General features: G+C 71.3%; 38 protein-coding genes. 22 read left to right on the top strand and 16 right to left on the bottom strand.

The window, feature by feature from the left end; all coding sequences use genetic code 11:
* From ACFOGJ_RS27930 to ACFOGJ_RS27910, 5 genes are all read left to right on the top strand, one after another.
* A partial coding sequence (locus ACFOGJ_RS27930; RefSeq protein WP_379906576.1) for a carboxyl transferase domain-containing protein occupies nucleotides 1–770 on the top strand: 770 nt, incomplete at its 5' end.
* Nucleotides 771–979: 209 nt separating this feature from the next.
* Entirely contained in the window at nucleotides 980–1,627 is a 648-nt protein-coding gene (locus ACFOGJ_RS27925) for a TetR/AcrR family transcriptional regulator (protein WP_379906575.1), read from the top strand.
* The gene (locus ACFOGJ_RS27920; RefSeq protein ID WP_379906574.1) at nucleotides 1,624–2,415 is read left to right on the top strand and encodes an enoyl-CoA hydratase/isomerase family protein; all 792 of its coding nucleotides are present in this window, start codon (nucleotides 1,624–1,626) and stop codon (nucleotides 2,413–2,415) included. Before ACFOGJ_RS27925 ends, ACFOGJ_RS27920 begins: the two co-directional genes overlap by 4 nt.
* A gap of 29 nt (nucleotides 2,416–2,444) precedes the next feature.
* On the top strand, nucleotides 2,445–3,332 hold the full coding sequence (locus tag ACFOGJ_RS27915) for a haloalkane dehalogenase (protein ID WP_379906573.1): 888 nt from the start codon (nucleotides 2,445–2,447) through the stop codon (nucleotides 3,330–3,332).
* A complete protein-coding gene (locus ACFOGJ_RS27910) occupies nucleotides 3,316–3,636 on the top strand; it encodes a DUF1330 domain-containing protein (RefSeq protein WP_379906572.1) in 321 nt (106 codons plus the stop codon). Before ACFOGJ_RS27915 ends, ACFOGJ_RS27910 begins: the two co-directional genes overlap by 17 nt.
* A gap of 4 nt (nucleotides 3,637–3,640) precedes the next feature.
* Here the strand turns inward: ACFOGJ_RS27910 and ACFOGJ_RS27905 are convergent, their stop codons facing one another.
* The 3 genes from ACFOGJ_RS27905 to ACFOGJ_RS27895 all read right to left on the bottom strand — a co-directional run bounded on the left by ACFOGJ_RS27905 (nucleotide 3,641) and on the right by ACFOGJ_RS27895 (nucleotide 4,749).
* On the bottom strand, nucleotides 3,641–3,979 hold the full coding sequence (locus ACFOGJ_RS27905; protein ID WP_379906571.1) for a type II toxin-antitoxin system PemK/MazF family toxin: 339 nt from the start codon (nucleotides 3,977–3,979) through the stop codon (nucleotides 3,641–3,643).
* On the bottom strand, nucleotides 3,976–4,212 hold the full coding sequence (locus ACFOGJ_RS27900; protein ID WP_379906570.1) for an AbrB/MazE/SpoVT family DNA-binding domain-containing protein: 237 nt from the start codon (nucleotides 4,210–4,212) through the stop codon (nucleotides 3,976–3,978). Before ACFOGJ_RS27900 ends, ACFOGJ_RS27905 begins: the two co-directional genes overlap by 4 nt.
* Nucleotides 4,213–4,275: 63 nt before the next feature.
* Nucleotides 4,276–4,749, bottom strand: coding sequence for an META domain-containing protein (locus tag ACFOGJ_RS27895; RefSeq protein ID WP_379906569.1), 474 nt, complete (start codon nucleotides 4,747–4,749; stop codon nucleotides 4,276–4,278).
* 117 nt (nucleotides 4,750–4,866) lie between these two features.
* Here ACFOGJ_RS27895 and ACFOGJ_RS27890 point away from each other — a divergent pair, with 117 nt between their 5' ends.
* Genes ACFOGJ_RS27890 through ACFOGJ_RS27870 form a run of 5 tightly spaced genes read left to right on the top strand, consistent with a single transcriptional unit; the run spans nucleotide 4,867 to nucleotide 13,133 of the window.
* Nucleotides 4,867–6,993, top strand: coding sequence for a hydantoinase/oxoprolinase family protein (locus tag ACFOGJ_RS27890; RefSeq protein ID WP_379906568.1), 2,127 nt, complete (start codon nucleotides 4,867–4,869; stop codon nucleotides 6,991–6,993).
* Complete coding sequence (locus ACFOGJ_RS27885) at nucleotides 6,990–8,735, top strand: hydantoinase B/oxoprolinase family protein (RefSeq protein WP_379906567.1); 1,746 nt, start codon at nucleotides 6,990–6,992, stop codon at nucleotides 8,733–8,735. Before ACFOGJ_RS27890 ends, ACFOGJ_RS27885 begins: the two co-directional genes overlap by 4 nt.
* A gap of 5 nt (nucleotides 8,736–8,740) precedes the next feature.
* Nucleotides 8,741–9,979 (top strand): SGNH/GDSL hydrolase family protein, encoded by a 1,239-nt coding sequence (locus ACFOGJ_RS27880; RefSeq protein WP_379906566.1) that lies wholly within the window; start codon nucleotides 8,741–8,743, stop codon nucleotides 9,977–9,979.
* Nucleotides 9,976–12,426: a hypothetical protein gene (locus tag ACFOGJ_RS27875; RefSeq protein WP_379906565.1), complete on the top strand. Its 2,451-nt coding sequence runs from the start codon at nucleotides 9,976–9,978 to the stop codon at nucleotides 12,424–12,426. The genes ACFOGJ_RS27880 and ACFOGJ_RS27875 overlap by 4 nt, the downstream gene beginning before the upstream one ends.
* On the top strand, nucleotides 12,423–13,133 hold the full coding sequence (locus ACFOGJ_RS27870; protein WP_379906564.1) for an SDR family NAD(P)-dependent oxidoreductase: 711 nt from the start codon (nucleotides 12,423–12,425) through the stop codon (nucleotides 13,131–13,133). The genes ACFOGJ_RS27875 and ACFOGJ_RS27870 overlap by 4 nt, the downstream gene beginning before the upstream one ends.
* Nucleotides 13,134–13,169: 36 nt before the next feature.
* On the opposite strand, the gene ACFOGJ_RS27865 is transcribed toward ACFOGJ_RS27870, so the two are convergent.
* Together ACFOGJ_RS27865 and ACFOGJ_RS27860 are read right to left on the bottom strand one after the other, a co-directional pair.
* A complete protein-coding gene (locus ACFOGJ_RS27865) occupies nucleotides 13,170–14,048 on the bottom strand; it encodes a hypothetical protein (RefSeq protein ID WP_379906563.1) in 879 nt (292 codons plus the stop codon).
* Nucleotides 14,049–14,150: 102 nt separating this feature from the next.
* The gene (locus ACFOGJ_RS27860; protein WP_379906562.1) at nucleotides 14,151–15,536 is read right to left on the bottom strand and encodes an L-serine ammonia-lyase; all 1,386 of its coding nucleotides are present in this window, start codon (nucleotides 15,534–15,536) and stop codon (nucleotides 14,151–14,153) included.
* 121 nt (nucleotides 15,537–15,657) lie between these two features.
* Between ACFOGJ_RS27860 and ACFOGJ_RS27855 the strand changes: the two genes are divergently transcribed.
* Nucleotides 15,658–16,254, top strand: coding sequence for a carboxymuconolactone decarboxylase family protein (locus ACFOGJ_RS27855; RefSeq protein ID WP_379906561.1), 597 nt, complete (start codon nucleotides 15,658–15,660; stop codon nucleotides 16,252–16,254).
* 34 nt (nucleotides 16,255–16,288) lie between these two features.
* Complete coding sequence (locus ACFOGJ_RS27850) at nucleotides 16,289–17,155, top strand: enoyl-CoA hydratase-related protein (protein ID WP_379906560.1); 867 nt, start codon at nucleotides 16,289–16,291, stop codon at nucleotides 17,153–17,155.
* 13 nt (nucleotides 17,156–17,168) lie between these two features.
* Here ACFOGJ_RS27850 and ACFOGJ_RS27845 read toward each other — a convergent pair whose 3' ends face one another.
* Nucleotides 17,169–20,465, bottom strand: coding sequence for a PAS domain-containing sensor histidine kinase (locus tag ACFOGJ_RS27845; protein WP_379906559.1), 3,297 nt, complete (start codon nucleotides 20,463–20,465; stop codon nucleotides 17,169–17,171).
* Nucleotides 20,466–20,845: 380 nt separating this feature from the next.
* Here ACFOGJ_RS27845 and ACFOGJ_RS27840 point away from each other — a divergent pair, with 380 nt between their 5' ends.
* From ACFOGJ_RS27840 to ACFOGJ_RS27825, 4 genes are all read left to right on the top strand, one after another.
* A complete protein-coding gene (locus ACFOGJ_RS27840; RefSeq protein ID WP_379906558.1) occupies nucleotides 20,846–22,468 on the top strand; it encodes an acyl-CoA carboxylase subunit beta in 1,623 nt (540 codons plus the stop codon).
* A 34-nt stretch (nucleotides 22,469–22,502) separates the two neighbouring features.
* Nucleotides 22,503–23,345, top strand: a complete 843-nt coding sequence (locus ACFOGJ_RS27835; RefSeq protein ID WP_379906557.1) for an enoyl-CoA hydratase/isomerase family protein — start codon at nucleotides 22,503–22,505, stop codon at nucleotides 23,343–23,345.
* A gap of 5 nt (nucleotides 23,346–23,350) precedes the next feature.
* On the top strand, nucleotides 23,351–25,345 hold the full coding sequence (locus tag ACFOGJ_RS27830; protein WP_379906556.1) for an acetyl-CoA carboxylase biotin carboxylase subunit: 1,995 nt from the start codon (nucleotides 23,351–23,353) through the stop codon (nucleotides 25,343–25,345).
* A 78-nt stretch (nucleotides 25,346–25,423) separates the two neighbouring features.
* Nucleotides 25,424–27,301 carry an acyclic terpene utilization AtuA family protein gene (locus ACFOGJ_RS27825; protein ID WP_379906555.1) on the top strand — a complete coding sequence of 626 codons (1,878 nt, stop codon included), beginning with the start codon at nucleotides 25,424–25,426 and terminating at the stop codon, nucleotides 27,299–27,301.
* On the opposite strand, the gene ACFOGJ_RS27820 is transcribed toward ACFOGJ_RS27825, so the two are convergent.
* Nucleotides 27,240–28,622, bottom strand: coding sequence for an MFS transporter (locus ACFOGJ_RS27820; RefSeq protein WP_379906554.1), 1,383 nt, complete (start codon nucleotides 28,620–28,622; stop codon nucleotides 27,240–27,242). The two genes, ACFOGJ_RS27825 and ACFOGJ_RS27820, sit on opposite strands and share 62 nt — an antisense overlap.
* A gap of 338 nt (nucleotides 28,623–28,960) precedes the next feature.
* Between ACFOGJ_RS27820 and ald the strand changes: the two genes are divergently transcribed.
* Nucleotides 28,961–30,085 (top strand): alanine dehydrogenase, encoded by a 1,125-nt coding sequence (ald, locus tag ACFOGJ_RS27815; RefSeq protein WP_379906553.1) that lies wholly within the window; start codon nucleotides 28,961–28,963, stop codon nucleotides 30,083–30,085.
* 285 nt (nucleotides 30,086–30,370) lie between these two features.
* Here the strand turns inward: ald and ACFOGJ_RS27810 are convergent, their stop codons facing one another.
* The 5 genes from ACFOGJ_RS27810 to ACFOGJ_RS27790 form a co-directional block, all read right to left on the bottom strand.
* A complete protein-coding gene (locus ACFOGJ_RS27810; protein ID WP_379906552.1) occupies nucleotides 30,371–31,180 on the bottom strand; it encodes a class II aldolase/adducin family protein in 810 nt (269 codons plus the stop codon).
* Between the two features lie 64 nt (nucleotides 31,181–31,244).
* Nucleotides 31,245–32,534, bottom strand: coding sequence for a TRAP transporter large permease (locus tag ACFOGJ_RS27805; RefSeq protein WP_379906551.1), 1,290 nt, complete (start codon nucleotides 32,532–32,534; stop codon nucleotides 31,245–31,247).
* Entirely contained in the window at nucleotides 32,531–33,058 is a 528-nt protein-coding gene (locus ACFOGJ_RS27800; RefSeq protein WP_379906550.1) for a TRAP transporter small permease, read from the bottom strand. The genes ACFOGJ_RS27805 and ACFOGJ_RS27800 overlap by 4 nt, the downstream gene beginning before the upstream one ends.
* Nucleotides 33,055–34,062, bottom strand: a complete 1,008-nt coding sequence (locus ACFOGJ_RS27795; protein WP_379906549.1) for a TRAP transporter substrate-binding protein — start codon at nucleotides 34,060–34,062, stop codon at nucleotides 33,055–33,057. Before ACFOGJ_RS27795 ends, ACFOGJ_RS27800 begins: the two co-directional genes overlap by 4 nt.
* Nucleotides 34,063–34,108: 46 nt before the next feature.
* A complete protein-coding gene (locus ACFOGJ_RS27790; protein WP_379906548.1) occupies nucleotides 34,109–34,921 on the bottom strand; it encodes an SDR family NAD(P)-dependent oxidoreductase in 813 nt (270 codons plus the stop codon).
* 244 nt (nucleotides 34,922–35,165) lie between these two features.
* Here ACFOGJ_RS27790 and ACFOGJ_RS27785 point away from each other — a divergent pair, with 244 nt between their 5' ends.
* Nucleotides 35,166–36,014, top strand: coding sequence for a cupin domain-containing protein (locus ACFOGJ_RS27785; protein ID WP_379906547.1), 849 nt, complete (start codon nucleotides 35,166–35,168; stop codon nucleotides 36,012–36,014).
* A gap of 12 nt (nucleotides 36,015–36,026) precedes the next feature.
* Here the strand turns inward: ACFOGJ_RS27785 and ACFOGJ_RS27780 are convergent, their stop codons facing one another.
* The 3 genes from ACFOGJ_RS27780 to ACFOGJ_RS27770 form a co-directional block, all read right to left on the bottom strand.
* Nucleotides 36,027–36,554: a MarR family winged helix-turn-helix transcriptional regulator gene (locus tag ACFOGJ_RS27780; RefSeq protein ID WP_379906546.1), complete on the bottom strand. Its 528-nt coding sequence runs from the start codon at nucleotides 36,552–36,554 to the stop codon at nucleotides 36,027–36,029.
* Nucleotides 36,555–36,626: 72 nt separating this feature from the next.
* Entirely contained in the window at nucleotides 36,627–37,034 is a 408-nt protein-coding gene (locus ACFOGJ_RS27775; protein ID WP_379906545.1) for a VOC family protein, read from the bottom strand.
* Nucleotides 37,031–37,534 (bottom strand): hypothetical protein, encoded by a 504-nt coding sequence (locus tag ACFOGJ_RS27770; RefSeq protein WP_379906544.1) that lies wholly within the window; start codon nucleotides 37,532–37,534, stop codon nucleotides 37,031–37,033. Before ACFOGJ_RS27770 ends, ACFOGJ_RS27775 begins: the two co-directional genes overlap by 4 nt.
* A gap of 246 nt (nucleotides 37,535–37,780) precedes the next feature.
* Here ACFOGJ_RS27770 and ACFOGJ_RS27765 point away from each other — a divergent pair, with 246 nt between their 5' ends.
* The 4 genes from ACFOGJ_RS27765 (at nucleotide 37,781) to ACFOGJ_RS27750 (ending at nucleotide 43,238) form a co-directional block, all read left to right on the top strand.
* Complete coding sequence (locus tag ACFOGJ_RS27765; protein ID WP_379906543.1) at nucleotides 37,781–39,067, top strand: cytochrome P450; 1,287 nt, start codon at nucleotides 37,781–37,783, stop codon at nucleotides 39,065–39,067.
* A 129-nt stretch (nucleotides 39,068–39,196) separates the two neighbouring features.
* Complete coding sequence (locus ACFOGJ_RS27760; RefSeq protein ID WP_379906542.1) at nucleotides 39,197–39,709, top strand: hypothetical protein; 513 nt, start codon at nucleotides 39,197–39,199, stop codon at nucleotides 39,707–39,709.
* A gap of 119 nt (nucleotides 39,710–39,828) precedes the next feature.
* Entirely contained in the window at nucleotides 39,829–42,600 is a 2,772-nt protein-coding gene (locus tag ACFOGJ_RS27755; RefSeq protein WP_379906541.1) for a cation-transporting P-type ATPase, read from the top strand.
* Nucleotides 42,597–43,238 carry a glutathione S-transferase family protein gene (locus tag ACFOGJ_RS27750; protein ID WP_379906540.1) on the top strand — a complete coding sequence of 214 codons (642 nt, stop codon included), beginning with the start codon at nucleotides 42,597–42,599 and terminating at the stop codon, nucleotides 43,236–43,238. Before ACFOGJ_RS27755 ends, ACFOGJ_RS27750 begins: the two co-directional genes overlap by 4 nt.
* A gap of 15 nt (nucleotides 43,239–43,253) precedes the next feature.
* On the opposite strand, the gene ACFOGJ_RS27745 is transcribed toward ACFOGJ_RS27750, so the two are convergent.
* Nucleotides 43,254–44,202: amidase (locus ACFOGJ_RS27745; protein WP_379906539.1), on the bottom strand; the 949-nt coding region annotated here is incomplete at its 5' end.

Genomic DNA, 44,202 nt, shown 5'->3' with positions numbered 1-44,202 from the left:
TCGCCGATGGCGACGACGACCCGGAGCGGCGCGACGACTATCTGGCCGGCGCGGTGCCGGCCAGCCGCCGGCGCGCCTTCGACATGCGGAAGATCGCCGCCGCCATCGTCGACCGCGACAGCTTCTTCGAGATGGGGCGGACCTACGGCCCCGGCCAGATCACCGGCCTGGCGCGGCTGGACGGCCGGCCGGTCGGCCTGTTCGCCAACGACTGCCGCTACTATGCCGGTGCGATGACAGCGCAGGGCGCGCAGAAGGTGCGGCGCTTCATCGAGTTCTGCGAGACCTTCCACCTGCCGATCGTCGCCCTGGTCGACGAGCCCGGCTTCATGATCGGCCTGGAGGCGGAGGCCGCCGGCACGATCCGCTACGGCACCGCCGCTGTGCTGGCCGCCGCGAACTGCCGGGTGCCCTGGGCCTCGGTGATCGTGCGCAAGGTCTATGGCGTGGCCGGTGCGGCGCATTTCGGCCCCGGCGCCTTCGTCCTCTCCTGGCCGTCGGCGGAGACCGGCGCCCTGCCGCTGGAAGGCGGCGTGGCGGTCGCCTTCGGCCGCGAGATCGCCGCCGCCCCCGACCCGGAGGCCCGCCGCGCGGAGCTGGAGGCGGCCTTCGCCGAACGCCTCTCCCCCTTCCCGCGGGCGGAACAGTTCGCCGTGCACGACCTGATCGACCCGCGCGACACCCGGCCCCGCCTCTGCCGCTGGGTGCGCCTGCTGGAGCCGCAGCTGAAGGGCCTGCTGGGCCCCGTCGGCTTCAGCTACCGGCCGTAGCGCACCGCCTCGTACGCCACCCTTTCCGTCATCCTCGGGCTTGACCCGAGGATCCCGGCGCCGGCGTCGACGCGGCACCGTCCCGCAGCGTCGCCATTCCGTCACGATCCCTGGGTCGAGCCCGGGGATGACGGAAAAGCTTGCGATATTGACATGATGTTCATCATGCGAGTAAGGGTTTTGCATGATCAACATCATGCGAATTCGCCATGCCTGAGCCACGCACCCGGCGGGAGCGGCTGAAGGCGGAGAGCCTGCAGCGCATTCTCGATGCCGGTGCGGCGCGCCTGCGGACCGAGGGTCTGGACGGCGCCGGCATCGGGCCCGTCATGCAGGATGCCGGCCTGACCCACGGCGCCTTCTATTCCCATTTCGGCAGCAAGGAGGAACTGGCGGTCGCCGCCTTCCAGCATGCCTTTGCGGAAAACCGCGCGCGCTGGATCGGCAAAGGCGCCGACCGCTCCTGGCCGGCGCGCCTGGCGCGGCTGGCGCGGCGCTACCTGACCCGCGGCCATCGCGACGACCGCGCGGCCTCCTGCGCCTTCTCCGCCCTGGCGGCGGACGCCGCCCGCGCGCCCGCGCCGTTCCGCGCCGCCTATGCCGACGAACTGCGCCGCTCCCTCAACGCGATCTGCGACCGGCCGCTGGATGCGCCCGGCCTGGATGCCCGCAGCGACGAGGCGATCGCCGTGCTGGCGCTCTGCGTCGGCGGCCTGTCGCTGGCGCGTGCGGTGCCGGACGAGGCTTTCTCGGCGCGGATTCTCGCCGCCTGCCGCGATGGCGCGGGACGGCTGGGGGGCACAGGCCCGGCTGCGACGCAGGAAGAAGAAGCAAAGCAAGGGAGGAACATGCCGTGACCGGCCGTTACATCGATTATGAGCTTCGCGACTCCGTCGCCTGGATCACCCTGAACCGGCCCGACCAGTTCAATGCCCTGCACCTGGAAGCGATGCGCGAACTGTTCGAGATCGCCAACCGCTGCAGTTCCGACCCGGCCGTGCGCGTCGCGGTACTGACGGGCGCGGGCGACAAGGCGTTCTGCGCCGGCGGCGATGTCGCCGACTTCGACGTGGCCCCGGCGGAGATCGCCGGACGGCTGAAGGAGATGACCGCCTATTTCCACATGGCGATCTCGCGCTTCGCCTGGATGAACGCGCCGCTGATCGCGATGGTCAACGGGGTGGCGGCGGGCGCCGGGCTCAGCCTGATGGCGGCCTGCGACCTGGCGGTGGCCGGCGACAATGCGCGCTTCACCAGCGCCTATACCCGCCTGGGCTTCACCCCCGACGGCAGCTCCAGCTACTTCCTGTCGCGCCTGATCGGCACCCGCCGGGCGGCGGAGCTGTACATCACCAACCGGACCCTGACCGCGGACGAGGCACTGGACTGGGGCCTGGTGAACCGGGTGGTGCCGGCCGCCGACCTCGCCGGCGAGACCGCGGCGCTGGCCGCCGGCATCGCGGACGGGCCGACCCGGGCCTTCGGCGGCGTGAAGAAGCTTCTGCTGATGGCGACCCAGGACAGCCTGGAATCGCAGATGGAGCGGGAGACCCGCCAGATCGTCGAGATGGCGCAGAGCGCCGACGGCCTGGAAGGCGTGCGCGCCTTCCTCGACCGGCGCAAGCCCGCCTTCACCGGCGCATAGCCCGCCATCCAGCCTGACGGAGACCCCCAATGCCGCTCGACACCGCGCCCTTCGGGCAGAAGAAGTTCCTGACCGTCAACGGCCGCCGCATGGCCTATGTGGAGGAAGGCGAGGGCGATGCCATCCTCTTCCAGCACGGCAACCCGACCTCGTCCTACCTGTGGCGGAACGTGATGCCGCATTGCCGTGGCCTGGGCCGCCTGATCGCCTGCGACCTGATCGGCATGGGCGATTCCGACAAGCTGCCGGACTCCGGCCCCGACCGCTACACCTATGCGGAGCAGCGCGACTTCCTGTTCGCCCTGTGGGACCAGCTCGGCCTGGGCGACCGGGTGGTTCTGGTGCTGCACGACTGGGGCTCGGCGCTCGGCTTCGACTGGGCGAACCGGCATCGCGACCGGGTGCAGGGCATCGCCTATATGGAGGCGATCGTCACCCCGGTGACCTGGGCCGACTGGCCGGAGGATGCCCGCAAGGTGTTCCAGGGCTTCCGCTCGCCGGCCGGCGAGGCGATGGTGCTGGAGAAGAACGTCTTCGTGGAGCGGGTGCTGCCGGCGTCCGTGATCCGGCCCCTGGCGGAGGCGGAGATGGCGGAATACCGCCGCCCCTTCGCCGAACCCGGCGAGGACCGTCGCCCCACCCTGACCTGGCCGCGGCAGATCCCGATCGAGGGCGAGCCCGCCGATGTCGTGCAGGTGGTGGAGGATTATGCCGCCTGGCTGAAGACCGGCGCGGTGCCGAAGCTGTTCGTGAATGCCGATCCCGGCTCCATCCTGACCGGCCGTGCGCGCGACGCCTGCCGCGCCTGGGCCAACCAGCAGGAGGTGACGGTGGCCGGCCGCCACTTCATCCAGGAGGATTCGCCGGACGAGATCGGCACGGCCGTGGCGGACTTCGTGCGTGGCCTCCGCGGCTGAGCAGGGCCCGCCGGCGCCGGCCTACCTGGTGCTCGCCTTCCGGATCGTCGACCCGGAGCCGTTCCTGGACTATGCGCGGCGGATCCCGGCGCTGATCGCCCGCCATCGCGGCCGCTACATCGTCAAGGGCGCCCATCCCACCGCGATCGAGGGGGGCTGGGCCCCCGACCGGCTGGTGATCCTGGAATTCGAAAGCCGAGCGAATGCTGGCGCCTTCCTGGAGGATGCCGAGGCGCGGGACCTGTTCGCCCTGCGCCACCGCGGCACGGACGGGAACCTGATCCTGGTGGATGGCTGCCGCTGAGCGGTCAGCCGGTCAGGGTGGCGAGCCGGGCCAGCACCTCCGCCAGCAGCGGCGGTGTCAGCCTATGGCCGGCAGGCGTGAGGCGTCGCGCCTTCGCATCGATCGCCTTGATCTGATCGACGAGGACGGCGCCGGTGATCGCCGCTTCGTCGGGCAGCAGCACCTTCCATGCCCAGGGGCTGCGGTTCGAGGTAATCGGGCAGACGAGGATGCAGTTCGACAGCGCATTGTAGGCGGCGGGCGATATCACCACGGCTGGCCGCCTGCGAAGCCGCCCTGCCTGTTCGTGACCCGATTGCGGATTGAACTCGACCCAGACCAGATCGCCGCGATCAGGTGTCATAGAATCTCGCGGCCTGCGGGCCCGTCATCCAGCACTTCCGGCGGCTCTTGCCGGCGTGCTTCCCTGACCAGGTCGTCCAACCTGTAGACAGGGTGCTCGGGACGGATCACGAGCGCGCCGTCCTCGATCCGCAGGTCGATCTCCTGCCCCTCCCGCAGGCCGAGCGACTCCACCGCCATCTTCGGCAGACGGACGGCGCAGGAGCCGCCCCAGCGGGCCACCTTCGAGCGCATTTTCCGGATCCTCGTCTCTGATCTATAAAATAGATATTCAGAGAAGTGGGAGACCGCAAGAGGTCAGTCCCAGTCGCGCTGCTGCAGCCGCATCGTGACGGCGCCCGCTTCGTCGCGCAGCACCAGGCGGACGCCGTCGCGGCTGTAGCGGCGGCTGGCGGCCAGGCCGGCCAGGAAGGCGTCCTCCCGCGCCATGGCCGGCGGGTCGCAGGCCATCCGGGTGGCGGCGAGGGGGCCGAAGGCGATGCCGGTGCCGTCGAGCGCATAGCTGCCGGTAAAGCGGTTGCAACCGCCCAGGCCGGCGACCCGGCCTTCGCTGCCGAACTGCAGGAAGACCTCCGGCGGCGATGCGACCGCCTTGCCGCCGATCTCGATGGGCTGCCATTCGCTGCCGGCGAGCGGGGCGGCGGCAGCGGGCATTTCCTGACCGGCCGTCGGCAGGCCGCCGGCGCATGCCGGCAGGCCGAGCATCGCAGCGGCCAGGAGGGCCAGAGATCCGGTCCGCAAAGGAATGGGATGCCGGTTCGGCGTCTGCATCGGACTCTCCTCGCCAATATGTCTGCCGGCGGCCCATGACCAGCTTTGCCATCCGCCGATGCGGGGTGCCAGAATGCGGCACCCGCCAGCCCCGATCCTGAACCCGGTTCCGCATCCATGCCAGACCAGGCCTCGTCCCCGGCCGCCGACCCCGCCCGTCCCGCATCCGGCTTTCCGCCTTCCCCCTGGCGCATCGGCGTCGATGTCGGCGGCACCTTCACCGACCTGGTCCTGCGCGGTGCCGAAGGGGGCCTGCAGGTGTTCAAGGTGCCGTCGGTGCCGGGCGATCCCAGCCAGGGCGTCCTGGCGGCGCTGGAGAAGGTGGCGCAGGCCGCCGGCCTCGGCGTGGCGCAGCTGCTGGGCGGCTGCGAGCTGTTCGTGCACGGCTCCACCGTCGCCACCAACACGATCCTGGAGCGCAAGGGCGCGAAGGTCGGGCTGCTGACCACCGCGGGCTTCCGCGACAGCCTGGAGATCCGCCGGGGCTTGCGGGAAAACATGTGGGACCATCGCGCGCCCTTCCCCGATGTGCTGGTGCCGCGCTACCTGCGGCTGCCGGTCGGCGGCCGGCTGGACGAGACGGGGGCCGAGCTGGCGCCGCTGTCGGCCGCGGATGTCGCGGCGGCGGCCGAGACCTTCGCCGCGGATGGGGTGGAGGCGGTCGCGATCGCGCTGCTGAACGCCTATGTGAACCCGGCGCATGAGGAAGCGGCCGAGGCGGCCCTGCGCGGGCGCGCCGACGCGCCGGCCTGGATCTCCCGCTCCGCCGCCGTCTCCCCCGTCATGGGGGAATATGAGCGCAGCTCGACCGTGGTGGTGAACGCCTATGTGGCGCCGAAGGTGGTCGCCTACCTGACCGCGCTGCAGGACCGGCTGCACCAGCTGGGCCTGCGCCACCCGGTGCTGCTGATCCAGTCCAACGGCGGCGCGGTGTCGGTCGACCAGGCGGCGGAGCGGCCGGTGAACCTGGTGCTCTCCGGCCCTGCGGCCGGGGTCGGCGCGCTGCAGCTCTACGGCGCGGCGGCCGGCACCGGCGACCTGATCGCGATGGAGATCGGCGGCACCAGCTGCGACGTCACCCTGATGGGCGAGGGTCGGGTGCCGGTCACCGACGAGCTGGTGATCGACGGCTACCACCTGGCGACCCCGTCGGTGGAGATCCATACCGTCGGTGCCGGCGGCGGCACCCTGGCCTGGGTCGATGCCGGCGGCATGCTGCATGTCGGCCCGCAGGGCGCCGGGGCCGATCCCGGCCCGGCCTGCTACGGCCTGGGCGGCGAGCGGCCGACGGTCACCGACGCGCAGCTGCTGCTCGGCCGGCTGCGGCCGGGCGCCTATGCCGGCGGCAGCCTCAGCCTGGACCTCGCCCTGGCGGAGCGCGCGATCCGGACCCATGTCGCGGAGCCGCTGGGCCTGGAACCCGCGGCGGCGGCGGTCGGCATGATCCGGCTGCTCGAGCAGCGCCTGCTCCATGCGGTGGAACGGATCAGCATCGAGCGCGGCCACGACCCGGCGCGCTTCACCCTGGTCGCCGCCGGCGGCGCGGGCCCGATGCACGGCGCGACGGTCGGCCGGGCGCTGGGCTGCCGTCGGGTCTATATCCCCCGCGCCGCCGGCGCCTTCTGCGCCGTCGGCATGCTGCACGCCGACCTGCGGCAGGATTTCCTGAAGGTCTTCTTCGCCGACCTGGACCGGATCCCGGCGGCGGAGCTGGAATCCGCCTTCGCGCCGCTGGAGCGGGAAGCGGCAGCAGCGCTGGAGGCGGAGGGCTTCGATGCCGGCCGCCGGCAGCTGGGCCGCACCCTGGACCTGCGCTATCGCGGCCAGCACTGGTCGATCCAGGTGCCGCTGGGCGACGCGGCGTTCGATCCGGCCACGGTCCGGGCGGATTTCGAGGCCGAGCATCGCCGGCAGTTCGGCCATGTGCAGCCGGACGGGGCGTTGGAGATCACCGGCTTGCGGGTGACCGGCCAGGGCCTGCTGGCCCGTTTGCCCCTGCCAGATCCGGCGCCGGCCGAGGCGCCGCCGGCGGCGGCGGAACGGCGCCGGGTGTTCATCGACGACCGGCACGGCTGGCAGGAGGTGGCGGTACATGCCGGCGCCGGCCTGCGCCCCGGCCATGTGCTGGAAGGGCCGCTGCTGGTGGAGGAGGCGACCACCACCCTGTTCGCCGGTCCCGGCGACCGGCTGGAGGTGGATGCCGCCGACAACTATCTTCTGCATATCGGCGGAGGTGCGGCATGAGTGGACATGACGAAGCGGCGGCGATCGATCCGGTGCGCCTGGCGCTGGTGCAGAACCGGCTGGACCATGTCGCCCGCCAGATGGGCTGGGTGATGACCCGCACCGCGCGCAGCCCGATCTTTTCCCAGAGCCACGACTTCTCCTGCTTCATCGCCGATCGCGACGGCACCCTGGTCAGCCAGGCCGACGGCATCCCGATCCATACCGGCGGCGGCGGCTTTGCCGTACGCGCCGTGCTGCGCGACTTCGGCGGCGATATCGCACCCGACGACGTGTTCGTGCTGAACGACCCCTATGTCGCGGGCGGCAACCACCTGCCCGACTGGGTGATCGCGCGGCCGGTCTTCGTCGGCGGCGAATTGGTCGCCTTCGCCTGCAACCGGGCGCACCAGGCCGATATCGGCGGCGGCGCCGCCGGCACCTACAATTCGGCCGCCACCGAGATCTTCCACGAAGGCCTGCGCCTGCCGGTGCTGAAGCTGATCGAGGGCGACCGGCTGCGGGAGGATCTCTGGTCGCTGCTGCTGCTGAACAGTCGCACGCCGGAGGCGATGGACGGCGACCTGCGGGCGATGATCGGCTCCACCCGCATCGGCGCCGGCCGCATCGCCACGCTGGTGGAGGATCTGGGTCTGGCGGCGTATCGCCGCTATTTCGACGGCGTCCTGGCCCATGCCGACGCGACCTTCCGCAGCTGCATCGCCGACATGCCCGACGGCGTCTACCGGGCGGAGGAGCCGGTCGACAACGACTGCTTCGAACCGATCGACGGCGCGATCGTCGTGGCGCTGACGGTCGAGGGCGATGCCCTGACGGTGGATTTCACCGGCACTGCGGACCAGGTGCGCGGCTTCAAGAACTCCTCCATCGCCAATACCTGGTCGGCCGTCTACATGGCGCTGGCGGCCTATTTCGACCCGGACCTGCCGCGCAACGAGGGCACCTTCCGGTCGGTGAAGATCGTCGCGCCGGAAGGCTCGGTGGTGAACGCCCGGCCGCCGGCGGCGATGACCATGAACACCGTCTTCGTCGCGCATGAGATCGTGCATGCGATCTGGCGGGCGATGGCGCAGGCCCTGCCGGACCGGTCCTGTGCCGGCTGGGCGAAGTCGGTGCACAACACCACCGCCGGCCGCTGGCCCGGCCGGGAGGGGGATTCCTTCGTCATGTATCACTGGGCGGCCGCGCCAGGCGGCGGCGCGGTGGAGGGTCGCGACGGCTTCAACCTGATCGGTCACCTGATCGCGCTGGGCGGGCTGGTGCTGCCGAACGTGGAGACTTACGAGCGGCAGTATCCCGTCCGGGTGCGCCGCCAGGAATTCCGCTGCGACAGCGCCGGCCCCGGCACCTTCCGCGGCGGCACCGGCTGCCACTACGAGGTGGAGATCCCGGTCGCCGCCGACCATGCCTTCCGCGGCGAAGGGGTCGGCCGGCCGTCGTCGTTCGGCATTGCCGGCGGCCGGGCCGGGTCGGACGGCCGCATGGTGATGCGTCTTGACGGTGGCGAGGATGTGGAGGCGCCGAAATACGGCGTGCGCCACCTGCCGCCGCTGGTGCTGGAGGCCTGGTCGCCCGGCGGCGGCGGCTGGGGCGACCCGAAGGGCCGCGCACCTGAGCGTGTGCTGCGCGACGTGCGCGACGGGGTGGTCAGCGCCGCAGCGGCGGAACAGGTCTATGGCGTGGCGCTGACCGAAGACGGTCGTGCCGTGGACGCGGCCCGGACCGCGACCCTGCGCGGCTGACCGCCATGCGGCCCGGCCGCACCGCCCTCCTCGCCGTCATCGTCGTGGTGCTGGCGACCGCTGCCGGCTTCCTGGCGATGGAGGCCGGCTATCGCGCCTGGGTCTGGCTCTCGCAGCCCGCCAGCCTGCCGAAGGCGGCGACCGGCGACCGGGTCGATATCGGCGTCTACGACCGGTCGCACTGGGAATACGATCCGGACTACGGCTTCCGCTATCCGCCGGGTCGGCGCATTGCCTATACCCATATCGTGACCGACCGGGTCACCCGCTGCGCCACCGTCGACACCATCAATGAACGCGGCAATATCGGCCCGATCCGCGGCGACTATGAAAGTGCCGACCTGAAGGTGGCCCTGTTCGGCGACAGCTTCCCCGCCTTCATCCAGGACGGCATGACCTTCCCCGCTTTGCTGCAGGACCGGCTGGAGGCGGCGACGGGGGAGGACGTGCATGTCCTGAACTTCGGCCGGGACGGCACCGGCATCCTGCAGATCCTCGACCTGGCCGCCGGCATGGTGGCGGAATGGCAGCCGGACCTGGTGGTCATCACCTTCATCACCGACGACCTGCGCCGGGTGCGGATCTGGCGCACGGTGACGGAGCGCGACGGCGAGACCCGGGTGCTGACCACCACCACGCCGGACCCCGACCCGCCGCTGGAGCGCGCGGCGGACACCTATGTCGTCGATGCCCGCGCCACCGGCGACTGGTGCCGCGACACCCTGGCCGCCGGCGGCCGCAGCCCGCTGGTCGACCGCCTGGCGGAACGCTACCGCAACATCGCCAAGGGCGCCCTGCATACCAGCGACGGCATCCTGGACCCCGGCCATTCCTTCCTGCTGAGCCGGATCCTGTACGGCAATCCGTTCCTGACGGAGCCGCGGTTCCGGGTGCCGAAGCTGGACCTCGACGATTTCCGCGACGATCCGGGCTTCAGGGCCGCGGTCGAGCGGTTGCAGGCCAGCGGCGTGCCGGTGGTCCTGGTGCACCTGCCGATCTATCCGGAGGTGCTGGCCGGCGAGATCCAGTTCCGCGGCAGCGACCGCGCGCTGTGGGACAGCCTGGAAGCGGCCTTCGGCCAGCCGGTCGAGTCCCTGCTGCCGCGCTGGCCGGACCTGCCCGACCCGGCGGTGATGAACGCCTCGCCGCAGGACTACCATCCCTCGCCCAGGGGCATGGCGATCATCGCCGACGGCATCCTGCAGGTGCTGCGGGACCGCGGCGCCCTCGACCGGCCGCAATGAGCCGCGCCGCGGAAGCGGGTGCCGGATACACGGCCGACCGGCTGAAGCTCGGCCTGGTCGCCGGCGCCGCGCTGGCCGTGACGGGCGTGATGCTCGCCGGCTGGCTCTGGCCGCCCTATTCCAGCCATGGCCTGTACGGCGATATCGACGGCCAGTGGGCGCGGCTGAACGCGATGGCGACGATGGCATGGGGCGGGGCGCTGGACTTCAGTGCCTACAACCCGCTGGCCGGGCTGGGCACCGTCTTTCCGCCCAACCTGCCGGGGGTCAACCCGGGGGCGCTGCTGCTGCTGCTGCCGGATCCGGAGCTGGCGGGACTGCTGTCCTACCTGTGGTACGTCCTGGTCCTGTCGGGGTCGATCTGGCTGCTGGGCGCGACCTTCGCCCTGCCGGCGCATGTCCGGCTGCTGGCCTGCCTGGTGCATGTGGCGGTGCTGTTCCCGCCGTTCGACGGCCTGTTCCAGGCGGCGAACTGGTACTCCGCCGCGCCCTTCTACGCCCAGCTCACGGCGGCGCTGAACCTGGCGCTGGCCTGCCTGATCCGTGCCGGCCGGGCGCCGCCGCTGCGTGCGGCGGCCTGGGGCCTCGGCTTCCTGGCCTGCGCCGCCCTGGCCTTCGCGACCGCCCCGTTCACGTCGCTGGTTTTCGCGCCGTTCTATGCGGCGATGGCACTGGCCTGCCTGTTCGAGCCCCGGACCCGGACCGCCCGGCATCCCGCCGCTATCCGGGCCGCCTGCGGCCTGGCCGCGGTGGCTTTGTTCCTCGCCTCCGGCGCGGCGGAGCATGTCCTGGCGACCTCCGCCGCCAGCGCCCGCCTGCCGGCGCCGCCGGAGGTCGGGCCCGGCGGCTGGCTGGCCGACGCCGTCGCTTCCTTCGGACTCGTCTATGCCGGCGGCGACCTGTGCTGGCGCCCCGGCGAATCCCTCTGTCCGAACCGCGGTTATGCCTGGCTGCAGCTGCTGGCACTGGCGGGCGCGGCAGCCTGGGCCTGGCGGGGCGGGGTGCCGCTGCGCCGCCCGCTGGGCATCGCCTTCGCGCTCTTCTACCTGGCGTTCCTGGTCTACACCCCGCTCTATGCCGAGGACCTGCTGGGCGTGGTGAGCGTCTATTCCAGCGGCTTCATGATCTGGTCGAGCTACGGGGTGGCGGCTCTGCTGGCCGCCGCCCTGCTCGACCGCCTCGCCGGGCCCCTGCTGCAGCCGCTCGCGGCACGGCTCGCCGGCCGGTCGCCGTTGCTGCGCGGGGCCTTGCCGCCGGCGGCCGGCTTTGCGCTCGCCGCCGTCCTGCTGCTGGCCGCCCATCTGGCGCTGCGGCCGCTGGCCGTCCCGGGCGGCGACCGGGCCGTGGTCGATCGCGGCCGCGGCAATGCCGTGGTCGACGCGGTGGCGGCAGAGATCGCCCTGCGGCCCGGCGACCGCTTCGCCGGCCGCGCCGCCAGCCTGCTGGGCGGGCCGACCTATATCGAGGGCGACGAAGGCCGCGCCGCGACCGACCGGCCCGGCCATGCCGCCGCCTGGCGCACGCCGCTCGGCTGGGTGGCGGGCCTGCAGGGCCATCGCCGTGCCACCGGCAACCGGTTCTGGGGCGCCGACCTGTGGGAGCGCGGCATCCCCACACTCGGCGAATATGGCCAATGGTCGACCCCGCTCGCCCATGCCGTCGTCGATGCCCTGCTGCACACGCCCCATACGGAGCAGGGGCCCAACTATGTCGTCGCGTCGCGCTTCCGCCCCGGCCTGCTGCAGCTGTTCGGGGTGGCCGTGGTGATTGCCGACACCGAACTGGCCGCGCCGGGCCTGCAGGTCATCGCGGAGATGCCGTCTGCCGGCGGCGTCACCGTGCGGGCCTACCGGCTGCCGCACCCGAACCTGGGCCAGGTCAGCCCGCGCCGGGTCGCCACCGTGACCGGGCTCGCGGAGCTGCGCCGGCGGCTCGGCGAACCGGCGGCCGACCTGGCGGGCACGGTCTTCGTCCGCGCCGGCAGCGCGGTGCCGGCGCGCGACTGGCAGCCGGCGTCGGCTGCGCGGCTGGAGATGCGGCGCGACGGTTTCCGGATCTCGGCCACGGCCCCCGGCCCGGCACTGCTGCTGCTGCCGGTGCAGTACAGCGCCTGCCTGGCGGTGGATGCGGCGCAAAGCCCGTCGCCACCGCTCTGGACCGGGCGCGGCGACGGGCTGCTGACCCTGGTCGCGTTCGAGGCGCGGCTGGACGCGGTGCTGCGCTTTCGCTTCGGTCTGGAACCGCTGTCACCGCCGGGCGGCGTTGCCGCCTGCCGCCGGGCGGACGGGGCGGAGATGCGGGATTGGCTGGCAGAGGGCCAGGACCCGTTCGGCGCCACCCCGGAAGGCATCCCGGCCGGCGGCGTTCCGGCGGATGGCGGCGGCAGCTATGCTCCGACCGGTCGTGCGGGGCCGGGCCCGGGCAGGAACAGTGAGGAGGACCAATGAGCGCGAAATCGGACAAGGTCTGCGTGATCGCCGGTGCCGGCGCAGGCAACGGCGCCGCCTTTGCCCGGCGCTTCGCCGCGGAGGGATATCGCTGCGTGCTGCTGGCGCGTTCCACCGGCGCGATCTCCCGCATCGCGCGGGAGGTGAAGGGCGCGCTGGCGATCAGCTGCGACGTGGGCGACGAGGACAGCGTGGCCGACGCCTTCGGCCGTATCCGGCGCGAGCTGGGGCCGCCGACCGTGCTGATCTACAACGCCGCGGCGCGGCATTTCGCCAACCTGGACGGCACCACGCCGGAGATGTTCGAGGAAGCCTGGCGGGCCGGCACCTTCGGGGCCTTCCTCTGCGCGAAGGAGGCGGTCGCCGACATGCGTGCCGCGGGCGGCGGCAATATCGTGCTGATCGGCGCCACCGCCTCGGTCCGCGGCGGCGCCAACTTCCTCGCCTTCGCCGCCGCGAAGGCCGGACTGCGGTCGGTCGGCCAGTCGCTGGCCCGCGGCCTGGCGGCGGAGAATATCCATGTCGCCCATGTCGTCGTCGACGGGGTGATCGACATGCCGCTGACCCGGGAACGCATGCCCGACCGGCCCGACGCCCTGTTCATGGATCCCGACGCGATCGCAGAGGCGGTGTTCCAGGTCACCCGCCAGCCGCGCTCCGCCTGGACCTTCGAACTCGACCTGCGGCCGGCGGCGGAGAGCTGGTAGCGCCCGGCTGGCAGCCGGTCGCGACGGAGCCCGGCGTCACTCTGCCGTGACCCGTTCCTTCAGGTAGTTGCCCAGCGCAGTCCGGATCAGTGCCGCGTTGGCTTTGTAGCGTGCCTCGTCAAAACCGCCCAACCGTTCGGCTCCGCTGCCATGTTCGGTGACCGATACGGCCACCGTCACCGGGCGGCCCGCCGGGTCGGGCATCAGGGCCGTCGTGTTGGCCTCCATGCGCGCCAGGAGTTCCCCGCCGGTATAGGACTTGTCCAGAGCGATATCTGAGATCCGGATGTTCTGGTTGTAGGCCGGTACCAGCCAGCGGTCCTCCCCGGGGCCTGGTATCACGGCCATGCCGACGCTGACGTCATAGCTGGCGGTCCGGTCGTCGGGCAGGGTGGACGCCAGGAAGCCGTTAGTGACCCTCAATTCGACCGGCTCCACCGTCACGGCGCCAGCGCCAAAGGGGGTGAAGCGGAGCAGGAGCTTCATGTCGGAATTGTCGCCGAGAGGCGTGCCATCGGTAGAGAGCTTGGGCTGCCGCTCAACAAGGAAACATGCCGGCTTGTCCTTGGTCGGGGAGAAGGATTCGACGTTCGTGGCCACGACGAAGGTGCGGGAGAAGCGCTTCGCCTTCGCCTTCACCGCATCCGCGGCGGCATCGCTGGCGGCCGTGGTCGCGAGACTGAATCCGCCGAGAAGGAGCGCCACGCTTGGTGCGGGCAGCTTTTGGATCTGCGCGCCCGACCGTTCCTCCGGCACGCAGCCGGACGTTTTCGGCGCCGACTCCAGGGCATAGCGCGAGACCGCCGCGCTCCGGCTCTCGCCCATCATGAGAAGTTCGGGAACGTTGCCGCAGGCGGAAAGAGCCAGGCAGGCCATGCCAGCCGCGATGAGCTTCAGTGGCGGAAAGGCGGGCATCGTCGACCCCCCTGCGGCATGTACCATTGCGCGATACATGATATAGAACACACGCAAAAAGTACAAATGGGGCCAGGGCTGTGACGTCGGGTGACCTGTCCCTCAACAGTTCGGCACGTTGACCGCCAGCCCGCCGCGGCTGGTCTCGCGGTACTTCGCCTTCATGTCGCGGCCGGTCTGGCGCATCGTCTCGATCGCCGCGTCGAGCGGCACCAGATGGGCGCCGTCGCCGGCCAGGGCCAGGGAGGCGGCGTTGATCGCGGTCACCGCGCCCATCGCGTTGCGTTCGATGCAGGGCACCTGCACCAGGCCGGCGATCGGGTCGCAGGTCATGCCCAGGTGATGCTCCAGGCCGATTTCGGCGGCGTTTTCCACCTGGGCGTTGCTGCCGCCGAGCGCCGCCGCCAGGCCGGCGGCGGCCATCGCGCAGGCGGAGCCGACCTCGCCCTGACAGCCCAGTTCCGCACCCGAGATCGCGGCATTGCGCTTGATCAGCGCGCCGATCGCCGCGGCGGCCAGCAGGAATTCCGCCACTGCCGCATCGTCGCCGCCGCAATGCAGCCGCAGATGGCGCAGCACCGCCGGAATGATGCCGGCGGCGCCATTGGTCGGCGCGGTGACCACCCGGCCGCCGGCGGCATTCTCCTCGTTCACCGCGATCGCCCAGGCGCTGACCCGCGCCATTTCCTGCGGCATGGCGGCCCGATTGGCGCCGTCCTGCGCCTCCGCCCGCGCCAGCAGGCCGGCGGCGCGGCGGCGCACCTTCAGGCCGCCGGGCAGGATGCCCTCCTGCGCCAGGCCGCGGTCGATGCAGCCGGCCATCACCGCGGCGATGCGCGCCAGGCGTTCCCCGATCTCCGAATCGTCCAGGCCGCGGCTGCGCTCATTGGCCTGCATCATCTCCGACAGGCGCAGGCCGGCGGCCTCCCCCTGCGCCAGCATCGCGGCGGCGGAGGCGAAGTCGAACGGCAGCGCCGGGCCGTCGGGCGCGCCACCGGCCTGTGCCGCCGCCAGTTCCGCCGCCGTTGCGACGAAGCCGCCGCCGATGGAATAGATTTCCGCCGCTGCCAGGTCCCGGCCGTCGCCGTCGCGGGCCAGGAAGCGCATGCCGTTGGCATGCAGCCGCATGCGCTCGCGCATGTTGAAGCGGATGTCCCGGTCGCGCAGGAAGGGGATTTCGTGCCGGCCCAGCAGGGCGATGCGCCCGGCCTCCCCGATCCCGGCGACGATCGCCGGCACCCGGTCCGGATCGACCGTCTCCGGTTCCTCCCCCGCCAGGCCCAGCAGGACCGCCGTGTCGCTGGCATGGCCGCGGCCGGTGGCCGCCAGGGAGCCATGCAGGGACACCGACAGTCGGGCCACTCGGGACAGCTCGCCTGCTTCCTCCAGGCCCTGCAGGAAGGCACGGGCGGCCTTCATCGGCCCGACGGTGTGCGAACTGGACGGGCCGATGCCGATCTTGAACAGTTCGAAGACGCTGACGGTCATGGCTGGCTGCTTCCCCTTCGGCCGCATGGCAAGGCCTGCCTGTGCGCGCGGTCCGTTTCCGGCATCATAGGGCGCAGCGAGGGGCCCCGTCGAAGGGCAACAACGGAGGGGAGGCAGACAGATGGCACGACTGGATCCGCCGGCCGGACCGGAGCCGGAAGGCTTTGCGGAGCGATTCGCGGTGATGCGCCAGGTCAGCGGCTATGTCCCGAACTCGATGCTCACCATGGCGCTGCGGCCGAAGATCCTGGAAGGGGTGCTGGCGCTGGGCACCGCGGTGATGCTGGAGCCGGGCGCGGTGCCGCGCGACCTGAAATGGATGATCGCCCATATCGTCAGCAATGCCGCCGGCTGCCGCTACTGCCAGGCGCATACCGCCCACAACGCCCATCGTGCCGAAGTCCCGGCGGAGAAGGTCGATGCGCTGTGGAGCTACGACCGCAGTCCGCTCTTCTCCGCGGCGGAAAAGGCGGCGCTGGACCTGGCCCTGGTGGCCGGCCAGGTGCCGAACGGCGCCACCGATGCCCATTTCGCCGAACTGAAGAAGCATTTCGACGACGGGCAGATTGTCGAGATCGTCTCCGTCATCTCCCTGTTCGGCTGGTTCAACCGCTGGAACGACACCATGGCGACCGACCTGGAGCAGGACCCGCTCCGCTTTGCCGAGGGGCATCTGTCGGCTGCCGGCTGGGAACCCGGCAACCATGGCGGAGGTTGACCATCAAGCGAGGCGGCCGGCCGGAGGGGAAGACATGGACTATGGCGACATTCTGTATGCGGAGGCCGACGGCGTCGCCCGCATCACCATCAACCGCCCGGAGGTGATGAACGCCTTCCGCGCGCAGACCTGCGAGGAGCTGATCGACGCCTTCAACCGGGCCGGCTGGAACCGGGAGACCGGCGTCATCGTGCTGACCGGGGCAGGCGACAAGGCGTTCTGCACCGGCGGCGACCAGGGCGGGCATGACGACACGGAGCCCGGCGACGCTGCGGCGACCGGCGGCTATGGCGGCCGCGGCACGATCGGCCTGCCGATCGAGGCGCTGCACGACGTGATCCGCGAGGTGCCGCAACCGGTGATCGCGCGGGTGCAGGGCTATGCGATCGGCGGCGGCAATGTCCTGGCCACCCTCTGCGACCTGACGATCGCGGGCGAGGGCGCGCGTTTCGGCCAGGTGGGGCCGAAGGTCGGCTCCGTCGATCCCGGCTTCGGCACCGCCTATCTCGCCCGCGTGGTGGGCGAGAAGCGGGCGCGGGAGATGTGGTACCTCTGCCTGCGCTACAGCGCGGAGGAGGCCTTCGCCATGGGCCTGGTCAACGCGGTCGTGCCGGACGAGGAACTGGATGCCGAGGTCGAGCGCTGGTGCCGGGAACTGCTGAAGCGCAGCCCGACCGCGCTGGCGATCGCCAAGCGGTCGTTCAACGCCGACAGCGATTCCATCCGCGGCATCGGACGCATGGGCATGCAGGCGCTGTCGCTCTACTACGCGACCCCGGAAAGCCGGGAAGGCGGCCGGGCCTTCCGCGAGAAGCGGGAGCCCGCGTTCCGGGAGGCTCGGGAGGGCAGCGCCAAGGGGGAGGGGAAGGGCGAAGGCAAGCGCGGGGGCGGGACCGGCTGAAGGGATTCGGCCCTCAGCCTTCGTCGCTGCCGTCCGCCGCGGGCGCGCCGGTCACCGGGGTGACGAAGGCGCGGCAGGGCGCGCGTGCGCCGCGGCGCACCTCCACCAGGCATTCGGTCTCCGCGCCGTCGGCGTCCAGGCGGCAGATCGCGAAGGCCTGGCGCGGGCGCATCGGGTCGCTCAGTGCGTCGATGCCGCCCAGGTCGCGCAGCACCTGTTCCCCCCAATGGGCGCAGACATCGCTTTCCGCCCCGGTGAAGGTGCAGCGGCCATCATGCTCCAGGACCAGGCCGGTCGGCAGGCTGCCGCGCACGACGCCGTCCGCCTCGTGCCGCAGGCAGCCCAGGCAGGGCCCGGCCGGCCAGCCGTCGGTGATGCGCGGCAGGACCGCCACCTGGCGCTTCCCCTGCGGCCAGGTCATCCGCTCCGGCGGCAGGATCAGACCCACGGTGGTGCCCAGACCCGGTGCCGAGTGCAGGTAGAGCTGGCCGCCATGCGCCTGCACGTAGGAACGCGCGATCGGCAGGCCGAGCCCGACCCCGGGGATCGCCGCATCCTCCGTGGCCGCCTTGCGGCCGAACGGCTCCAGCACGAGCTGCTGGTCCTCCGCCTCGATGCCGGGTCCCTGGTCGGTCACCCAGATCGTCAGTGCGCCCGAAGGCAGGCGGCCGGCGCCGACATGGACCGGCGCATCCTGCCCGGCATGCTTGCGCGCATTGCTGACCAGGTTCACCAGCACCTGGGCCAGCAGCCGCGAATCGCCCAGGATCTCCGCCTGCGCGAGATTGTCGGGGATTTCCTCGGTATAGCCGCGTTCGCCGAGCAGCGGCGGCAGCCGCTGCAGCAGGCTGCCGACGGGAATGCGGTCCTCCGTCAGGCGGATGCGCGCGCTCTGGATCCGCGCGACGTCGATCAGGTCGTTGACCAGGCTCAGCAGGTGCTGGCCGCTGGAATGGATGTCGTTGGCATAGTCGCGATAGGCCGGCGTGCCCAGCGGGCCCACCGCCTCCTGGGCGATCACCTCGGAAAAGCCGAGGATCGCGTTGAGCGGCGTGCGCAGCTCGTGGCTCATCGTCGCCAGAAAGCGGTCCTTGGCGTCGTTCGCCGCGCGGGCCGCGTCGCGGGCCTTGCGCAGCTGGCGCTGGGTCTCCCGCTCTCCGGTAACGTCCCAGGCCGCCCCCATCAGGCGCACCACCCGGCCGCTGGCGTCGACGTCGGGGGCGATATGGATCTGCAGGTCGCGCAGGCTGCCGTCGGGGCAGGCGATGCGATATTCCATCTGGCCCGGCCGGCGGGTGCGGAACCGGTCGGCGATGAAGTCCTTCGCCCGCTGGCGCTGCTCGGGCGCCAGCAGCGCCAGCCAGGCATCCCTGTCGCCTTGGAAGTCCGCCGGCACGCCGTGCAGCTCCCGCAGGGTATCGTCCCAACCGCCCCGGTCGGTGCCTTCCTCCCAGTCGAAGAAGCCGATGCCCGCGGTCCGCGCGGTCAGGGTCAGCCGACGGGTCAGCCGCTCCAGGGTGGCCTGTGCTTCCTGCGGCCCGGTGATGTCCCAGTTGACGCCGATGATGCGGGCGGGCTCGCCATCGTCATCGTGCAGGATCACCGCATGCTCCTGCAGGATCCGCCGGGTGCCGTCGGTGCGCGTGATGCGCAGGGTGGTCGAGTGGGGCTCCGCGCTGTAGCGATGCGCCAGGAAGTCCGCATCGATCCGGGCGACGTCGTCGGGGTCGATATACCGGCGCCAGGTGCTCAGCCGGCCGTCGAAACGCGCCAGATCCAGGCCGTAGAGGTCGGCCAGCTGGCGATCGAAGGCGACCCGCCTGGTGGCCAGGTCCAGGTCGAAGATGCCGATCCCGGCGGCCTCGGTGGCCAGGGTCAGGCGCCGGCTCAGCGTGCGCAGGCTTTCCTGCGCCTCATGTTCCTCCGTCACGTCGCGGTTCACGCCCAGCAGGCGGGTCACCTTGCCGTTCGCGTCCTTCAGGGTCGCGGTGCGGAACTGCATCACCCTGACCGCGCCGTCGGGGCGGACGATCCGGGTGCGGATGACCAGGCCCCGCCGGCTTGCCATCGCCTCGCGCATCGCCTCGGCATGGCGGACCAGGTCGTCGGGATGCAGGAAGGACTGCCAGGTGGCAAATGCGCCGTCGAAGCTGCCGGCGGGGATGCCGTACAGGCGCTCCATCGTTTCGTCCCAGGTGACGGAGCCGGTCTGCAGGTCGATGTCGTAGATGCCGATTCCAGTGGCGCCGACCGCCAGCGACAGGCGTTCCGACAGCAGATGCTCGGCCTCTGCCGCCTGGTGCTGCGGCGTGATGTCGTGCTGGATGCCGATGAAGCGCTCCGCCCGCCCGGCCTTGTCGATGACCGGCGCGATGCTGAGTTGCAGGAACAGCGGCGTGCCGTCCTTGTGCCGGTTCTTCAGCTCCACCTGGATCGCCTGCGCGGCCTTCAGGGCCGCAGCGATCCGCTGCAGTGCCTCCGGTTCGGTGTCCGGTCCCTGCAGGAAGCGGCAGTTGCGGCCGATCGCTTCCGCAGCGGCATAGCCGGTGAGACGCTCGAACGCCGGGTTCACATACTCGATCGGGCAGTCCGCGCTGACCGGGCCGGTGACGATGATGCTGTCGACGCAGTTGTCCAGGATCTGGCGATAGAGCGCCAGGTCCTGCGCCTGCTGTGCCTGGTCCGTCCGCTCCACCGATGCGCCGCGATAGCCCAGGAAGCGCCCGTCCGGGGCGTAGCGGGGCATGCCGCTGACCATCCGGACGGCCGGCCCATCATCGGTCATCAGGCGGTAGGACAGGCCCCGGAAGGTGCGACGTTCCGCCAGCATGGTGCGGAAGCGGGACCACTTCTCCTCGTCATCGGCATCCAGTGCCTGCGTCCAGGGCTGCTTCCCCATGTGGCGGTAGGGCTCGCCCTTCACCAGATCGGTCGCGCCGCCCCGGATGTCGGTCAGCCGGTGCTCGGTATCCGTTTCCCAGAAGATCTCGCCGCTGGCATCGACATAATCCTCCAGCCGCTGGTGGCTGAGCGCCAGCTCCGCCTGCAGGGCGGCCAGCTGCCGCCGGCGGTCGCGGTCGAGCAGCGCGGCGCAGGCGATTGTCGCGCCGAGGCAGGCCAGCAGGATGCCCGCGGGCACGAGCCATGCCGTGGCACCGGTCAGCGGGGCGAGCCAGGCTGCGACGGCGGCTCCCGCCAGGGCAATGGCGCCGCCCGCCGGCAGCAGCGAGCGCCGCCACCATGGCAGGCCGCATGCGGGGGCCGCCGCGCCGGCCGGCGCGTGGCCACCGCCGGACAGCCCGGCGCCCATGCCGGCCGGTCCGGAAGCCCGGCCCTGGGCGGTCCTGTCGCGGAGTTGCGGATCGGCGGTCATCACACGTGCACCGGCTTTCCTCGACCTCTGTTTCCTCCTGCTTCCGTCGGGCAGGCTGTCGTTGAGATAGCTGGCCCGCGCTTCCCGGCTGCGGCAGCTCTTGCGATGCGGCGGCCGACGAAGCCGGCCCATCGGGAGCCAGGCCATCGGGAGCCGGGCCGAGCAGGCCACGCGGATCGGCGGCATCCTCGCAGTATTCTGCCGTTCATGGATAAACAAGCGATGAATACCCGAGGCGGCCGCCCCGGTCGGCCGTTGACTTCTGCTGCCGGCTTACCCTTCATCGGCGCCGGCCAGAAAGAAAGCAGGAGAGGGAAATGCCCGTTTTCCAGTCCCAGATCGTCACCGGCAGCGAGAGCTATGCGGAGAACCGCCGCTCCATGCTGGCGCTGGTCGACCGGATGCGGGGGCTGGAGGAACGGGCCGCGTCCGCCTCGGCCCGGGAGGCGGAGCGTTTCGCCAGGCGCGGCCAGATCCTCCCGCGCGAGCGGCTGGCGCGGCTGCTGGATCCGGGTGCGCCTTTCCTGACACTGGCCAGCATGGCGGGCTATCTGCGGGACACGCCGGATGCGGAGAAGACGATCCCCGGCGGCAGCCACATTGCGGGGATCGGCTTCGTCGCCGGCACCCGCTGCCTGATCCTGGCCACCGATTCGGGGATCTCCGCCGGCGCCTATGGCCCCGGCAGCGCGGAGAAGGTGCTGCGCTGCCAGGAGATCGCGCTGGCCAACCGCCTGCCCTTCATCCACCTGGTGGAAAGCGCCGGTGCCAACCTGCTGCGCTACCGGGTCGAGGGCTTCGTCACCGGCGGCGCCCTGTTCGGCAACCTGGCAAGGCTCAGCGCCGCGGGCATCCCGGTGATCACCGTCCTGCACGGTTCCTCGACCGCCGGCGGCGCCTACATGCCGGGGCTCAGCGACTATGTCGTCGCGGTGCGCGGGCGGGCGAAGGCGTTCCTGGCCGGACCGCCGCTGCTGAAGGCGGCGACGGGGGAGATCGCCACCGACGAGGAACTGGGCGGCGCCGACATGCATGCCACGATCTCGGGCCTGGCCGAATATGTCGCCGAGGACGATACCGACGGCGTGCGGATCGGGCGCGAGATCGTCGCCCGGCTGGGCTGGAACCGCCACGCGCCGGGTGCCGGAGCGACCGGCGGCCGGCCGCCGAAATACGACCCGGACGAGATCGCCGGCGTGGTGCCGGTCGACTATCGCCGGCCCTACGACGTGCGCGAGGTGGTCGCGCGCATCGTCGACGGCTCCGACATGCTGGGCTTCAAGGAGCGCTACGGGCCGCATACCGTCTGCATCCAGGCGGAGGTCCACGGCATGCCGGTGGGCTTCATCGGCAATAACGGGCCGATCGACCCGAACGGCGCGACCAAGGCGGCGCAGTTCATCCAGCTGCTCTGCCAGACCGACACGCCGATCGTCTTCCTGCAGAACACCACCGGCTACATGGTCGGCCGCGCCTACGAGGAGGGCGGCATGATCAAGCACGGCTCGAAGATGATCCAGGCGGTCGCCAACGCCTCCGCGCCGAAGCTGACCTTCATGATCGGCGCCAGCTTCGGCGCCGGCAATTACGGCATGTGCGGCCGCGCCTACGACCCCCGCTTCCTGATGACCTGGCCGAACGCGATGACCGGCGTGATGGGGCCGGAGCAGGCGGCGACCACGATGTCGATCGTTGCCCGCGGCAGCGCGGAGCGCCGCGGCGTGGCGGTGGACGAAGAGGCGCTGGCCGCGCAGGAGCGCAAGATCATCGACACCTTCGCCAGCCAGGCCGATGCCTTCTACACCTCCGGGCTGCTGCTGGACGACGGCATGATCGACCCGCGCGACACCCGCAACGTGCTGGGCTTCCTGCTGGCGACGATCCGGGAGGCCGGCGCCCGCCGCGTCTTCCCCAACAGCTTCGGCGTGGCGCGGATGTAGGTTGCGGCAACCCGCGACGGCCAGGACAAGGGGGATGAACGAAACCGCGATGAGCAATGAACTTCCAGACTGCACGGCCTTGGCGCTGGAGCGCCGCGGGTCGGTGCTGCATGTCACCCTGAACCGCCCCGACACCCGCAACCTGCTGGACGCCACGATGGTGCAGGAGCTGCTGGCGGTGACCGCGGCGGTGCGCGGGGACCGCAGCCTGCGCACCCTGGTGCTGCGCGGCGCCGGCGGCACGTTCTGCACCGGCGACGATATCCGCGGCTTCTACGAAAAGATGCGCGACGAGGTGCCCGCGTCCGGCGCCACCGATCCCGTCGTGCGGCAGAACAGGGCGTTCGGCGACTTCCTGACCGCGATGAACGAGCTGCCGCAGACCGTGGTGATGCTGGTGGAGGGGGAGGCGCTGGGCGGCGGCATGGGGCTGGTCTGCGTCAGCGACATCGCGATCGCGGTCTGCGACACGCAGTTCGCGCTGACCGAGACCGGCTTCGGCCTGCCGGCGGCGCAGGTGGCGGCCTTCGTGGTGCAGCGCATCGGCCTGACCGCGGCGCGGCAGCTGATGATGACCGGCGCCCGCTTCGACGGTACCCGCGCCGGGCAGCTGGGCCTGGTGCACGAGGTGGTGCCCGACCCGGTCGCCCTGGACGTCACCCTGGCCCGGGTCCTGAACCAGGTCGGCCGCTGCGCGCCGGGCGCCAATGCCGCCACCAAGGAGATCCTGTTCGCCGCGCAGAGCCGGCCGCAGGCGGAGGTGCTGGACATGGCGGCGATGCATTTCGCCGCCTGCATGCGCGGGCCGGAGGGGCGCGAAGGCGTCGCCGCCTTCCTGGAGAAGCGGCCGGCCGGCTGGATCGAGCGGACGGGCTGAGGGTGATGGCGGGCTTTTCGAAGATCCTTGTCGCGAACCGGGGCGAAATCGCCTGCCGGGTCCTGCGCACCGCCGCCGGGCTGGGCTATGCCACCGTCGCCGTCTATTCGGAGGCGGACCTGGCGGCGCCGCATGTCGCCCTGGCGGATGAGGCGGTGCCGCTGGGTGCCGCGGAATCGGCCGCCTCCTACCTGGACGGTGCGAAGGTCATCGCGGCGGCGAAGGCCGCCGGCGCCGACGCCCTGCACCCGGGCTATGGCTTCCTGTCGGAAAACGCCGCCTTTGCCGAGGCCTGCGCGGCGGCGGGCATCGCCTTCATCGGCCCGTCGGCGGATGCGATCCGCGCGATGGGCGACAAGGCGGTGGCGAAGCGCCGGATGATCGAGGCCGGCGTGCCCTGCGTGCCGGGCTATCAGGACGAAGACCAGTCCGACGACCGCCTGGCGGCCGCCGCGGCGGAGATCGGCTTTCCGGTGATGGTGAAGGCCGCTGCCGGCGGCGGCGGCCGCGGCATGCGCCGGGTGGACGACGCGGCTGGCCTGCCTGCCGCCCTGGCCAGCGCGCGGGGCGAGGCGCAGGCCGCCTTCGGCGACGGCACCCTGCTGCTGGAAAAGGCCGTAGATGGCGCCCGCCATGTCGAGATCCAGGTGTTCGGCGACGCCCACGGAAATGCGGTGCATCTGGGGGAGCGCGACTGCTCCGTGCAGCGCCGCCACCAGAAGGTGGTGGAAGAGGCGCCCGCGCCGGGCATGGACCAGGCGTTGCGCGACAAGATGGGCGCCGCCGCGGTCACCGCAGCACGATCGATCGGTTATTGCGGTGCCGGCACGGTGGAGTTCCTGCTGGCGCCCGACGGCGCCTTCTACTTCCTGGAGATGAACACCCGCCTGCAGGTGGAGCATCCGGTGACCGAGATGGTCACCGGGCTCGACCTCGTCGCCTGGCAGATTGCGGTGGCGGAGGGCGCGCCCCTGCCGCTGGCGCAGGACGCCATCCGGCTGGACGGCCATGCCATCGAGGTGCGGCTCTATGCGGAGGATCCGGCGCAGGGCTTCATGCCGGCCTCCGGTCCCGTCCTGCGCTGGCAGTCGCCGGCCGGAACCGGGCTGCGGGTCGATGCAGGTATCTCTGCCGGCTTCCATGTCTCGCCGCACTACGATCCGATGGTGGCGAAGATCATCGCGCACGGACCGGACCGCGAGGTCGCGCGCCGCCGCCTGGCGACGGGCCTGCGCCGCACCGTGCTGCTGGGGATGGCGCATAACCGCGACTTCCTGCTGCAGGTGCTGGAAGACCCGGCCTTCGCGGCCGGCGGGGTCTCCACCGGCTTCCTGGCCGAACGCGGCCTGCTGGACCGGCCCGCGCCGGCACCCGGCGGGGCCGACTGGGCCCTGGCGGCGCTGCTGCTCTATCTGTGTCGCGGCACCGGCTATCGGCAACCGGGCGGCATGGCGGACTGGCAGAGCAGCCAGGCCGGCGGCGGACTGGCGGCGGCGCTGCGCCTGACTTGCGGGACGGCGAAGCAGGAGGTGCATGTCCGCCCGGCCGGGGCGCCCGGCAGCTACGCCGCCGCAACCGGCGATGCGGTGCACAGGTTCGACGACGTAGCGGTCGACCTCGAGGATGGCCGCATCCGCTTCACCCTGGACGGCGTGCGCCGCAGTGCGGCCTTCGCCGAGGAGGCGGACGGCCGCCTTCACGTCGCGGATCTGGCCGCGGTGCGCAGCTTTGCGGAGACCCTGCTGCGACCCGGCGCCGCGGCCGCTGCCGGCAGCGACGGCATCGTGCGGGCGCCGATGCACGGCAAGGTCACCGGGATCGATGTCGCGGTCGGCGATACCGTCGCCGCCGGCCAGAGGCTGCTGGGGCTGGAGGCGATGAAGATGGAGCATGGCGTGACCGCGCCGGTGGCCGGCCAGGTGGCGGAGATTGCCGTCGCCGCCGGGGCGCAGGTTGCGGCGGAGAGCATTTTGGTCAGGCTGGAGGTGACGGAAGGCTGACCGCACGGACGGTCGGCGTCACGCGCAACGCCGGCCCGGGATCGTCGTGTGGGACCGGGGACCGGCGGGAGGAATGGAATGGCGGAAGACGGAATGCCGGACGCGGAAGCGCCGGCAGGGGGGCCGCCCTCCCGGGGCAGGGGCAAGGATGTCGTGGTGATCGGTGGCGCGGCGGGCATGTGGGGCGATGCCTGGCATGCCACGCCGCAGCTGCTGGCGACCGGGCGGCTGAACTATCTGGTCTACGAGACCCTGGCCGAGATCACGATGGCGATCATGACCCGGGCGAAGCAGCGCTCCGGCGAGCTGGGCTATGCCATCGACATCGTCAATCCGACCCTGCGCGACGCGCTGCCGGAGATCCACCGCCAGGGCATCAAGGTCGTGACCAATGCCGGCGGGGTGAACCCGCAGGCCTGTGCCGATGCGCTGCGTGCCATCGCGCTGGAACTGGACCTGCCGCTGAAGGTTGCGACCGTGGAAGGCGACGACCTGATGCCGCAGCTGGCCGAGCTGCGCGCCATGGGGCTGGAGGAGATCGCCCGCGGCACCCCGGTGCCGGAACGACCGGTCAGCTTCAATGCCTATCTGGGGGCGATGCCGATCGCCGATGCGCTGGGCGCCGGTGCGGACATCGTGATCACCGGCCGCTGCGTCGACAGCGCCCTGGTGCTGGGGCCGCTGATCCACGAGTTCGGCTGGCAGGCGCAGGACCTGGACCTGCTGGCGCAGGGCAGCCTGGCCGGCCACCTGCTGGAATGCAGCACCCAGGTCACCGGCGGCCTGCTGACCGACTGGGAGGAGGTGCCGAGCTGGGTCGATATGGGCTTCCCGATCGGCGAGTGCCATCGCGACGGCAGTTTCGTCATCACCAAACCGCCGGGCAGCGACGGCCTGGTCAACGTGAAGACGGTGACGGAACAGATCCTCTATGAGATCGGCGATCCGCGCCGCTACATGCTGCCGGACGTGGTCTGCGACTTCTCAGACGTGGAGCTGGTGGCGGACGGGCATGACCGGGTCCGCGTTGCGGGGGCGAAAGGGCTGCCGCCGCCGACCACCCTGAAGGCCTGCGCACTTGAGCAGGACGGCTGGCGGCTGACCGCGATGCTGATGGTCGGCGGCCGGGACGCAGCGGCGCGGGCGGAGCGCGCCGGCGCGGCGATCCTGGACCGGGTGCGCAATCTGCTGGGGCGGTACAACCTCGCCGATTTCCGCGCCACCGATATCGAGGCGCTGGGGGCGGAGGCCAGCTACGGCCCGAACGCCCGGTGCCGCGACACCCGCGAGGCGATGCTGAAGCTGGCCGCCCATCACGACGACAGGGTGGCGCTGGACCTGCTGGCGCGGGAATTCCCTTCCATCGGCATGTCCATGGCGCAGGGCGTGACCGCCGGCGGTGCCGGCCGGGCGAAGGCCACGCCCTTCTTCCGGCTGCATTCCTTCCTGGTGCCGCGCTGGCTGGTGCCGGCCCGCATCCTGCTGGATGGCCAGGAAGTGCCCGGGCGGTCGCCGCCGGCCGACCTCTACGCGGATCCGCCGCCATCGCAGGACCCGGACATCGCGGCGGCCCCGGCCGATGACGGCGAGACGGTCACCGTGCCGCTGCTGGCGCTGGCCTATGCGCGCTCCGGCGACAAGGGCGACGTCTCCAATATCGGCGTCGCGGCGCGCGATGCCGACTTCCTGCCGCTGATCGCGCGCGAGGTGACGGCGGAGAAGGTGCATGCCTTTCTGGCGCATCTGGTCGAGGGGCCCGTGCTCCGCTACAGCCTGCCGGGCCTGGCGGCGTTCAACTTCGTGCTACACCGGGCCCTGGGCGGCGGCGGCACCGCCTCGTTGCGCTACGACCCGCAGGGCAAGGGGATGGGGCAGATGCTGCTGGAGATGCCGGTCACGATCCCGGCCGCCCTGTCGGATCATCGGAGCCTGAAGCCGGTGGCGCTGCTGGACTGACCGGCGGCTCCCCGGACGCCTGCGCCTCGTCCCCCAGCTGGGCCAGGTCGGGCATCGGCGGCGGCTCGCCCCAGGCGGCCTCATCCTCGCCGCCATCCTCGCCGCGCGGGTCGAGTTGGAAGACCGCCGGCGAGGTCCGCGGCACGTAGACGAAGGTTTCCTTCTGCGCCTCCGTCGGGGCGGGGCGCACCGTCATCCGGTAGATCGTGAAGGCGGCCAGCAGCGCGAAGGCGATGCCGGTGAAGGCGAACAGCAGGGTGGCGGAACCGCCCAGCTCCATGGCGAAGGCGGCGACCGTCGGGCCGATCGTCGCGCCGACCCCCCAGAGCAGCAGCAGGCTGCCGCTCAGCGAAACCGACATGCCGGGATCGGCATGGTCGTTGGCATGGGCGATCGACAGCGAATAGGCCGGCAGCGCGGTGGCGCCGTACAGGAAGGCGATCGCGGCCAGGGCGACGAAGGGCAGGGCCGACAGGGTGGTCAGGCCGAGGCTGGCGATGGCCGCGCCGATGCAGATCCCGGCGATCACCAGCCGCCGGTCGCGCCGGTCCGACAGCCAGCCCAGCGGCCAGAGCGCCACCGCGCCGCCGATCACGGCGGCGCTGACGAAGCTGGCGACATTGGTCTCGCTCATCCCCAGTGACTGGGGATAGAGCGGCGCCAGCGACCAGAAGGCACCGTTCGCCAGTCCGGTGCCGAACACCGCGCCTGCCGCCACCGGGCTGTTCTGAATCAGCCGCCGCAGCTGCAGGGTGGTGGTGGCCGGGATGTCCGGTGCCGGCGAGCGGGTCAGCGCCACCGGGATCGCGGAGATGGTGACGAAGATCGCCACCAGGATGAACAGTTCCGGCCCGGCCGGATCGCCCAGGCCCAGCATCTGCTGGCCGATCACCGCGACCAGCAGGTTCAGCCCGGTATAGGTCGACAGGATGAAGCCGCGGTTGGAGTTGTCGGCGCGCTCGTTCAGCCAGCTCTCGATCACCATCGAAATCCCGGCGTAGCAGAAGCCGGTGACGATGCGCAGGACGATCCAGACCTCGCCCGACAGCACCACGCCCTGCAGCAGCGGCGTCACGGTGGCGAGCGCGGTGAAGGCGGTAAAGGCGCGGATATGGCCGACCCGCGCGATCACGATGGGGACCAGGAAGCAGCCCAGGGTCAGGCCGCCGAAATAGGCGGTGCCCAGGAAACCGACCAGGATGTCGCTGAGACCCAGCCGGTCGGCGGCGACCGGCGTGAGGATGGTCAGCAGGCCGTAGCCGGTGAGAACCAGCGCGATGCTGACGAACAGCGCGGCAATCGGGGCGAAGCTCTTCGACATGGTCCTTACCGCTGGCGATCCGGCCCTCGCCGATATGGCGACCTTGGGTGTCGGATCTCTTTCCCTGTTCCGGCAGGTTCGTCACCCGCGGTACTTCATTCGGCGGCGGCCGGCAAGCGCATGCCCCCGCATGGCTCCGCTGCGCGCCCGGTGGATCCCCGGGGGGGGTGGATCTCGGCGGGTGGCTCTCGGCGGGTGGCTCTCGGCGGGTGGCTCTCGGGGCCGGCCCTTGTCCGAAGCGGTGATTTGCGGCAAAGCGACGGGGGGCGGCCCGCATACCGGCGCAGGATCCGGGCGGCGGACCGCCGCGATGGCGACGGGTCGCGGGGAGGATGACGATGCATATCGGCGTGCCGACGGAGATCAAGAACCACGAATACCGGGTCGGCCTGGCGCCGACCAGCGTGCGCGAACTGGCGCATCACGGCCACCGGATCAGCGTGCAGGCCGGTGCCGGCGCCGGCATCGGCGTGTCGGACGACGATTACCGGGCCGCCGGGGCGGAGATCCTGCCCGACGCCGGCGCGGTGTTCGCCGCCGCGGAGATGATCGTCAAGGTGAAGGAACCGCAGCCTGCGGAATGCGCCATGCTGCGACCGGGCCAGCTGCTCTTCACCTATCTGCACCTGGCGCCGGACCCGGTGCAGACGAAGGGGCTGGTCGAGTCCGGTGCGATCGCCATCGCCTACGAGACGGTCACCGATCCGAATGGCGGCCTGCCCCTGCTGGCGCCGATGAGCGAGGTCGCCGGCCGGATGGCGCCGCAGGCCGGCGCCCATTGCCTTGAAAAGGCCGCCGGCGGCCGCGGCGTGCTGCTGGCGGGGGTGCCCGGGGTCACCGCCGGGCGGGTGCTGGTGATCGGCGGCGGGGTGGCGGGCACCAACGCCGCACGGGTCGCCGTCGGCATGGGCGCTGAGGTCACCATCCTGGAGCGCAATGTCGCCCGCATCCGCCAGCTCGACGATTATTTCAACGGCCGGGTGCGGGTGCTCTATTCCACCGTCGACAGCCTGGAGCGGCTGGTGGTCAGTGCCGACCTGGTGATCGGCGCGGTGCTGGTGCCGGGCGCGGCCGCGCCGAAGCTGGTCACTCGCCAGATGCTGAAGACCATGCCCGACGGCGCGGTGGTGGTGGACATCGCCATCGACCAGGGCGGCTGCATGGAGACCTCGCGCCCCACCACCCATGCCGAGCCCACCTATATCGAGGAGGGCATCGTCCACTACTGCGTGGCGAACATGCCCGGCGCGGTCGCCCGCACCTCCACCTTCGCGCTGAACAACGCGACCCTGCCCTTCGTCCTGGCGCTCGCCGACAAGGGCTGGCGCCGCGCCCTGGCGGAAGACCGCCACCTGCGCAACGGCCTGAACGTGCATTCCGGCCGGGTCACCTACAAGGCGGTGTCGGACGCACTGGGCCTGCCCTTCATTCCGGCAGAGCAGGCGCTGGAGATCTCGTACTGAGGGGGGTATCGGCCCATCGCCTTCACGTCGTGCCCGGCCTTGAGCCGGGCACCCATTCCGCCAGCCGTGCCGCGGCGCGCAAAGCCTGGGGGATCTCGTCGATCCGGCCGCCCGACGGTACCCCTTCGGGCAGGGGCGTTCTCTCTGCCGCGAAGCGCGGCGTTTCCGCCGGCGGAATGGATGGTCGGCTCAAGGCCGACCATGACGGTGTGAATCCCAGTCCCCGCCTTCACGTCGTGCCCGGCCTTGAGCCGGGCACCTATTCCGCCAGCGGAACCAGCGTCGTCAATGCTTCCAGGTCGGGTCCTTGCGGTCGATCAGGCGGATCAGGGCCGGCCATTCCGGGTGGCGGACCAGGGCGTTGGCGCTCGCGGCGCCGCCCTCGAACTGCTCCCGGGTCTTGGCCATCACCCGGTCGGGGATCGGCCGCAGATCGCCGGCGGCCATCGCGCGCAGCTGCACCTCGGTGTTGCGGGTGAAGGCGCGGTGGCGGACATAGGCCCAGACGCAGTCCGGCCCGCCGGTGATCAGGCCGTGGTTGCGCAGCACCAGGGTATGGTTGCGCTCCCCCAGCGCGCGGGCGATGCGCGGCCCCTCGCTGCCGTCCAGCACGATCCCCTCGAAGTCGTGATAGCCGACCCGCTCAAAGAACTGGCAGCCTTCCTGGGTCACCGGGATCGCCGGGCTGTTGGTGGCGCAGAGCGACTGCGACACCGTCTCGTGGGTGTGCAGCACGCAGTGCAGGTCGGGACGGGCGCGGTGGATGGTGGAATGGATCTGGTAGCCTGCCAGGTTCACCGGCCAGGGGCTCTCCGACTTCTTGTTGCCGTCCAGGTCGATGCGGATCAGGTCACTGGCGCAGATCTCGTCATAGCGCAGGCCGAACGGGTTGATCAGGAACTCGTCGGTGCCGGGAACCCGCAGGGTGATGTGGTTGTAGACGATGCTGGTCCAGCCTTCCTCGTGCACCAGCCGGTAGCAGGCGGCGAGCTGCAGGCGGGCCGCCCATTCCACCTCGTCGATGCCGGCCGGCGGCGGCGGCAGGTCCACATCGGCGCCGAAGCCGGCGGTGATCGCGGTCACGGACTGGTCCATCTCATCCTCCCGTCGGGATTGCACGCCACAGGGTAGCCGCCCGTCGGCCGGGCAGCCAGCGTACCTATCCGAAAAACAACCGGGGCAGCCAGAGGCTGAGCCCCGGCACGAAGACCAGAGCCACCAGCAGCGCGATCAGCGCCAGCACGAACGGGGTCAGTTCCCTGATCACCGGTCCGGCGCGCACCTGCGCCTGTGCGGCGGTGAGGTAGATCAGGAAGCCGACCGGCGGCGTAACCAGGCCGACCAGGGTGGCCAGCACCGCGACCGTGCCCAGCTGGATCGGGTCGATGCCGACCGCCTGCGCCGTCGGCACCAGGATCGGCACGATCACCACCAGCAGGGTCACCGGCTCCAGCACCGTGCCCAGCAGGAGGAGGATCAGCATGATCACCGCCAGCACGATCGCCGGGTCGTCGGACAGCCCGCTGGCCAGCTTCGCCAGGCTGTAGGCCAGGCCCATGCTGGCGATGATGTAGGAGAAGATGCCGGCCACCGCGATGATGATCAGCACCCGGCAGGAATCCACCGCTGCGGTGCAGAGCGCGGTCCAGAGGTCGCGCAGCGGCAGTTCGCGATAGACCAGGCTGGTCACCAGCACGGCATAGGCGGCGGCAATGGCACCGATCTCCGTCGTCGTCGCCGCGCCGCTGACCAGGCCGACCACCACGATCACCGGCAGCGCCAGCGCCAGGGCGGAGGTAACGCCGGAGCGGGCCAGTTCCCCCCAGCCCTGCCAGGGGCGGGAGGGATAGTTGCGCCGGCGGCTTATCCAGATCGAGGCGGCGAGCAGCACCAGCCCCATGCCGAGGCCCGGCAGCACCCCGGCCAGGAACATCTGCCCGACCGACTGCTTGGCGAACAGGGCATAGATCACCAGCGGGATCGAGGGCGGGATCATCGGCCCGATGGTGGCGCTGGCCGCGGTGACCGAGGCGGCATAGGCGGCGGGATAACCCTCGCGCTTCATCGCCGGGATCATCACCGAGCCGATGGCGGAGGCGTCCGCGGCCGCGGAGCCGGAGACGCCGGCGAAGACCATGGAGGCGAGCACGTTCACATGGCTCAGCCCGCCGCGGATATGGCCGATCGCGGCGCGGGCGAAGCGCAGCAGGCGGGCGGAGATGCCGCCGCGGTTCATGATCTCGCCGGCCAGGAAGAAGAACGGGATCGCGGCGAAGTCGTACGAATCCAGGCCGTTGACGAAGCGCTGGCCGATGATCATCAGCGGCACTTTCGGCGCATAGACGATGGCATAGGCCGCGCCGGCGGCGCCGATGGCGAAGAAGATCGGCAGGCCCAGCATCAACAGGCCGATCATCACGCCGAACAGCAGGGCGAGCTCGCCGATCATGGCCGCTCAGTCCCGTCCGCCTGTTCCAGCCTGTCGGGGCCGGCCAGCAGGTTGAGCAGGCCCGCCAGGGCGATGCCCGCGCCGCCGACCAGCACCGGCAGGTACTTCACCTCGCCCGGCCATTCGACGCTGCCGTAGAGCACGCCGCCGAAGGCGGCCAGTGTCGTCTCCGCCGCCCAGGCGAGCGCCAGGCCGCCGGCGATCGCGGCCAGGTCGAAGACGGAGGCGACCAGGTCGCGGCGCGGCCCGGCATCGGGCAGCAGCAGGTCGACGGCGATATGGCTGCGGTCGAGCCAGAGGTGGATCGCGCCGATCCAGGCCAGCCACAGCAGGACCAGGACGGAGATCTCCTCCACCCAGGTGATGCTGTCGGCGAAGACGTAGCGCAGCACGACCTGCAGCACCGCGAGCCCGGCCATGAAGGCCAGGCCGGCGCCCAGGCCGTGCCGGGTGAGCTGCAGGAGCAGGCGCCGCAGCCGTGCGGCGCCCGTCCTCAGCCAGTGGGGGGCAAGCGCGCCGCTCACTTCATGTTGTGGATCTGGTCGTAGAGCCCGGCCGGCCAGGCCTTGCCGTCCATGCCCTTGATCACCGGCTCGGAGGCGGCGATGAAGGCGGCGGTGTCGGGCTCGACGATCTCCATGCCCTTTTCCTGCGCGGCGGCCAGGGCCTCGGCCTCCTCCTTCTCGAACAGCGGTTTCTGCTCGGCGAAGGCCTTGTCGGCGGCCTGCATGGCCCATTCCTGCTGCTGCGGGGTCAGGCCGTCCCAGGCCTTCTGGCTCATCCAGATGCCGACGCCGGAACGCAGATAGTCCAGCGGGGTGAAATAGTCCTGCACCTCGGTATAGCCGGCGGCCACGACGTCGGTGATGCCGTTGTCCTGGCCGTCCACCAGGCCCGACTGCATGGCGCTGTACAGCTCCGACGCCTGCACCGGGGTCGGGTTGGCGCCCCAGGCCTTGAACACCTCGGTGATCGACGGCACCAGCGGGGTGCGGATCTTCATCCCCTTGATGTCGTCGGGCGTGGCGACCGCCTTCTTGGAGGTCGACAGCGCGCGCGGGGAGCGGTCCTTCAGATAGCCCAGATACTTGATGCCCAGATTGGTCTCCGCCTCACCCATCATGCCGGCGAACTGGTCGGAGGCGATGAAGGCGCGCCAATGGTCCTGGTCCTTGAACAGGTAGGGCGCGAAGACGATGAACAGGTTGCGCGCCTCCTTGTTGGCGACGATGCCGCCGATATCCATCAGGTACATGTCCAGCGCGCCGTTGCGAAGCTGCGCCCAGAGTTCCGGGATATTGCCCAGCGCGCCGCCGGGGATGATGGTCATCTCCATCGTGCCGCCGGACAGCTCGTTCAGCGCCTTGGCATAGGCTTCCCCCGCCACCTGGAATGAGCTTGTCGGCGGCGCCACATGGGCGAGCCGAAGTTCCACATCCGCCGCCTGCGCCGGCAGCGCCAGCGCGGCGAGCCCGGCAAGCCCGAGGGCGCCGGAGATCAGTCTGTTCCGCGACAGCAGTCCGTTCATCGTACCTCTCCCCATCGTCATGACCGTTGGTCGTCGTTGCGGCCGTTCAGCCGGCCGGCGGCTTCCGCGCGGTCCCGCCGCGCCGTTCCATGTAGTCCCTGTAGCTGACCCCGTTGGAGACCATCACGCCGCCGTCGACGTCCAGCGAGGTGCCGGTGCACATCGCGGCATCGGCGCTGGCCAGGAACAGGGCGGCATTGGCAATGTCCTGCGGCTGAACCCAGCGGCCCAGCGGCACCGTCTCCGCCACCTGGGCGCGCTGCGCTTCCGTCGTCGCGCCGGTGGTCAGCGGGGTCAGGACCGGGCCCGGGCAGATCGCGTTCACGCGGATGCCGTCCTGCGCCAGCTCGAAGGCGGCATGGCGGGTGAAGCCCAGCACGCCGCTCTTCGCCGCGGTATAGTCGGCGCCGCCCAGGAACGAGATCCGCTTGCCCGCCACCGAAGCGATATTGACGATGGCGCCGCCGCCGGCGTCCCGCAGTCCGGGCAGCGCGGCGCGCGTGCAGTTGAAGGTGCCGGTCAGGTTGACGTCCACGACGGCATCCCAGGACTCCGGGTCCATGTTCTCGATCAGATAGCCGCGGCCGAAGCCGGCATTGTTCACCAGAACGTCGATCCGGCCCTTGGCGCTGTGGAACTCCGCGAAGGCCGCGTCCACCGCAGGGCGGTCGGTGACGTCGAGGGCCCAGGGGTGGACGAGGCCGCCCATCCGGCCGGCGGCGGCCTTCATCGCCCCGCCGTCGCGGTCGAGGCCGAAGACGGTGCCGCCCGCTTCGGCGAAGGCCGCGGCGATCGCAGCGCCGATGCCGTTCGCGGCACCGGTCACCACCACGACGCTGCCGGCGAAACTGCGCGCCATCGTCTATCCTTCCCCTGTCCGGGCATGCCGGGCCCGGCATTCTTGTTTGCAGCAGCGTTGCCCGCCGCGATTTCTGTCGGCGGGAACCCTGCCGCAATCGACTGTCCGCGATTGACCGGGACAAGTCAAATAGTAACATATGTTACTATATTGAGGCGGGCGGACAGCGCCGGTCAAGGGGCGGGACCGGGATGAACCCGAGCAGAAGCGAAGCCCCCAAGATGAACCTGGGCAGGAGCGAACGATGAGCAGCGCAGCGGTGGACGAGACGAAGGCGGCAGCCGGGACGCGCACCGGCGGCCGGTCGGCACGGGCGAAGGCGTCCGATCCGGTGACCGTCCATCCGATGGCGGACATGGCCTGGGAGACGGCGGGCAAGGGCGGGCTCTACCTCAAGTCGGTGCGGCGGGAACAGGAGGCGGGTCGCTTCCTGGGCCTGGTGCGGATCGAGGAAGGCGTGCGCACCGGCCTGCACCAGCACCAGGACGTGGCGACCAGCTATGTCCTGCAGGGCGCCCTCACCGACTATGCGGGGACGGTGGTCCGCGGCCAGGCGGGGATCAATTTCCGCGGCGACACGCATGATGCCATCGCCTACGAGAATTGCGTCCTGGCCTCCCGCATGGACGGGCCGACCCTCTATGCCGCCGACGGGGCGACCGACCACCAGCTGCATGCGGGTGCCAGGCAGGCCGCCTTCGCCACCCTCGACCGCAGCCGCCAGCCGGACCTGAACGTCACCGTGGCGGAGCAGCGGCCGCTGCCGACCTTTGTGCCCGGCATGCTGATGCGGATGGTCTTCGACTATGCCGGCACCGGTCATGACCGCCGCATGGTCTGCCTGCAGCTGCAGCCGGGCACGGTGCTGCCGCCCTACCGGGCGGGCGGGCTGGTCGACTGGTTCGTGGTGGCCGGCGACATCACGGTCAACGACCGCCAGGTGCTGGCGAACAGCTTCGTGGTGCAGCCCGCCGGCAGCGAGATGCGTGCCGGCTCCGGCCATGGCTGCATGCTGATCGCCTGGGCCGAAGGGCCGGTCCACTGGCTGGACGGCGCGGACCGTGCCGACCCGTACGGCTTCCCGCCGGCCTGAGCCAGCGGCGGATCAGGTCTTCGCCGCGGCGCCCGTACTGCCGGCAGGCCGTGCCGGCGCTTCGCCGTCCTTCCAGACCTCGGCATGGCGCTCCAGCTTGTCGAGGATGCGCTTCAGCTGCGCCACCTCCCGCGCGCTCAGCCGGCCGAACAGGGCATCGGCGCGGTCCAGGGCGAAAGGGCTGATGGCGGCGAAGATCGCCGCGCCTTCCGGGGAGAGGCTGTGGCGCGTGCGGCGGCGGTCATTGCCGTCGGTGGCGCGGACCACCCGGCCGTGCGAGATCAGGCGGCGCACCGCGCGGCTGGCGCTCATCTTGTCGAAGCCGTTGACCTCTGCGATCTCCTGCACCGACAGGCCGGGGCGGGCGTTCAGCGCCAGCATCACCCGCCATTCGTTGATCGTCAGGTCGTAGCGGGCCGCGAAGTCGGTGAAGAACGGCCGGGCGGTCATGTTGACCAGGCGCATCAGCCGGTAGAACAGCGTATCGACGCCAAGGCCAAGGTCCGGAATTGCCGCTGTCTCCCCTGCTGCCGGTCGCACCGATGCGACGGCCGGCCGAACCTGCGGCCGGCCTGCCGGCAGGTCAAGGCCGCGGCGGAAAGACGGCCGACTTCAGGGACGCTCGCCCGGCGTCGCCACCTCGACCAGGTTGTCGTCGGGGTCCCGGAAATAGACCGACATCATCGGGCCGCAGGCGCCCTCCCGGGTGACGGGACCGAGTTCCACCGCAACGCCGAAGGCGGCGAGCCGCTCCGCCACCGCCGCGCTGGGCATGCCGGTCAGCAGGCAGAAATCGCCGCCGCCCGGTGTCGGGCGCAGGGCCTTGGGCTCGAATTCCCGGCCGGCCTGGTGGATGTTGAACTTCTGGCTGCCGAAATGCAGGGCGGTGGGGCGGCCCGGCTGCCGCTCCACGCGCATGCCCAGGATGCGGGTGTAGAAGTCGACGGTGCGTTCGACGGACCCGACCGTCAGGACGACATGGTCGAGTCCGTCGATGGCAATGGCCGCAGCTTCGCTCACGCGGTGCCGTCGGCCGGTCCGGCCTTGGCGCCGCCGGCGAACCAGGGGCGCGAGGCGGGCAGGAAGACCAGCACGATATTGATGATGCCGATCACCAGCACGACCAGCGCCAGGATGCCGCCGATGGTCGAGAAGGCGAAAGTGGCCCCGATATTGCCGAGCGAGGCCAGGATGGCCAGCACCGCCAGTACCGCCCAGATCCACTTGAAGACATTGTTGCCGCGCCGGGCGATGAAGTACCAGAACAACAGGCCGAGCAGCACGTAGATCGCGGCGCCGACGATCTCCGTGGTGCCGATCACCTTCTCCGCCATTGCCATGTCTTCGGCGGTCGGGGCGCTGCCGCCCTGATCGGTAGCACTCTGATCGGTACCGCTCTGATCGGCACTGGTGGTGGCCGGTGCGGTCGCCGCCGGCTGTTCCATCTGCGCCTGCTCCATGATCGCCGAGAGATTGGGCGTAAAGAGGAACAGGTTCACCAGGCTGATGAGGATGGCCACCCAGAACAGGATTTCCCACCATACAATTGTCTGCGGACGCTGCATGACATGAACCCCCGGTTATTTTTTGTTGATGCCATACAATACCTCAGTATCCGGAAACCCGGAACGGTGCTTGTCTTTGGCGGATCGCCCGGTTCACTGCGGGGCCGGTGCCGGGCTGACGGCGGTGGCCGCGATCCCGCACCGGCGCTAGTCTGGCGCGGCCTGCCGCCAGGGAATGGCGGCAGGGCAGGGGAGGACAGCATGCGGCAAGGCAGGGATGCGGCAGCGGACGATCCGTCGGCGCCGGCAGCACGAATCGGAGCCGGCGACGAGGGGGCGGCCGCCCTCGCGGCGGGTTTCGACCTGCTGGACCTGCCGGACGGCTTCTATGACGATCCCTATCCGACCTATCACGCCCTGCGCCGCTTCGCCCCGGTGAAGACGATGCCGGGCGGCGTGTTCCTCACCCGCCACGCCGACGTGCTGCGGGTCTACAAGGACACGGCCCTGTTCAGCTCCGACAAGAAGACGGAGTTCCGGCCTAAATACGGTGACAGCCCGCTCTACCGCCACCACACCACCAGTCTGGTGTTCAACGACCCGCCGCTGCACACGCGGGTCCGCCGGCTGATCATGGGGGCGCTCAGCCCGCGCGCGATCGCCGACATGGAACCGGCCCTGGTGGCCCTGGTCGACCGGCTGCTGGACCGGATGGCGGCCGGCGACGGCCGGGTCGACCTGATCGCGGATTATGCGGCGGCGATCCCGGTGGAGATCATCGGCAACCTGCTGGGTGTGCCGCATGACGAGCGGGAGCCGCTGCGCGACTGGTCGCTGGCGATCCTGGGCGCCCTGGAGCCGAAGATCGACCAGGCCCAGTTCGACCGCGGCAACGCGGCGGTGACGGACTTCCTCGCCTATCTGGAGGGACTGGTTGCGGATCGTCGCGCGCGGCCCGGCGACCCGGACCGCGACGTGCTGACCCGGCTGATCCGCGGCGAGGCGGATGGCGAGCGGCTGAGCCACGAGGAACTGCTGCAGCAATGCATCTTCATCCTCAACGCGGGGCACGAGACGACGACCAACCTGATCGGCAATGCCCTTGTCCTGCTCTGCGAATGGCCGGGCGAGCGGGCCCGCCTGCTGGCCGAGCCCGGCCTGATCCGCACCGCAGTGGAGGAGTTCCTGCGCTTCGAGAGCTCCAACCAGCTGGGCAACCGCGCCACGACGGCAGAGGCGGAGGTCGGCGGCGTGACCCTGCCGCCCGGCACCGGCGTCACCCTGTGCATCGGCGCCGCCAACCGCGACCCGGCGGTGTTCGCCGAACCGGACCGGCTGGACCTCGGCCGGCAGCCGAACCGCCATCTGGCGTTCGGGGGCGGGCCCCATCAATGCGCGGGGCTGGCGGTGGCCCGGCTGGAAGGCGTGGTGGCCATCGGCCGGTTCCTGCGCCGCTTTCCGGACTTTGCCCTGACGGCGCCGCCGCGCCGCAACCGGCGCGCACGCTTCCGCGGCTTCGGCACCGTGCCGGCGGTGCTGGGCTTCTGACCGCTGCGGCGGATTCAGCGGAAAATCCCGTCGCATTTAACGGATCGGCAATACCGCCCGCACTATCGATGGGGGTGCCGCGGTTGTCGCCGCCGCATCGGTCATGACTCCACGAAGGGTGCCGCCGCGATGTTCCGCCTGCCCAGACTGCCCACGATCGGGATCGCCGTCTTCGGCGCCGCGGCCATGCTGCCCTGGCCGGACGGCAGCCTGCGGGCGGCCCTGAGCGGCCCGCTGGCGGCGGCGCCCGGACAGGCCGGCGGCAGCATCTACCTGTCCTACCTGGCGACGGTTGCCGCCCTGTTCGTCATGCTGACCCTGCTGCGGCGCATCGCGCCACCGGTGCAGCGGCCGGCGCCGGCACGGCGTCACGCCGGCGCATCGGCTGCAGCGGTGCCGCTGCCGGAGCCGGCGCGCAGCCACCGCGAGCGACTGGCCTGGCACCAGCTTGCCGCCGCCGTCGACCATCTGTCCGACAGCCGCCGGCAGGCGACCGATGCCGGTGCGGCGCCCTGCCGCCCGCTCTCGCTGCGCGCGCAGGCGATGCACGGCCTGATCGCCCGGCCGGAAGAGACCCTGCGCCGGACCTCCGCCGATCTCGGCCGCACGGCCGATGCCCTGCTGCGCCGGCTGCACGACTGAGGGCGGCGACATCCCGCGCTTTTGCCGCGATCCGGCGCGGCGCTTTTCCGCAGTTGCGAAATAGCCGGATCGGATAGTCTGGGGCCAGCTTTCGCCCCACCCCGCGCAGCGGGACCGCCGTGACCCGATCCGAGCAGATTGACGATCCGCCTCCTGTGGCCCGGCCGCCCGGGACGCGACTGGCCGAGATCCGGCCGCCCGGCCCCTGGCACGCATTGCCGCACGAACAGGTTGCGGCGCATCTGGGCTCCGGTCCCGACGGCCTGTCGGATGCCGAGGCGGCGGTGCGCCTGGCGCACCATGGCGCCAACCGGCTGCCGGAAGGCAGACCGCGGCCGGCCTGGCTGCGCCTTCTGGCGCAATTCCACAACCTGCTGATCTATGTGCTGCTCGGCGCCGCCGCGATCGCGCTGGCGCTGCACGAATTCGTCGACGCGGCGGTGATCCTGGCCGTTGTCCTGGTCAATGCCGCGATCGGCTTCGTGCAGGAGGGGCGCGCGGAACGCTCCCTCAACGCGCTGCGGGAGATGGTCACCCCGCAGGCTTCCGTGCGCCGCGACGGCCGGCGCCTGACCCTGCCGGCCAGCGACCTGGTGCCCGGCGACCTGGTGCTGCTGGATCCCGGCGACCGGGTGCCGGCCGACCTGCGGCTCACCCGCTCGCGCGGCCTGCGCATCCAGGAAGCGGCACTGACCGGCGAATCCGCGGCGGTGGAGAAGGGCGCGGCACCGGTGGCAGCGGAGGCGCTGCTGGGGGATCGCAGCGCCATGGCCCATTCCGGCACCCTGGTCGCCGCCGGGCAGGGGCAGGGCGTGGTGGTGGCGACCGGCGCGGCCACCGAGCTGGGCCGGGTCGGTACCATGCTGCACCGGGTCGAGAGCCTGAAGACCCCGCTGATCCGGCAGATGGACGGCCTGGCCCGGCAGCTCACCCTGTTCGTCCTGCTGCTGGCCGCCGCGACCTTCGCCATCGCCTTCCTGCTGCGCGGCTATGGCCTGGCGGAGGCCTTCATGGCGGTGGTCGGCCTGGCCGTCGCGGCGATCCCGGAGGGCCTGCCGGCGGTGATGACGATCGCCCTGGCGATCGGGGTGCAGCGGATGGCGGCACGCCACGCGATCATCCGCCGCCTGCCGGCGGTGGAGACGCTGGGCGCGGTCGGCGTGATCTGCACAGACAAGACCGGCACCCTGACCCGCAACGAGATGACCGCCCGCAGCCTGGTCACAGCCGCCGGCGAATGGGTCGCCGACGGTGCCGGCTACGCACCCGAGGGCGCCTTCCGGCCTGTCAGCGGCGATCCGCCGGCCGCCCTGCCGCCGGTGTTTCGCCGGGCCCTGCAGGCGGGGCTGTTGTGCAACGATGCCCGCCTCGGCCGGCGCGGCGAGGACTGGCTGGTGGATGGCGACCCGATGGAAGGGGCGCTGCTGGCGATGGCGGCGAAGGCCGGCCTGGACCCGGCGGCGGAGCGCCTGGCGGCCCCGCGCCGGGACGAGATCCCGTTCGACGCGCAGCACAGGTTCATGGCGGTCCTGCACCACGGCGGCAGCGGCCCGTCGGTTTTCCTGAAGGGGGCGCCGGAGCGGCTGCTCGAGCTTTGCGACCGGGAGCGCGGGCCGGAGGGCGACCGGCCGCTGGATGCCGCCTTCTGGCATGGCGAGGCGGAGCGTCTTGCGGCATCCGGGCAGCGGGTCCTGGCGCTGGCGGAGCGGGCGCCGCCTGCAGGCGGGGCGCTGGACTTCGCGGCGGTCGACCGCGGCGGGGCGGTCCTCCTGGGGCTGGTCGGCCTGATCGACCCGCCGCGTCCGGAGGCGGTCGCCGCCGTCGCCGACTGCCACGCGGCCGGCATCCGGGTGGTGATGATCACCGGCGACCATGCCGTCACCGCCGCCGCGATCGCCGCCCAGCTGGGCCTGGCGCCTGCGCCGCTGGTGCTGACCGGGCGCGACCTGGCCGGGATGGACGATGCCGCGCTGGCCACGGCTGTGCGGGAGACCGATGTCTTCGCGCGCACCACGCCGGAGGACAAGCTGCGCCTGGTGGCGGCGCTGCAGGCGCAGGGCCGGACGGTCGCGATGACCGGCGACGGGGTGAACGACGCGCCGGCGCTGAAGCGTGCCGATGTCGGCGTGGCGATGGGGCTGCGCGGCACCGAGGCGGCGAAGGAGGCGGCCGAGATGGTGCTGGCCGACGACAATTTCGCCTCCATCGTCGCGGCAGTGCGGGAAGGGCGCACCGTCTACGACAATCTACGGAAGGTGATCGGCTGGACCCTGCCCACCAGCAGCGGCGAGGCGCTCACCATCCTGGTGGCGATCGGCTTCGGCTTCGCCCTGCCGGTCACGCCGGTGCAGATCCTCTGGGTCAACATGATCACAGCCGTCGCCCTGGGCCTGACGTTGGCCTTCGAACCGACGGAGCCGGGGACGATGGCGCGGCCGCCGCGGGCCCGGTCGGAGCCGCTTCTGCCGCCCCTATTGCTGTGGCAGATCGCCTATGTCTCGCTGCTGTTCGTGGCCGGCGCCTTCGGCATCTTCTTCTGGGCGGAGGGGCGCGGCCTCGACATCGACACCGCGCGGACGATGGTGGTGAACGCCCTGGTGGTGATGGAGGTCTTCTACCTGTTCAGTATCCGCTACGTGCACGGCACCGCGCTGACCCTGCGCGGCGTGGTCGGTACGCCGGCGGTGCTGCTGGGCCTGGCGGCCGTGGTGGCGGCACAGTTCGCCATGACCTATCTGCCGGCGATGAACCTGCTGCTCGGCACAAGGCCGCTGTCCCTGGCCGACGGCGCGGCCATCATCGTCGTCGGCGTCGCCGTCCTGGGGCTCTGCGAGGCGGAGAAGGCGGTGCGCCGCGGGCTGCTGTCCGGCGCGAGGGGGAGGGCGGGATGAGCATCGAACTGCTGGGCTACCGGCCCAGTGTCTATACCTGGGCGGCGCGCCTGACCCTGCGCGAGAAGGGCCTGGCCTTCGCCTGGACCGAAGTGGATCCATTCCAGGAGGTGCCGCCGGCCGCACTCCTGGCGCTGCATCCCTTCGGGCGGGTACCCGTGCTGCGGCACGACGGCTTCGCGCTCTACGAGACGGCCGCGATCTGCGCCTATGTCGACGAAGCCTTTCCCGGCCCGGCCCTGCAGCCGGCCGCAGCGCCGGCACGCGCACGGATGCGGCAGGTTATCGGCATCGTCGACAGCTACGGCTACTGGCCCCTGGTCCGTCAGGTCTTCGTCCATGGCGTGGCCCGACCGCGGCTCGGCCTGGCAGGCGATGCCGGGATCCGTCGGGCGGGCCTCGCCAGGGCGTCGCAGGTGCTGGACGCGCTGGAACGCCTGGCGGAGGACGGCGCCTGCCTGTCCGGCACCGACTGGTCGCTGGCCGACTTCCAGCTCGGCCCGATGATCGCCTACTTCGCCGAGGATCCGGACGGCGCCGCCGAGCTGGCGCGGCGCCCGCGCCTGGCCGCCTGGTTCGCGGCGCTGTCGCGACGGACGGCCTTCAGGGAGACGCGGCCGCCGGCCGAGGGTGGCTGACCGGGCGGCGCCTTGTCACAGCCCGTGCGGTGCGCGGCGGTCCTTCCAGGGCGCGGCCGCCTCGATCTGGGTGGCCAGTTTCAGCAGCAGGCGTTCCTGGCCGCGCAGGGCGGCGAACTGGATGCCGATCGGCAGGCCTTCCGGCGACTGGCCCAGCGGCAGGGAGACCGCCGGCTGGCCGGAGACGTTGAACGGCAGGGTGAAGCAGATCTCCGGCAGCAGGCGACCGTGATAGGCGTCCAGGTCCATGCCGTACATGTCGAAATAGCCCAGCTCCGGCGCCGGCCGCGGCATGGTCGGGGTGACCACAACGTCGTAGGGGGCGCAGGACTGCGCGATCGCCCGGCCGGCCAGCCGCAGCGCCTCGATCGCGCCCAGCACCGCCACGCCCGAGACCCCGCGGCCCAGCTCCACCCGCTGCCAGTTGACCGGGCTGAAATCGTCGGCCGTCAGGCTGCGGCCCAGCAGACCCTCCAGCATGGCGAAGCCGGCGGTGGCCTCCGCCGCCGCCTGCGCCGCGAACTGGCTGGTCACCACCTCGTAGTCGCAGGCCAGGGTCATCTCCTCGACCGTGTGCCCCATCTCGGTCAGCATCTGCAGGGTATCGCGCAGGGTCGCGGCGACGGCGGGATCGACGGCAACCCCGTCCATGCCCTTCTGGGTATAGCCGACCCGCAGCTTCGGCGGCGGGATCATCATGTCCAGCTGCAGCGGCGGGTCGAAGCCCGGCATCTCGTAGGGGTCGCCGGTCACGCCGCCGGCCACCAGGTCCAGATAGGCGGCGGTGTCGCGGACGCTGCGGCTGACGCAGCCTTCCACGGCGGAGCCGGCCCAGATGTCAGTATAGTCCGGCGCATAGGTGCCGCGGCCGCGGGAGATCTTCAGCCCCACCAGGCCGTTATAGCTGGCCGGGATGCGGATCGAGCCGCCGCCGTCGCTGGCATGGGCGAGCGGCAGCACCCGG

It is taken from the genome of Marinibaculum pumilum, from assembly GCF_042646425.1.
In the GTDB taxonomy this organism is placed as follows: domain Bacteria; phylum Pseudomonadota; class Alphaproteobacteria; order Ferrovibrionales; family Ferrovibrionaceae; genus Marinibaculum; species Marinibaculum pumilum.
Note: the sequence above shows the minus strand (reverse complement) of the source record. Positions and strands in the feature narration are given on the sequence as shown.

Coding starts and splice junctions, on each gene's coding strand:
- ACFOGJ_RS27840 (WP_379906558.1), top strand. CDS start 20,846: ATGCCCGTTTTCCAGTCCCAGATCGTCACCGGCAGCGAGAGCTATGCG.
- ACFOGJ_RS27835 (WP_379906557.1), top strand. CDS start 22,503: ATGAACGAAACCGCGATGAGCAATGAACTTCCAGACTGCACGGCCTTG.
- ald (WP_379906553.1), top strand. CDS start 28,961: ATGCATATCGGCGTGCCGACGGAGATCAAGAACCACGAATACCGGGTC.
- ACFOGJ_RS27805 (WP_379906551.1), bottom strand. CDS start 32,534: ATGATCGGCGAGCTCGCCCTGCTGTTCGGCGTGATGATCGGCCTGTTG.
- ACFOGJ_RS27765 (WP_379906543.1), top strand. CDS start 37,781: ATGCGGCAAGGCAGGGATGCGGCAGCGGACGATCCGTCGGCGCCGGCA.
- ACFOGJ_RS27850 (WP_379906560.1), top strand. CDS start 16,289: ATGGACTATGGCGACATTCTGTATGCGGAGGCCGACGGCGTCGCCCGC.
- ACFOGJ_RS27830 (WP_379906556.1), top strand. CDS start 23,351: ATGGCGGGCTTTTCGAAGATCCTTGTCGCGAACCGGGGCGAAATCGCC.
- ACFOGJ_RS27860 (WP_379906562.1), bottom strand. CDS start 15,536: ATGACCGTCAGCGTCTTCGAACTGTTCAAGATCGGCATCGGCCCGTCC.
- ACFOGJ_RS27795 (WP_379906549.1), bottom strand. CDS start 34,062: ATGAACGGACTGCTGTCGCGGAACAGACTGATCTCCGGCGCCCTCGGG.
- ACFOGJ_RS27895 (WP_379906569.1), bottom strand. CDS start 4,749: ATGCAGACGCCGAACCGGCATCCCATTCCTTTGCGGACCGGATCTCTG.
- ACFOGJ_RS27880 (WP_379906566.1), top strand. CDS start 8,741: ATGCGGCCCGGCCGCACCGCCCTCCTCGCCGTCATCGTCGTGGTGCTG.
- ACFOGJ_RS27905 (WP_379906571.1), bottom strand. CDS start 3,979: ATGACACCTGATCGCGGCGATCTGGTCTGGGTCGAGTTCAATCCGCAA.
- ACFOGJ_RS27890 (WP_379906568.1), top strand. CDS start 4,867: ATGCCAGACCAGGCCTCGTCCCCGGCCGCCGACCCCGCCCGTCCCGCA.
- ACFOGJ_RS27810 (WP_379906552.1), bottom strand. CDS start 31,180: ATGGACCAGTCCGTGACCGCGATCACCGCCGGCTTCGGCGCCGATGTG.
- ACFOGJ_RS27900 (WP_379906570.1), bottom strand. CDS start 4,212: ATGCGCTCGAAGGTGGCCCGCTGGGGCGGCTCCTGCGCCGTCCGTCTG.
- ACFOGJ_RS27760 (WP_379906542.1), top strand. CDS start 39,197: ATGTTCCGCCTGCCCAGACTGCCCACGATCGGGATCGCCGTCTTCGGC.
- ACFOGJ_RS27885 (WP_379906567.1), top strand. CDS start 6,990: ATGAGTGGACATGACGAAGCGGCGGCGATCGATCCGGTGCGCCTGGCG.
- ACFOGJ_RS27915 (WP_379906573.1), top strand. CDS start 2,445: ATGCCGCTCGACACCGCGCCCTTCGGGCAGAAGAAGTTCCTGACCGTC.
- ACFOGJ_RS27825 (WP_379906555.1), top strand. CDS start 25,424: ATGGCGGAAGACGGAATGCCGGACGCGGAAGCGCCGGCAGGGGGGCCG.
- ACFOGJ_RS27855 (WP_379906561.1), top strand. CDS start 15,658: ATGGCACGACTGGATCCGCCGGCCGGACCGGAGCCGGAAGGCTTTGCG.
- ACFOGJ_RS27870 (WP_379906564.1), top strand. CDS start 12,423: ATGAGCGCGAAATCGGACAAGGTCTGCGTGATCGCCGGTGCCGGCGCA.
- ACFOGJ_RS27925 (WP_379906575.1), top strand. CDS start 980: ATGCCTGAGCCACGCACCCGGCGGGAGCGGCTGAAGGCGGAGAGCCTG.
- ACFOGJ_RS27820 (WP_379906554.1), bottom strand. CDS start 28,622: ATGTCGAAGAGCTTCGCCCCGATTGCCGCGCTGTTCGTCAGCATCGCG.
- ACFOGJ_RS27750 (WP_379906540.1), top strand. CDS start 42,597: ATGAGCATCGAACTGCTGGGCTACCGGCCCAGTGTCTATACCTGGGCG.
- ACFOGJ_RS27790 (WP_379906548.1), bottom strand. CDS start 34,921: ATGGCGCGCAGTTTCGCCGGCAGCGTCGTGGTGGTGACCGGTGCCGCG.
- ACFOGJ_RS27865 (WP_379906563.1), bottom strand. CDS start 14,048: ATGCCCGCCTTTCCGCCACTGAAGCTCATCGCGGCTGGCATGGCCTGC.
- ACFOGJ_RS27845 (WP_379906559.1), bottom strand. CDS start 20,465: ATGGGCGCCGGGCTGTCCGGCGGTGGCCACGCGCCGGCCGGCGCGGCG.
- ACFOGJ_RS27875 (WP_379906565.1), top strand. CDS start 9,976: ATGAGCCGCGCCGCGGAAGCGGGTGCCGGATACACGGCCGACCGGCTG.
- ACFOGJ_RS27785 (WP_379906547.1), top strand. CDS start 35,166: ATGAGCAGCGCAGCGGTGGACGAGACGAAGGCGGCAGCCGGGACGCGC.